We start from the raw sequence: 54,866 nt of genomic DNA, 5'->3' as shown, positions 1-54,866 counted from the left end.
ATTTCAAACTGAGACACTACCAGCTGTACTAGATAATATCGGTTATTAATCCGCCGGAAATCCGGATGAGTTTGCTGGTGCACCGGATTGCGGTGCAAACGGTGAAGCACTACCCGCTGACGAAGACCGCGAAGAAGGTGTAGCTGCGCCTGAAGAAGATTGCGGCGCAAAAGGGGAGTTTGACGGTGAAGCTCCCGGCGCCGTATTCGGTCTGGATTGATTGGACGCCGGTTTCGATGAGCTGTCGCCCTCGCCGGGTTTATACGTAAATTTCCAATCCCGGTAAGTTAACGCTTCTGAGAATTTAGCATATTGCTCTGGAAATTTATCTTTCTTGATGGGCTTCTTTTCCGACAGGCTGTATACGCCGGTGATTCTCTTAGTGAGATTGGAACCTATGCCGGAACTGCTGTTGGGCGTTGCATTGTTCGACGCCTGATTTGGTGTTGTATTACCGGATGTCTGCCCGGTATTGGGCGCCAGCAGGCTATTGCCCGATGCCTGGTTATTACTTGATGTTTGGTTATTACTCGCTGCTTGGTTACTGCCCGGCACGGCATTATTGCCTGTCGTTGCATTCTTGTTAGCTGCCGGGCTGTTACCGGACACTGTATTACCGCCGGGCGGAGGTTCATCAATGATGCCCCACTCTGCTGTATTGGTGATCGGGTCCATATAGATTTTACGCAAATGACGCTTGATGGCCGGTGTGCGTTTATCCTCCAGCAACTCTTCCAAAGTTTCTGGAAATTGCTTAGTACCGGTGTTGTAGTAAGACATAATCGCTTTGCGAAATTGCTCACCCACATAAAGCAATTCGGCCTCTTTCTCGCGCTGCGCTTTTACCTGCCATACCTGACCTACCCCGGCCATGACAATCCCCGCCAGAGTTACTCCGAACAAAGCCCAAAGATAAACAAAACCGCTTTCCCTTCGTGGCATATCATGTGCACCGCGAAAATTCGAGCACGCCCCGGTCATTTACCATTCTTGATAGTACGAGCCATCCAGCGCTCTCCCCGAGTAGCCGCTATAAACATCATAGACACCTGATTCCGTCTCGTTCTTGGGAGGAACTTCGACCCAGGTTTTATCGCTTTCGGTAAAGGGATCTTTCGGCACGCTGCGCATATAGCGTTTGTCAACCAGCTCCGCCAGGTCAATGGGATATTTGCCAAAGTCCGAATAAAATTGATCGATGGCATTGCGCATAATACCTAAGTCCTGCCGTAACACGGCTTCTTTGGCTTTATCGATGGAATTAAAATACTTCGGCGCGACAATACTTAACAACGTCGCGATAATCGCCATAACCACCAGCAGTTCGATTAGGGTAAATCCTCTGCATTTCCGCATCCCGGATAAGTTCATCATCACCACTCCCGGTAAGGAATGCCGTTCAGGCCTATGGCTTCCGAACGTGAATGAACATCAAAAACATCGTCGCCTTCCTTGGGGCTATCCCAGGGGCTTTCATAACTGCGTTTCCCCCAGGTATCCGCGGCAGGAGTCGCCGTGATACCGGCGACATCCAGTTCGACAAACATGGGATCAGCGGGCAAGCGGCGCAGGAAATAAATAATCTTTTTATCGGGGCTTTTGACATCCGGCACTCCCATGAATAATTCCTCCAGCCGGGGCGGATAACCCGATTCATCGGCTTTCTTGGTGATACGCCCTTCGTCCGTAGCCTGCTTGTAGGCATCGATAGCCGTTCGTATCTGGCGCAATGCAACGCGCAATTCCTGCTCCTTCTCGCGTTTCACCATGAGCTCCCGCAATGGCAATGCGGCTGTCGCTAAAATAGCCATGATTGCCACCACGATCATTAATTCAATCAGCGTAAATCCTCTGTGCTTCACGGAAACTCTGGATGCAGCCATAAGCGGATTATTTAATATTGACACTGACCGGCGGCGGTGGCGTCACTTCGACCGCTTGACCATTTTCCATATCTTCCGCGTTGACATTCTGGATATTGATTTCTGTTGTACCCGGGTTTGCTGCGATCACTTTGAAGCGAAGCTGCGCCGCCAGACCGGAAGCCTGATCCTTGCCTAATTTGATAGTACGCGTCCCGGACTTATCCCCGCCATCCAGCGCTTCCAATGCACTGGCTTCGTAATTTAACTGTAAATCACTATTAACCGTCGCTTTTGCGCCAACCAGCCGCACACTGACAGAAAATTCTTTACCCAGCCCCACATTGGTCGGTGATTGCAGGGTAAGTGAAGGCGCTCCGGACGCAGAAGCTGCAACACTAGCAAATGGATTCGGCGGCGGTTCTTGACCTTCGGCAGGCGGAGAAAAAGCATCCTGAATCGCAGCCGCAGCGCCACGGCCTGATCCAGCCGGTGCAATCGATAGGGATTGCGCTGCTGTTTTTTTAATGATAACGGGCAATTTACCCGCTTCGCTGGCAGTGCCGAAATGATATTCACTTTCTAAGTTAGTCGGTCTAGGAATATTGCGGATAATGCGAGGCGTTATCAGCAATATCACTTCATTTTTTGTTCTTTCAATATCCTGATTCGATGTCAATCGATCCAGTCCGGGAATATTGATCAATCCTGCAAGACCTTTGGCGCTTTTCCTTTCTCGATTATCCAGAAGACCTGCGATCACTTGGGTTTCACCATCTTTTAAAGTGAGAAGAGTCTCAGCATTCCTTGTTCCAACGCGTGGAGCAGTAGCTCCTTGCGGGCTTTTTATTGTTTCTAAAAGAGAGCTTACTTCCAGTGTAACTTTTAGTGTTACATTGTCATTTAATCCAATACGAGGTTCGACATCAAGCTTGACCCCCAAATCGATAAACGTCGGCGTTGCGGTAACAACCCCGCCAATAGCACCGGACTGAACATTAGCGGTGAAGAAAGGTTCTTTAGTGCCTACATGAATTTTTGCTTTTTCTTTATTATTGACTCGGATTCTGGGATTAGCCAATATATCGCCAGCTGAAAAATTTTGTAGAAAATCAATGGTCGCTTGAGTAGTCATACCAAAACTTTTGAGGCCATCAAAGTTAAAATTACTGAGAAAATTTGCACCAGCGGTAAGAGCAGCTGGGCCAGCCCAACTATATTGAAGTGATTGAGGGAAATTTGGCCCCAATAAAAATTTGTTAGTACGAGAAACATCAATAATTGTCACTTCGAGCATCACCTCCGGTTCCGCATAATCATTCAAGCTGACCAATCGCTCAGTCAAGCGAATGGCTTCAAGCGTATCGCGCATAATGAATAGGTTGAGCTGCTCATTGACATAAATATCCTTCGCTTTGACGATGCCTCTGACCATCGCCACCATTTGTTTGACGTCGGTATGCGCAATCTGAAAACTGCGCACGATCAGTTCCTGATAATCTTTCTGCTTGGCCGGCGTATTGGGGTAGAGCAATAACGAATTGTTGTTCAGCACCTTGTACGCCAGTTGATTAGTCGTCAAAATCAATTTGAGAATATCTTCAATGGTGTTATTCCGTACAAAAATGGAAATCTTGGTGTCTTGACGAATGTCTTTGTCAAACACGAAATTAATCCCGGCGGTTCGTGACATGAGTTCAAAGACCGATTTGAGATCAGTATCTTTGAATTCCATCGTAACTGATTTTTTGAATGCAGATTCTAGTGCGAGATGAGTAACTTCAGGACGCGATAGATTTAAATTGATTTCCGAAATCAACTGACGCGCATGCGATTGTTGCGGATTTTCTTGTAACACGGCACGCACCAGCGTTTCAGCTTTGGCTACGTCTCCATTTCTTAACAGCTCTTTCGCTGTATCCACTTTAGCAATATGTTGGCGATCTAACGCGATGGACTCCAAACCTTCTTTGGCTCTTTCGTTGAAGGGAAACAAGCTGAGAATACGCTGAAAGGCTTGGGTTGCGCGATCCAATTCTCCTGCGTAGCGCAAATTTTCCGCATCAAAAAGGAGCTTACCAGTAACTTCTTCCCGCAAACGCAAAACTACGGTTTGAATGTCTCTGTTTTCAGGCTCCTCGCGCCGCGCTTGTTCTAATTTTGCAATTCCGCTCTCGAATTGACCTTGCGCAATCAATTTCTGCCCATCGTCAAATGCGATATTCCTAGTGCCGAATGTTCGATTATTGATTGCGCACCCGGCAACCGACGCGAGCAAAATGATGAGGACAATGATTCTCCAGCTTTTCATCGGAACGTTCCTGCGATTTTATTGTTAATAGTGAGCGTCTGTTTTATATTGAGCGGTAGATAAGTGACGGCAATTGTACTGTCACTGATCGAATCCAGCCGGTATTTGTCATTAATTTTTCCACCGATCTTGGTAATGAAATTTTCTCCCGATTGCGAAAGAAAGACCCAAGTTTCATCGTCCGTAACGGCCTTGCCGCTATACTTGAACTGTAGCGGCGGTGCTGTGGGTGCGGGAGGCGGCGCGGCTTTTTTTATTTGCTCAGCCAGAGCAGCTTGCTGCTCGAAGCTGACCGGCGGTTGTTTTGGCGCCCATGTCGTGGATACAAACAATTCGCCCGCCAAAGGATTGAATTTCCGCTGTCCAAGTTTACCGACATCCAGCAGCTCCGTGCTGTTTTCTTGATTTTTTGCCCGGTCTCTACCCGTACTTGCAGGTTTTACCGGTTGCACGGTTTCAACGATATCCGTCGATGTCTCTTCCTCTTCAACCAATATCACAGCGATTAATGTGGCTAGCAATGCGCCGCCCAACATCAATTTCCGCTTTTTCTCAGCTTGATCCATTGCGCTTATTTGTTCAAGTAAAGGTTAATTTCAAGGCGGACTTCAAGTTTGTCGGAGGTTATATTTTCCCGTTTCAGCGCAACCGCGGAAATAGCCATGGCAGGAACCTTGTCCAGCGCCTCCGCCATAAAAGCGCGAATTTGCGGATAGCGGCCTTTTACCGGCAATATCATCTCGTAACGCGCCAGACGTGCGTCGTTCTCGTTCATCAAGCGATATTCGCTACTGCTCAGATCAACACCATGCTTTTTAGCCAATTGCACCAATTCACGGATCCAGAAAGGCGATGAGTCGATACGCGGAAAGAAATCGTAAAATACTTGCAATGCCTGATCACCACTCAATTTCTTGCCGCTTTCCATTTCTCCCGGAGACTGCTTCGCTAGCTCTTGCAGTTGCAGCGCTTCAGCCCGTTCCTTCAGCTTTTGCAGATCGGAGTCTTGCGGCAAAACCGCTGAAAAGAAATAAATACCGGCAACAACGATCAGGCCGAGGCCGATTTTTCCAACCGTGCCCAGACGGCCTGCCTGCCAGCGCAGTTGCAGCATCAAGCGGTCGAGTTGTGTTTGGATTGTTGCGGTCTTCAAGAAACTTGCATCCATACAGCAGTCAGGAGAAAAATAATGGGCCGGTGCGGATTATCTTGTTTAACTTTGTAGTTTAACAAATGCACATTTTCAAAAACCAGCTCACGTTCAAGTGCTTCGACAAAATCGAGCAGCTCGGACATGCTCTTCGCTTCACCGCTGAGACGCAGTGTCCGGCTGGCCACATTCGGCTGCAAGGATAATAAGGCGATTTCGTCCGTTGCCGCATGTTCGATGGCATCGAATAAAGTTTCCCAAGGCAAATTGATCTGATCCAGTATCGCATTGGCTTGTGTGATTTCCTTGCGGATTTCCTGGCTGAATTCTTTTATCCGCGGCGTTGACCGTGTGCGCGGCGCAGCTTTCTGCTGCTGATGTTTCTCCAGCCGCTCGACCCGGTTCGTCCAGTGATTCACTTCTTCAGTCACCTGGCGGAATTGCAGCAGCACACCGGCCAGCACGAGCAATCCGATCAGCAGGATGGAAAAATCTATATGCGGAACGGATTGGCCGCGATCCGGGAACTTAAGTCTTAAGCGTGGCATCGATTTACCCCGTCATCATCAACTGTCCCGGATGGGTAATGTGGCAATACCGGTATTTTCCCGACCGGCATCGGAATAATGCACCATCCGCACTGTTCCGGCAGCGTCAAATCCGCATGTCCAGGCGCAAACACATGAACCCGTTCAATCGCTTCCTTACTTCCGGTCAAGATGGCTTCCTGATCCAATGCCGCGAGCAATTCAGCCGCGACATTGTGCAAAATGCGCTGATTGCGGATGCTGTGCCAGCTTCCATTAATCAGCACAGCCAAGCAAATACGTCCGGCTTCAATGACCGCAAAATAGGTTTTATTGCCATCCAGCAGTTTTTGCCAGCGATCATAAACAGACGCAAAATAAGGCTCGATCTCTTTCAGTGTGCAATGGCACCGCGCCGCCATTTCTTCCAGCTGCACCATCAAATCGCGCGGAATCGCGGCGCACACCGCACCGCTCAGCGGAGTCCATTCGCTCACACTCAGCACCCACGAATTCACCCGTTCCGCATACACTTCACGCATGCGGAAAGCGGCATAGGAACTCACTTCTTCCGGCGTTGCGATTTCCGCTTGCGGCAACAAGGCGACGTACCGTACAAAATGATTCGATAGCGTAACACTCAATTGCGCTCCAGCCGCATCCATCAAATGTTTTTCCAACTGCTGCAAAGCGGCCTGCCAAACCGGCGCATCCTGCGCAGGCTCGCACCACACGGTAACCTTGGCTGCCTGGACCGGTTTGAACCCGCGCGTTGAACGCACCAGATCGATTCGTCCGGGCGCCACGAAGACCTGTATTTGATCACGCCACAATGGTGACACGATTGGCCTCCTCCAAACTGGTTAATCCTTGCTTGACCATATCCAAAGCGGCCTCCCGCAGGAATCGGGTACCATTGTTCCTGGCCGCTTCCTTGATGCGGCGTATCGGCTCCTGCGCCACAATCAGCTCACGAATCTCATCGTTCAGGATCAGAATCTCGGCAATTGCATTTCTTCCCCGGTAACCGCTGCCACGGCACTGGCCGCAACCTCGTCCGCTGCGGAACTTGAATTGATCCGCTTCATCGATGGGAATTCCGGACTCTTCAATCAGTTTATCATCCGGACGCTCGTCGACCGAGCAGTGGGTACAAAGCAAACGCACCAGCCGTTGCGCGGCGATTCCGTTCAGCGCGGACACAAAACTGTAGGGATCCACACCCATATGCGAAAACCGGCCGATGACATCAAATACGTTATTGGCGTGCACCGTGGTAAAAACCAAGTGACCGGTCAGCGCCGCTTGGATGGCGATCTGCGCCGTTTCCGAGTCGCGAATTTCACCCACCATGATTTTGTCCGGATCGTGCCGCAAAATTGAGCGCAATCCGCGCGCAAAGGTCAGTCCTTTTTTCTCATTCACCGGGATCTGCAGCACACCGGGAAGCTGATACTCGATCGGATCTTCGATGGTAATAATTTTATCGCTGCCTTTATTCACTTCGGAAATCGCGGCGTAGAGCGATGTCGTTTTACCGCTTCCGGTCGGCCCGGTAACCAGCAGCATGCCATACGGTTCCGAACTCAGACGGCGGATACTGGCAATCGCCGTTTGATTAAAACCCAATTGGTTTAACGTCAACCCCTCAATCTGATCGGATAATGCTTGCCGGTCGAGAATCCGCAAGACCGCATCCTCACCGAAAATACTCGGCATGATGGAAACCCGGAAATCGATTTCCCGCCCCTGGATGGAAATTTTAAAACGGCCGTCCTGCGGCACGCGGCGTTCGGCAATATCCAGCTCGGACATCACTTTAATCCGGGAAATGACTTGCTCGGCCAAGTCTGCGCCTTGTATTACGCCGATTGAGCTTAGCACGCCATCGATGCGGTATTTTATCGACAATGCGCCTGCCGTCATTTCCAGATGAATATCGCTGGCCTGTGATTTATGCGCGTCATACAAGGTGGAATGCACCAAGCGCACCACCTGGCTGGTACCTTCGTTGATGCTTTTTAACGATAAATCCTCAATACCGCTTTGTATTTTATCCAGCTCTGTGGAAGGCAGCACTTGATCCATGGCGCGCATGGTTTTTTCCTGCTGGGCAAAAAAAGCGCTCAAATCAGCGGGATGTACCAAATACCACTCCGCAGCGACAGCAAAACGTTCTTCCGCCCATGCCCGTAATTTTGTCGAGAATGGATTACTGACTGCCAGCAGATAGTCTTGTTCGCGGCGGAATAAAACACATTCATGCATCATGGCTTCGGAAAACGAAAGCACATCAAAAGCGGGGCTGAGTGCGTGAATCGCTTTCATGTCCAATACCGGCATGTGCAATAGCTGACCGAGCTGCTGCATGAGCTCATCGGGCGTATAACCGCCTCTTTCTTCCAGAACCTGAATAACGGAAACATTCTGTTCGAGCGCTTTTTGTTGCGCATCGGCCAGATGGTTGATCTCCATCGACGGTTTGTTTACGGTTTGTACCTGCGCTTCGATCAATTGATACTTCCCGCCAGTTCAAATATGGGCATATACATGAGAATAATAATCCCGCCAATCACAATACCGATGACCGCCATCAGCAATGGCTCGATCAATTTGGTTGTCCATTCGACCCAACGCGCAATTTCCTCATCGTGAAAATTACCGATCCGTTCCATCATATCGCCCATTAAACCCGTTCTCTCGCCCACACGGAGCATGCGATTACCCACTGCTGTTGTCAGTCCTTCCAATTCCATCGCGCTGGAAATCGTTCTGCCTTCGCGGATATGCTTGGCCGCGGCTGCCACTTTGGGGCGGAAATGCGCTTGCAATAAACCGCTGACCATTTCCAGCGCTTGCGTGATCGGTATACCGCCGCGCAGCAGCATACCCAGCGTCTTGTAGAAACGCGCCAGCTGATACACGCGCATGCGCTCACCAATGGCCGGAACGCGCCACAAGAGCTGCATGACACTGGCGCGAAAGGTTGACCGGCTTACTGTGTAGCCTGCTGCAATCAGCAACGCCAGCGAAGCAATAGCCAATTCCCAGCCGCGCTCATGAACGAATTGACCCCATTTAATCAGCAATAACGAAAGCCAGGGTAAATCGCTACCCATATCATCATAAATAGCACTGAATTTAGGCACCACAAAAACCATCAGAAAAATCGATACCAGAAAACCGATCACCAATAACAGCACCGGATAAATCGATGCGCCAACCAGTTTTTTGCGCACAAACTCCATCTGTGTCTGGTAAGTGATAAAACGAGTCAGCGCTTCCGAGAGATCGCCAGTACGCTCACTGGCGCGAACCGTGGCGATATAGAGCGGTGGAAATGCTTGTGGAAATTCTTGCAGCGCTTGTGAGAATGTCACTCCTTCATACAATCGGTCCAGAATATTCTGGATGATTTTGCGGTTACTGCTGTCCTGTTCTTTTTCGAGCAGCGTTTCGATGCTCTCGACCAGACTTAAACCGGCAATCTGCAACGACAACAATTCCTGACTGAAGTGAACCAGCGGAAAATGGCTTTTCGCTTTCAGCGAGAATCCCGAGAAGCTGCGCCGTATGCTTAGAACCATACCGCCTTGCTCAACCACCTGGCGGCGGGCTTCCTCCTCGCTGTTCGCTTCCAGCTCAAGGTGCACGGTGCCTTGCCCGGACATGACGGCCTTCACTTCATAACGCATGCGCGCAATTTACCAGTTGGTAATATCAGCCGCCTCGCCCTCACCGCCAGGCTGTCCGTCCTTACCGTAAGAGAGCAAATCAAACTCGGAACGTTCACCCGGATACTTGTACACATACGGGCGGCCCCAAGGATCGGCTGGCGGCAGCTTGGACAGGTAAGGCCCTTGCCAGCGCGCCTCATTATTGGGGCGCGTAACCAGCGCGGTCAAGCCTTGTTCCGTGCCCGGATAGCTCCCTACATCCAAACGGTATTGATGCAACGCTTTTTCCAGTGCATCGATTTGCGCTTGCGCCATTTTTATTTCCGATTTGCCGACTTGCGAAAAGTACTTAGGCCCAACATAGGCAGCCAGCAAACCGATGATAACCATGACCACGAGTAATTCGAGCAGTGTGAAGCCGCGCACTGCTTTTGCCTTTTGTTGCCCAACCAATTGCACCATATTTGTCCTCTAACAAAAAAATACTGATCTCTAATGGATTAGCTTATGAATTCAGTTTCAAATCTTGTATGGTAAGTTGCCCGTATGACAGGGTCAAGACGGAATATCACACATATACCGCGGAATTCCCGCGATTCAGCCGCACTAGCGCCGGAGAATCGCCCACCACCGGCCGATATTGAGCAGCGCCATCAACGAAGCGGATACATAAGTCCATGCTGCGGCGCGCAGAATCCTGCGTGCATGCGGCTCGTCACCCTGAATGAGATACTTGCCTTGTTCCAGCATGGGTAACGCCCGGGCGAAACTGGCATGCAATTCCATCGGCAGCGTCACCATATGCACGACTACTGCGCTCCCCAACGTTAACAAACCACCGGCGAGAAACAGAGCGCCTGCTACCGGCGCACGCAGCGCCACTGCGACAATCGGTGCGATCATCAAAATCACCGCGCCCAATTTTTCCGCCGGAGCGGCTATTTGCACCAGCCGTGTCCGCCATTTTAGGGGCAAGTAGCCATCGCGGTCCTGGATGGCGTGCCCGACTTCATGCGCCGCAACCGTAATCGCTGTCAGCGATTTGCCGTTAAATTTATCCGCTGTCAAGCGCACTGCTTTTGCTATCGGATCATAGTGATCGCCCTGCTCGGATACCTCAACTTTCACTGTTTGCAAGTTGGCCCAATCGAGCAAAATACGCGCCAGCTCAGCGCCGGTGCCCGGATAACGATCTTCAGGATGACTGTATTTTGCCAGGGTATGCTTAACCCAGTAGGACGGGCCCACAATGAGCGCAACGATAACAATGACAAGTATTAAATAAAGCATAGACTTGAGATATCAGCACGAATAATTGGTTCCACACAAGACTTACCCGCCATCTCACATACGTCCGGAAATATCTCTTGTTAATCAAGTATCAGGAGAATACTACTGAATTATACCGCTTGCTTCAAAGATAAACTCAGAAATAAAGTATCGCATTGAGTTGCTGAGACTACCGGCAAATCGATTATTTCGATTTGCCGATCAGAACAATCAAATCACGTCATTTATTTGATCAAGCGGATATCTCGTCTACCAATCCGGATAAAATTTATCGCAAAACTTCCTTTATTCAGCGTCAATCAAAGGTTTGACGCCGGAACGAATGATCGATTCAGTCAATGTTGGAATACAAAGTTCAATAAACCGGTACGCATAGCTACGCAGATAATGATTACGCCGCACCGACACAAAAGTGGTATTCATTTCAAACAGGTATTCACTTTCAAGCTTGACTAATGTTTCATCTCTTCTGGGAGAAAATGCTACAGAAGCAATAATGCCGATACCCAATCCCAGTTTCACGTAAGTTTTAATCACATCGGCATCCAAAGCGGACATGGCGATATCCGGTATCAATCCCGCCTTGGCAAATACCTGGTCGATGCGGGACCGCCCGGTCAAACCTTGGTGGTAAGTAATAATCGGAAACTCCGCAATGGCTTCCAGCGTAAGCGGCTGTAACGATTGCAAAGGATGTCCCGCAGGAACAATGATGGCGTGCTGCCACGTATAGTAAGGAAAGGATACAAGATCAACAGCATTTTCCAATGCTTCCGTCGCAATGCCGATATCAGCTTCGCCGTTGATCAGCATTGACAATATTTCTCCAGGTCTGGATTCATGAAGTATCAGCTGAACTTTGGGAAATATTTTCTTGAACTCCGTCACCACGGGCGGTAATGCATATTGTGCTTGCGTATGCGTAGTCGCGATAATTAATTGCCCTTGATCATAATTACTGAACTGTTCGGCCAGGCGCTTGATATTCTTGGTGTCGAATAAAATGCGCTCGACAATTTTCACCAATTCCTTGCCCGGTTCTGTCAGGCCAATCAGCCGCTTCCCCTTACGAATGAAGAGTTCAATATTCAATTCGTCTTCGAGATCCTTGATATGCTTGCTCACACCGGATTGTGATGTAAACAAAGCATTGGCTACCTCGGTCAGATTATAATTCTGCCGGACTGTTTCATTAATAATTCGAAGTTGTTGGAAATTCATTTCCTATCTCTCAGCTATTTAATCATCAACATACATGCGATTTCTGCGGTAAGCGGTTTCGTGTATTCCAGTCAATCATCCATCGAGTCATCGAACAAGCCGGAAAGCAGGAAAAACTTACCGCTATCACAAAAGCTACCGGGGGATTGGTTCACTGCGATGCCAAACGTTTAACATGGCTCAAAAACTGAGCAAGGCGTTCTCCGGAGATACCGCCTGCTATAAGCCATCGATGATTTATCCCGGGCATTGTACGACGCTATCCGGCCAGACAAAACACCGGATTCCGCAACCGCTTTTTCAAACCAAGTTATCACAGAACATCTTTATGCGATGGCATCGTATTTATACTGACAAATGCGCGGAATACAAATACAAAAGCATGCTTCAGCATGCACTTGTTTATTCCTGCACAACCTATCATATTTATTCGGGTACGGCGGTTTTAAACCCATGGCAAGATTTATATCAACAGCAGGCGCCTGTGTTATCAGAACGCCTGCCGGGATAACTTCAGAGCCAGTTGTATTACGGTGCGGGTGGTTCCAACAGTTGCAATGGCGCGGTGGAATTACCGAAACGTGTTCCATGGGCGCGGAATGCATCCAGTGTTGCATTGCCAGTTTCTGGAAACTCGGCCGGATCAAGCACCGTGCCTGCTACGGTTGTAATTACCGCAGGGTCTTTCGCTTTATTGATGAATGCGTTAGCCAATGCGAGTTGATCGCCGGTCACGCTTTTGCGTAAGTTGACCGAAGCCTGGAAGAAATAATCGTACTGGCCTGAAATCGCTTGTTGCTTGTCGAAAGCGGTACCGGCCGGATTTGTTGCTCTTGCGCCGTTAATGGCCACGAATCGCCATTTGCTCGTCACGGACGGTGCATTTTCCAGGCCAAGAATACCGATTCCATAAGCGCCTTTGTTGAATACATTGTCAAGTGCGCCGGGTACGTTGCCTGCACTGGGTTCAGTACGCACGGCATATGAGGCAAAATTAACAATATCGCCAATGCCGGCTTCGGCTCCTTGGTTTGCCGGAGGAATGCCGCCGCTGAACGCAGATCCACCCGGATTATTCAGGAAATACTGATTCGCTGCTGCCTTAGCACCAGAACCGGCATTGCGGTCAATCAGTATGACCGGTTTGTCCAGCGCTTCCAGACCCTGCACTTGAGTCCAATTCGTGATGGTACCCGAGAGGATACCGGCAATTTCGGCTTTACTCAGTCCATTATCCAGGCTGGCTGGACGGTGACCGGCCAGCGTTGCCGCCACAAGGGCGTCGGCGAGATTGTTGGTTGCGGCAATCCCGTTCACCACGTTATAAAGCGGTGTTTGAACCAATTGAGCCAATTGGCCGGCAGTAAGCGCGCTGGCGCCGGTAGGCAGATTCGAACCGGTAAAAATTGCCAGCTCCAGATTTGCCAGGCCAACGGCCGGTCTTTGACCCGGTACAAAAGTTGATAAATTGGTAATCTTGAAAGTTGGATTTGCGAGGCCGGTTGACGTGATATTGTTTTGAATTTGATAGTAGTTTGTCAGCGGTGGATTCGGTGTAACCAGCGGAGCGATTCCGTTAGCAAACACGCCACCCAGGGAACGATAAGCAACGATCCAGTTCTGACCGGCCAGACTGCCTATCGATACGGTACCGGCCACTGCGCGGAACGATCTGCCCTTGGCGGGAGGAGCACCGGTATCGTCAGTGATGTATGACACCGAACCTGCTGTGAACAGCTTGGAGGCTATGGTTTCAAATACACCGTTTTGCTCCGCGCCACCGCCAACGTAGAGAACGCGTGTAGGCGGTATTGCATTGATTTCATCCACACTAAGCGCGTAGGCCTGACTGGATAACACCATGCCGAGAGATGCAATAATATGTCCGAATTTCAGTTTCATTTTAATATTCCTTAAAAATGAGTTATGCACCGGGTGATTTTGCAGTTTTTCAGACAAAATCACCCTCACACCGGCATCGACAGATGCCGATTTCTTCAATAAGACGGAGTAATGTGCTACGGAGAAACTAAGACACGATTCCTGCGCGGCGGCGGACTGTTACGCCCATCAAACCAAGGCCAACCAAGAGCATGGCCCAAGTATCCGCTTCCGGTACAGGAGAAATAGGTGAGATTGAGAGCAATCCATCGTTGGTCAACGATACGGTTCCCAGTAAATCCGTTGTGATTCTGGTAAGGCTGACTACTCCACCACTCGGCGATTTCGTTATGTTTGCTTCATAGAAATTGAGGGTCTCGCCCAGTGCGCCGGTGGTATCGAATTTCGCTTTACCACTCCAGTTACTGCCAATGGAAACTTCATACGACGCAAAGTCGGTTGGGCCTTCTTTTAAATGCACCGTGGAGGGTTGCCCGCCAAAGCCGAAGACTGTTCCATCCCCGCCATTGCTTGCATTAATAAACGAATTGTAATTGACATTCCATTGGTTCAACTGAGCATTGGTTGTGCCATTGCCGTTGGTGCCAATATCCAAACCGTTGGCTGCCGTGGTCAGAAAACTTCTGAGATCGCCATCGATAACACTGGTATCACCGGCAGTTACAGCCCATCTGATATCAGAAAAGTGCGCTGCGCCTACGCCAGCCAAAAAAGTATTCCAGTTGGTATCCAGCGCAAGATTAAAACTGAGAGGAGTAAACAATGGAATGGATGCAGAGTAGTCATCTCTGCGGCTACCTGTATCCAGTGTAAAAGAATAACCGCTTACGGATTCATAGGCGCTGAACAACAATGAACTGCTTCCACCGGCGCTTTGATCTCCATTGAAAGCTGCGAATGCAGGACCTGATACAGCCAGGGCTAAGACTGCCCCTAGATACTTAGTTTTACGATATCTCATTTAGACTCTCCTTGATTTCGATTAACAGAAAAAACCAGACTGCAGTGACCTCCGGGATAGCTCATCAATGTGAACAAGATATTCGCATTAGAAAAATGAGTGGACTCTATCCCTGAACCCTTGCAGCTACCTCATACAGTTTCCTGTGCTTGCAGTGTAGTAACTATTAAAAAATTCCACAAAGAAGAAAAAATTGTTAAGTTATGAAGTTTATTCATATAAAAGATCTGCACGGCAAAAGCGGCGGGAAACGGGATGAAACGCGAGGCGCACGCAACTCGGCAACCGGGATCTACCGGCAATCCGCGCACGCCATCAATGAAGCGGGATTAAACGTATCCGAAGACTGCGTCACCCTGCGTGCATAAAGCCGCTATAATCATGCAACATAAGCCCGGAGGGCTAGAAAATGATTAAAGATCAGATGGATACCGGCTTAAGCAATGCGGAAGCAGCTCTTCTGTTAAAGCAGCACGGCGCAAACGAAATCAAACCCGTCAGGCAGCGCAACGTCCTTGTGCAGTTTCTCGCCCATTTCTACAATCCGCTGGTATTGATACTGCTCGTCGCAGTGAGCATTTCAGCGTTGAATGGTGACGGAGTCAGCGCGCTCATTATTGGCGTCATCATCCTGATGAGCGTCACACTGGATTTCATTCAGGAGTACCGCGCCGGTCAGGCGGCGGCAAAACTGGCGGCGCAAGTTGCGGTAACCGCTACGGTATTACGGGACGGAAAATTATCCGAGATTCCGGTTACACAGTTAGTGCCGGGCGATATCATTGCCTTGTCGGCGGGCGATCTGGTTCCTGCCGACGGTCAATTGCTCGACGCCAAGGATCTGTTTATCAATCAATCGCAACTCACCGGTGAAGCCTACCCGGTTGAGAAACATGCCGATGCACCGGTCAGCGCCGATCCCTGGGACTTGGAAGCAAAAGCTGCGGTATTCATGGGCAGTACGGTGATCAGCGGCACGGCCCGGGCCAGAATCACCCGCACGGGACAATCGACAGCGCTGGGGCAGATTGCCGACAGCCTCGAGAAGAAACCGCCGCCAACTTCATTCGAGCTCGGCATACGCCAGTTTGGCATGTTGATCATGCGCTTTACCTTCCTGCTGGTTCTGTTCACCTTGCTGGTCAATATCGTGATGCACCGCCCCTTGCTCGAATCCTTCCTGTTTGCAGTGGCCTTGGCGGTAGGACTCACACCGGAATTATTACCCATGGTGGTATCGGTCACGCTCACGCGCGGCGCATTGCGCATGGCCGCATTGAACGTGATCGTCAAGCGGCCATCGGCGATTCAGGACATGGGCGCGATGGATATCCTCTGCACCGATAAGACCGGCACGCTGACCGAAGCGAAAATCCATTTGGAACATCACGTCAATGCATTGGGTCAAGGCTCCCAGCGTGTACTGGAACTTGCCTATTTGAACAGTTATTTTGAAAGCGGTCTCAAAAGCCCGCTCGACGACGCCATCTTGCTGCACCACGAAGTAGCGGTTGCGGGCTGGAGCAAAATTGACGAAGTACCGTTTGATTTCGAGCGCCGTCGCGTATCAGTGCTGGTAGAGCGTGAAGAAACCCGCATCCTGGCCGTCAAAGGCGCTCCCGAAGACATCCTGAACCTTTGCACCCAGTATGAAGATGAAACCGGCGCCATCGTTTCGCTCGATGAAACCGTGCGGCAATCGATTACTCAACTGCTCGATCAATTCGGCAATGATGGTTTTCGCGTCTTGGCTATTGCTTGGCGCGAGGTCGCGCCGGATCACCCCCACGCTGTCGTAACCGACGAAAGCGAACTGGTATTTGCCGGTCTTGCGGCTTTTCTCGATCCGCCCAAAATCAGCGCTGGACCGGTTCTGGCCGCACTACAGGCGAGTGGCGTGCAGGTCAAGATTTTAACCGGAGATAATGAACGGGTTACGCGCTACATTTGCAACCAGCTGAATCTGCCGGTTACCGGCGTGCTGACCGGCAATGAAATCGCTATCATGCAAGATGATGCACTGCTTGCCCGCGTGGAAGAAGTCAATCTGTTTTGCCGCGTCAATCCGGCGCAAAAGAATCGCGTGTTGCTGGCGCTCAAGGCACGCAAGCATGTCGTGGGTTATCTGGGCGACGGCATCAACGACGCGCCTTCACTACATACCGCCGACATCGGCATTTCGGTGGACGGCGCGGTCGATGTGGCCAAGCAGGCTGCGTCCATGATCATGCTGGAACACGATTTGAAAGTCTTGCATGCCGGTGTGATGGAAGGACGCCGCACCTTCGGCAATGTGATGAAATACATCATGATGGCGACCAGCTCGAACTTCGGCAATATGTTCAGCATGGCCGCATCGACGCTCTTCCTGCCGTTCCTGCCCTTGTTGCCGCTGCAAATTCTGTTGAATAACTTGTTGTACGATCTTTCCGAAATCACCTTGCCGATGGATAATGTCGATGAGGAAGATCTGGCGCAACCGAGCCAATGGGACATGAATTTTATCCGCAACTTCATGATGACCATCGGCCCGATCAGCTCGATATTCGATTTCGTTACGTTCTATCTGCTGATCACCGTGTTTGAGGCGGATGAAACCCTGTTCCGCACCGGCTGGTTTGTGGAATCGATCGCCACGCAAGTACTGGTCATTTTCATCATCCGCACCCGGCGCAACCCCTTGCACAGCCATCCCAACCGCTGGCTGACGGTCACTTCGCTCAGTATCGTCGCCATCGCCATGCTGCTCCCCATCAGCCCGATGGCGCATTACCTGGGCTTCACAGCGCTGCCATTGATGTTCTTCGGACTGCTGGCTATTTTGATCGTTACTTATCTGCTGACAGTGGAGTACTGCAAACAGTGGTTCTATAAACGTCTGAGCAAATCCCGCAACAACCCGGCCGCGCCATAGGATCGTTGATAGAACACCTGCAGCCGCTGTCCGTTTTCTCTGAAAAAATGGCGATTCTTCATCGCCATTAAAAAAGCACATTTTGTTTTAATTTCCATCGTGATAATCTCCACTTTATGCCACGTCAAGCGATGCTTATAGCCCAACCCGCATTCACTGCCCATTCAATCGACTCTTTGCCTTTTCATGTTCAGTAACAATCAGCCGGTTTCCTATCGTCATTATATTTTTCAGCTGCTTGCGCTCGCTGTTTTGTACTTTGTATTCGGCCATATCAGTTTTTTGATCTCTGTCTCGCATTTCATTGTCACACCGGTTTTCTTTGTCGCGGAAGGCATTGCACTGGCCGCCGCCATCTTGCTGGGGCGCAAGGTCTGGCCAGGCGTTTTCGTCGGACAGTTGGCGCTCGCTTTAAGCAGCGGACTGGAGTTGCCACCCGCGCTGGCGATCTCCGCCATTAACAGCGTTGAAGCCGTGATTGCGGCGGCTTTATTCAGGCGCTGGAAACTGGATCCGGCGCTCACCAGGGTGTATGACCTCAGCCGGCTGGTTGCCCTGATCTTTTTAGTGCTGCAACCGCTGAGCGCCACCTTCGGAACGGCGGCGTTGTCATTCTTCAATGTTATCCAGGAATCACAGAATTACTTCCAGGCATGGGCATATTGGTGGTTTGGCAACTGCCTGGGACAATTGCTGGTAACGCCGTTTTTGCTGATTTTGTTTTCTTCGCGCGGCCGCAGCGCCCGCATGTGGCAATCCATGCGCAATGCCCTCGTGCCGGTTATCTTGATGCTGCCCGCCACATGGCTGGTTTTCGGTAATTCCACGTTCAGCGGCATTTCCCTCGCCTTGGTGATTTATGTTCCCTTGCTGTTATGGATTGCGATTAAGAGTGAACTAGCCGTCGTATCCCTGATATGCAGTGCAATCACGGTACTGTCGCTGTTTGAAACAGCGCGCAAATTCGGCCCTTTCGTCGTGGATGATTATCCGCAGATCTTCGACATGAATATCTTCATTTTGGGTATTTCGCTCACGGCGCAATTTGTCAGCGTGCTATTCACCGAGCGTAGCCAGGTGGAAGCGGAGTTACGCAAAAGCGAAGCCAGACTTTACGCGATTATCGATAACTCCCCCATACCCAAGGCAATCAACGATGATCAGCAGAATATCACCTTCCTGAACAAAGCCTTTGTGCAGACATTTGGCTATACCTTGGACGATATTCCAACGTTAGCGGACTGGTGGCCCAAGGCCTATCCCGATCCAGCGTACCGCCAGCGGGTGGAAACCTCCTGGCGCGAGAATCTGGAAAAAGCAGTCCAGGGGAACACTCCTTTTGAACCCATCGATGTCATTATCCACTGCAAGGACGGCTCCCTGCGCAGTGTGATTGCAACAGCCTCACCGCTTGAGTCCGAAGATACACTGGCCAAGAATCATTTGGTTACCTTAGTGGATATCACCTTACGCAAGAATCTTGAGACTCAGCTTATCAAAAGCCATAAATTCCTCGAGGATTTATCCAATAATATTCCCGGCTTTATTTACCAATTCCAGCTGTTTCCGGACGGACGGAATTGCGTACCGTATGCCAGCAAAGGAATAACCGGGATCCTCGGTGTATCGCCTGAAAGCATTACCACGGATGCATCAGCCATTTCCATCATCCACCCCGAGGACATCGAAACATTTAACCGGTCGATTCAGGAATCCGCCGCCACATTGATCGATTGGCACGCTGATTTCCGCGTCATGACCACGCAAAACGAGATCCGCTGGATACATGCGCACTCCAAACCCGAGAAACAAGCTGACGGCAGCATTATCTGGAATGGCTACGCCAGCGATATCACCGAATTAAAAAATATATCGCTGAAATTTGAAGCCTTACTGGAACTCGCCAGCGATGGCGTTCACATTCTCGATGAGGACGGCAATATCGTGGAATTCAGCCACGCCTTCGCCAAGATGCTGGGCTATTCCAACGAAGAAACCGCCCGGCTCAATGTGATGGATTGGGATGCCATGATTCCCAAAGAAAATCTGATCGCCGCAGTCCGTGAGGTCTCGAAAACACCGAGCGTTTTTGAAACACTGCACCGGCGTAAAGACGGCACGATCATGAATGTTGAAATCAATGCCAGCAGACTGGAGGTCTCGGGAAAAATACTGATTTACGCTTCGTCACGCGATATTACCGGCCGCAAGCAACACGAAAAAGAACTCGAATATCAACGCCTGCGCTTATCCAATATTATTGAAGGCACGCACATCGGCACCTGGGAATGGAACGTGCAAACCGGGGAAGTCATTTTCAATCAGCGCTGGGCCGAAATGCTCGGCTATACCCTCGAGGAAATCGCCCCGACATCGATTGCAATCTGGCTAAAGTATGCGCACCCGGATGATTTGAAACAATCCGAAGTGCTGCTTAACAATCACTTCGCCGGAAAAATTCCTTTTTACGAATGCGAAGCCCGCATGCGTCATAAAGCGGGACATTGGATTTGGGTGCTGGATCGCGGCAAGGTGTCCAGCTGGACCGCCGATGGCAAACCGCTCATGATGTTCGGCACCCATCAGGACATCACCGAACGGAAAGAGCGCGAAACCATGCTGATCGAAGCGCGCCAGCAAGCGGAAGCCGCCAGTAACGCCAAAACCCGTTTCTTGGCGATGATGTCGCATGAGATCCGCACGCCGATGAATGCGGTACTGGGTATGGCGTATTTATTAAGCAAAACCACCCTGGATGCGCGCCAAAGCGGTTATTTGCGCAATATTGAAGGCTCCTCCAATATTTTATTGGGCGTTATCAATGACATTCTGGATTACTCCAAAATCGAAGCCAACAAAATTGAATTGGATCATATCGCTTTCGATTTGAACACGATTCTGGAAAACCTCTCCGCCATTGCCTCAATCGCCGCAAAAGACAAAACCATCGATGTGCTTTTTTATGTCGAACCCAATGTGCCCCGCCAGTTTATCGGCGATCCGTTGAGGCTCAGCCAGATTTTCGTGAACCTTATCAACAATGCGATCAAGTTTACCGATCGCGGCGAAGTCATTATCCGCATCGCCATCGCTCCGGCTAACGATGCCGATATCGCCACACTGGTTTTCAGCATCACCGATAGCGGTATCGGCATGACGCCCGGGCAAATGGCGCATCTGTTCCAAGCATTTACCCAAGCCGACTCATCCATTTCACGCCGGTTCGGCGGTACCGGACTGGGTTTGTCGATTTCATACCGGCTGGCGCAGTTGATGGGAGGCAACATCGTGGCCGAAAGCGAACATGGCCAGGGCAGCCGGTTTCATTGCACGGTCCAGTTACACTACAAAAATCAGCACCGGGAACCTTGGGTGACCATTCCCGCTCACTTGCAATCACTCAAAGTCATGATCGTTGACGACCGTGCGGCCACACGCGGCGTCATCGCGGAAATTGTTCAATCCATGGGCTGGAGCGCGGTTGCGGTGGATAACAGCACGGCATCGCTCAGAATGTTCGCCGATCCCAGTCAGGTGCCGTTTGATTTGCTGTTGTTGATGACACGCTTAACCGATACGAATTATCGCGACACCATCCATGCGATAGAAGCTGCATTACCTGCGTCACGCCGTCCCAAGATCATAGTGATGAGCAATAATATCGATCCCGCATTCTCGAATCAGTTTGAGGCCAACAGCACCATCAACGTGCTGATTAAACCTTTCACACCGTTGAATCTGCTGGATACCGTTACCGCCTTGTTTAGCGAAACCGCACACCATCAAGCGCACCAGCCAGCCATTCCCGGCCAGCAGCAATTCAGCGGTGCGCATATCCTGGTTGTGGAGGACAACGAATTCAATCAACTGCTGATCACCGAATTGCTAACCAGCTGGGGCATCAAGGTGAGTGTGGCGCAAAATGGCGTGGAATGTCTGGATTTACTGAAAACAGCCGGATCTTCGTTCGATCTGATTTTCATGGACATCCAAATGCCGGAAATGGATGGATTGGAAGCAACCCGGTGCATCCGCCAGGAATTACACCTGACCGCCATCCCGATTGTCGCTTTGACCGCCAATATCATGGAACACGATCAACAGGAGTTCCTGGCAATCGGCATGAACGCTTACCTGCCCAAACCTTTCGACCCGAATCAGCTTATTCAAGTTTTGGATCAGTTTTTACAATCCGGCGGGCAAAAAACGCAAACTTGACGGCAACATCCCTCAACTTTCATCCAGCAACGCTTCCACCAGTTTCGCTTCTATCTCCAGATATTGCGTATTGCTGTTACGCGCAGCAGACGGTTCCTGCCAAGCCGGGTTCTGGCGTAACGCGCTGGTCAGTTTAGTCCAGTTTGCGGGCAATTTCTCGCTGTCGGCTTTGTCCACATGCAGCCTGTCCTGCGCGGCATGACCGCGATGCATCAGTTTTCTCAGCAAATGTTTCTGACGCAAATACAAAACTTGCAGCGTGGTTTCGTCGGCACACTGCCATTGCGTGCCTTTGACCGTCGCTTTGATCTCGTCGCCATAGCGCTTGAAGGTCGACCAGCCGGCACCGGCAATTGCCCCTAACGCGCTGGCTGCGCCCAGACTCATGCCTCCGACCATCAAATCAATTCCGGCGCCCGCGGCAGCGCCTTTGGCCGCGGCGCTGCCGAGGTCCAGTCCATACGCTTTGAGGATACCGGGTGCAAAAATATCCAGCTGCCATTGCCCGTTACTGACCGGGATTTTCTGAATGGCAACGTCTTTTTCCGAGAAATTAAAAATGGCTAACAGATCGTGCAGGCAATGCTGCTCGGCCTTGCGGACAAAATCGTGCAACCGGTCTTCAACCAGCGAGTGGGCGATCAAATTATTCTGCGCGGATTTACTTTCACGGTAGCAAGCGACCGTGACAATCAATCCGGCAACCCGCTTAGCACCCGACAAACACAGCTGATTCCATAATTGGGCGCGGTAATCGATCAGCTTCTGCAGCCGGTCGTAGTGAGATTCCACCAGCGTCTGCATCTTCTGATACAAGCGCTTTTCCGCTTCAAACGTAAACGCCACGGTATCGAATTCCAGCGTGGCATGCATGTGGAAAGACGCCAGATGCTCGCGCCATTTCGCCAGCTCCCGGTCATGTCCGGCGATAAAGTTAAAAACCGGAATAATCGGTTTGCTGACCTGTGTCAGAATTTCCAATTCCAGCCGGTATTTTTCCAGGAAAGGTTCGCGCACATCGATAATGTAAAGCAGGATATCGCTGCGCAATACCTGGCGGATCACTTTCGCTTCCTGTTCCAGCGGGTCGTTGACCGTTACTTGCGCAATAAACTGTTCCAGAATCTGAGTAGGAGACAAAGATTTCGCTTTGGCTTGCAGCTTCTTGATATGCGCAAACAAAGCCCGGGAATCCTCCAGGCCGGGCGTGTCATACAATTTCAAAACCGCTTCATTGTCGGCGGATATCGTCGCTTGCTCGACATGCCGCGTGGTACCCGCGCCATCTTCAATCACACCGAATTCAGTGCTGCGCAGCATGGTGCGGATCAGCGATGTCTTGCCGGTATTGGTATGCCCGACGACGGCTATATTCAGCAATGAATCCGCTTGCGGATGCTGTGGGTTAGGGATGTTCATGATTTACCGGGTGATGACATGTTCTGCCGGAATGCCGCAGACTTCCGCCAGACGGAACCAGGCGAATTCGCGCGCACTGGTCACCGGCGCGGATGGTTTGCTCAACAGAATCAGCCACGGCTTAGCGTTGCTGCCGTCGACCAATTCCTTGATCAAGCGCTGCACGCCGCGATCGGGTAAACGGTGCGCCGCCACGCCCAGCAGCAACGGACCGTTGAGATTTTTTATCAATGTCATGGCCTCGTCATGCGATTCCTGATCGACAATATTCAAGCGGCAAGCAACGGATTCCGGCCAGTGCGTGGCATCGTCCAGCTCAATGCCGAAGGCTTGCGCGTTGGCCGGAATAGCGACATTCTCCGGCGGACGGGCAACTTCCGCAGGCTTCATACCGGCTTGCGGATCGGCATCGATGACTTGCGCTTTCACGTCGCGCGCCATCAGACGCTGACGCAATTCAATGTAATAGGGTAAGTACAAATCGAGCTTGAAGCGGCTTTCACTCCACTGCTGCATGAGCCAGGAAAACCCAAGCAATAACAGACGCGGGAATATGCCATACACCAGCAAGGCTCCAATCAGGAAAACCGCCCACGCGGTGCGCGTCTCCGCGTCTTGTTTGCCTGTCCCGATGCGGCTGGCAACCGTTTGCGGGTTATCCGGAATTTTCAACCCCATCGCCTCCAATGGCGTGCCAAGGATTTCCGTGAGTCTCGGCAACGTGCTATCCGGCAGCAATGTGGTACCCCAGATGAAATTATATTGCCTGGCCAGCATGAGCAAGATCAGCAACACCAGACCGGCGGTTAAATAGGTCAGCCAGAATTGATGCGTCAAAACACTGATACGCCATTTGCCCACCCTACCGGTTAAACAACTCTCCCACCACGCGTGCGATGCCAGCGATGCAACCGTCGGCTCTTTCTTGTGCCGGTAAGGCAACCAGCTGGCCAATTGCGCCACGATACCGCTGCTCAAACTTTGCAAATTCAAGACAATGCCCGCTAACCACAGCAATAGCGAAATCATGTTGAATCCGAGCAGCACCGCCAGCAACCAGTAAATATTCAATGTGGAAGATTCGCTGACTGCTTGGCTAGCCGCCAATCCACCCAAAGTAAGCGCAGCAATCAGACAAATCCAGCGCGCCCGGGTAAATTGCTTACGTGGCTGCTGCAATACATCATCCAGCACGTTATCGCGGATCAAGTGCTTGGCGCGCAGCCCCAGGCGATGAATAAATTCCGTATAGTTGAAGTCACCGGCTGCGGAGCCAGGCATATTTTTAATGCCCTCGTACGATAGCTCACCGGCTTTGGCGGACTCGATTTTGCGCAATTGTTCAATGCGCACCAAATCAATGAAGGTATGTTTGTTTACAGACATGAAAGAGTCCATTCCGGCAGAATGCCCACTCGGATCTCGTAATTGGTGTTGACGTTGTGTTTCACAGGTATCAAAGAAAGGTTTGCCCGGATTTTCAGCAGAAAATTTGCTGCAAAACAAGCTAAAATTCGTTATCAGATCATTCAAAAATTATGCAGGAAGATTCCATGAAGCCGGTCGCAATATTCAGACATATCCCCATCGAAGGGCCTGGCTATTTTGCCACATTTCTCGACAACAATCATATTCCGTGGCGTCTGATCAAAATCGACGCCGGAGAACAACCGCCCGCCAGCATCGATGGATTCAGCGGTCTGGTGTTCATGGGCGGAACGATGAGCGTCAACGACGACTTACCGTGGATCGAGCAGGAATTGACATTAATCCGCCAAGCGATTGCTCAAGACGTTCCGGTACTGGGCCATTGTCTGGGTGGTCAACTCATGGCTAAAGCCTTGGATGGCGTGGTCAGCGCCAATCCGGTCAAGGAAATGGGCTGGGGCGAAGTCAGCGTACAGGACAATCCGGTTGCCCGCACATGGTTTGGCGATCTGACAACTTTCAATTCATTCCACTGGCATGGCGAAGCATTCAGCATCCCGCAAGGCGCTACGTGCATTCTGTCCAGCCCGTACTGCGAAAATCAGGCGTTTGCCCTCGGTATGCATCTCGGCATGCAGTGCCACGTCGAAATGACCGAACGCCTGATCATCGACTGGTGCAGCGTCGGCGCAGAAGAACTCGCCAGCCTCAACGAGCCGTCGGTGCAATCGCTGGAAGAAATCGAAAAAAATTTACTGGAACGTGTTGCGGGGTTAAATGTAGTAGCTGAGCGGCTGTACCGGAAATGGATTGTGCATTTGAAGTAATTTATTATTGAATTGAATAACAGCAATTATAAAATCAAGCTCCGATCAATGTCGTGATGAGTGTTTTTTCTGCAAACAAAACATTGATTCAATGAGCATCTTCAGTTGCTTATCTCCGATCTCCTGCAATTGATGATAATGCTGTTTTGCGAGTGCTTCACGTTCAGATTGAGGCTTAATAGCTTGCAGATCAGCATCAATTGCTGCTACAGCATCATCAACAAAACTTGCCTCAGGGAAAGCACGAACAGCATTGCCATCAGCAAGTGAACTCGCAATACATCCGCGTGGTGTTGTCACCACGGGTACGCCATGGGCTAACGCTTCGAGAATTACAAGTGGTTCTGATTCGTTAGGATATACCGTCGGAAAAACTAGCAAGTCGAGTTCTTGATAGAAGTGAGTACGTTCTCTGCCGTGCACTGCACCAAGCCAGGAAACATTCTTCATTGCGTGCAATCGTTGTTTTAGCTCCTTCTCTAACAAAGCATCTGCCGGTTCTACTGGCCCAGCGATGGTAGCAACTACTGTATGACCGATTGCTTGCAGTCGATCTACAGTATCTAAAAACGTCCATAGCCCCTTTTCGGCACAGAGATTAGCGATAAACCCTAAATGATATGCCCCGCATCGCACAGATTGTATCGACGGTGATCCAGCCTCAAGGTTGGTCGCTGGTATTCTTACTAGTGCAGCATTAGACAGCACAGCAACGTTTGCATCTTCAATATTCCATGCTGAAATCAGCTCAAGCTTCATCCGCCCACAGAGCGTGATGTGTTTACACCGGCGAAGCAGAGGCAACGCAATTTTAATCAAGCGATCTGGCGCCACGCGATTAAAAACCACGAAACTATGGTGAGTTATATAAATCGGCCTACTTGCTAACAAGCCAATGGCAATACAAGCAAGATCAAACACCTTTGCATAGCCAACGGATAATGCGATTACGACGACTTCAGGGCGGCGCCGGAAACTCAACCACGCAAATGAGGCTAGAGTCCATAGAGCTCTTAGCATACGAGCAGGAATATCAAGTATTTTTAAACCTGTAAGACGGCGAGCCGCGATGTTAAAACGACGCACATGAAAGCGCTCACCTAGTGCCGCCGCCAGAAGCCCGGTTGCTACGGCCATACCATGCACAGGTGGTGGAAATGGGCCAGTGAAAAAAATCAAAGGTTGCCGCAATTGTTGAGACGTCTCGGAAATATTCTTTTGCATCACATTAGCCCATCAAACTGAATCATATTGTCACGCAAAGGTTTACGATTAATTATGTGTACGACATTTAGCATCTTAAGAACTGCTAAACGGTACCGACGATCGCGCATCTGACTAGGTCGATATGACGCACGCGCAAAACGATAATCCCACTTAAAAACCTGAATATCTTCAAATCGCTCAGGCCGATGGTCGTATAGTGATTGAAAAGCGGTACCAGGGATAGGTTTAAAACGACATAAATTAATACGATCCAAGTATTCGGCATTGCGTTCCAGAAACTGTGTAGTTAAATCTACATCACCTGTAGATTCACCCGGGTAACCGACCATCATTGTCGAACGCACGCTGATGCCGGCACGACTTGCAGCTCGAATAAATGCTTCATTGAGCTCAACCTTACAGCCCTTTGCCATACGCCGCAACATCTTCTGACTACCCGATTCCATTCCAAAGCTGATACGTACAAGACCTGACTCATGCGCACGTACAAGAGTATCCTGATCGAGTCCGTTGTCTCCCATCGAATTGACGTGCACCGTACCAATCCATTTAGCGCCAGGAACTCGCTTCTGGATATTATCAATAATCCCTCGCCAAAGATTAACATCGGAATTGAGCTTGATATCCAAGAAAATAAAATCTCGAGCCTGGTACTGTCTCGACTGAGTTTCAATTTCGTCAAGCACATGCTCGAGACTACGGCTGCGAAAAGTGCGTCCGTTTGCGGTAATAACATCGCTGCAAAAAGTACAGCGGCCCCAGCCGCAACCACGACTAGCCATCAATGGCACAATCCTGTGAGGATAGAGCTCCCATGGAAAATCACTGAGATCAGGTATCGGCAACTCATTCAGCTCCGCAAGTGGCTCAAGCATCGAACCACATCCAATTTGAGAAGCTCTTTCAGAATGCACAAAGATACCAGTATAATTATACACGGAAACACCGCGAATCAGCGCACGGACAAGGTCTACGATGACAAATTCCGCTTCGCCACTAAAAACTGCACTAACACCAGCTATTCGCGCCCAATCTTTTGCCGTACCAGGTAAAGTAAAGGCTGGTCCACCGAGTAGGACAGGCACACCAAGACGCGCTGCAATACCGGCAATGAACTCGACTGGTTTGCGATGTGAAAGGTATGCAGACAACAAAATCACATCCGCTTTGCCACATTCGATCTCGGCTTGAAGCAGGTTGCGGCGTTGAAATGTCAAGCGCTGCTTCCACACCCTATAAATCTCATAGAGCCAATCCTGGTGCTGCCATAGCCAACCAGGCGGGGCCATATATATTCGACGCATCAAGTGATCTAGGATGTTTTCTTGGTGCTCGCGCATCACACCACCCTGACCATGCGCCATTGGAGATAGTAATTCTACCTCGTAGCCCGCAGCACGAAGTGGCGCAACAAGATAACCAATTCCAAGAGAAGGATAACGGGCATAATTATTCAAATCCACTAGCAAAACTTTACCTTTAGCCACCACAAATGATTCCCTTCAAACAGTATTTAATGAGCTCTCTGCCTAAAATAGTATTGTTGAAACAATAAACAAACAGCAGAAGATGGATAGATAGCAAAATAATCAATAAGACCACATAAATTCAGCAGACCCCGGGGCTATAAACATTCGCTGTTGGGGCATAATCTGCTTAGTCTAATAAATGCTCACCTAATAATAGTTTAATAAACCTCTCTCGCGTCACGCTGGATGAATCGCGGTAAAGCTTGTATTTCGCATGCTGATCCGGTTGCTCCGGGTTGATCTCGATGCCCCAGAGCGGCGCGGTCGTTGTAGGCAGATTGGAATAGCGCACATCGACCAGCACGTTCGGTTGTTCCGGGCGGATGGCGAGGAATCCGGCGGAGAAATGGCTGAAGCGCGCAATATCTTGTGCCAGCACTGATGAAACTGGCAGATCGCTCAAATCGCGTTCCAGCACAAATTTTTCAATCGACTCTCCCGGATAGATGCGCGGTTCGGAAAACAAACCGGCGCGGATGGCATTCACATAGAATTTGCCTTCAAATTCGTAGATGGAACGCCACAGTACCAGATTGGCAAGCGTTGGCTTGACCAGCAATTGTTCCGCACGATGCCCTCTTTCCGCAATCAATGTTTCCGCGATGGTTTCAGCACGATGCAGTTGCATCCACCCGAACGACAAATAGATCGCCGCTAGCAGCAATCCGATACGCGCTGCGGTATGACTGTATTTCCTGAAAGCAATCACTCCGGCGGCCAGTAAGATCAATGTGAAAGCCGGGTCCAGCACCGAAATGATATTCAACGCCACACGCGCATCGCTGACCGGCCAGAGCAGATTGGTGCCATAGCTGGTAAACGCATCCAGCACGCCACTCAAGCAATAACCGAGAAAGGTAAACAGGTACAGCCGCGCAAAAGTCAGGCGTTTACGTAAAAACGGCCAGAGCAGCAGCGCGACAATCAAAGCGCCGAGCGGCACAAAAAACAGCGAGTGCGTGAAATGCCGGTGAAATTCGATATTCAACAACGGATCGTTCTCCGATTGAATCAGAATATCGACATCCGCCGCAATACCGGCAACGAAGCCTATGCCGGTTGCGATGCGTGCTTCTTGTTGTTTCGCGCCCGACTGCGCCATCGTGGCGCCGAGGAGTCCTTGGGTCAATAAATCCATAGTGTCGTAACGATAGTGAATAAAAAATCTCTTCTGCAGAAGATGCGTAGTATAAAAGAGGCGCGTGATTCTTTACGATTTTTCACGCAAACACAGTGAAACATAAAATACTGCAAGGCAATGCAGTTGTGATATCGTGTTAAAGCGTTGAAACGAAGCTAATCAGAGCTGTATTAATCGAATTAAAAGTCAATTCAATGCTTGCAACCCTATACAATTGATACCATGGGAAAACTCTTAAAGACCGGATTGCTGATCCTAATCAGTCTCGCCGTTTTTGCCGGGGCAGGTCTTTATGTTTTCCGCAATCCGCTACTGGAAACCTTGATCGGCCAGCAGTTGAATAAGCAGGGCTTACCGCTGCAATCCATTGCCGATTTGGATCTCTCATTCAATACGTTCCGTTTGAAGGGGTTGTCGGCAGGTAAAAATAAAGAGTTGCGCTTGGATAACATGCTCGTCACATGGAATGTACCGGATCTGCTTGCCGGTAAGCCAATTTCAGTTGAGGTCAGCGGTTTGCACGTGGCATTCGACCTGAACGCGGCGCACCCGTTGTTGAGTTCCACTACCCCCATGACTGCCGCACCTGAAAAAAGTATCAGCCTTCCCTGGTTGCCAAACTTTTCACTCAAGGACTCCGCGATTCATCTGCGCTCAACCGCTGGCGATGCGGCCATCGCGCTATCCGGTGACATTGCGCAAAACCAGCCGGATACACAGACGATACGCTTGAGTGTAATCGTTTCTGGTTCGTTGGCACAAAGCAAAAGCTTACTGACGGCGACACTGGATAGAAAAGGAAACATACAAGGGAAATTTGCCATTTCCGATGGGGTGCTGGGATTGCCCGAAGCGAGTATCTCCAGTTTTTCCGGTGAAGCGGCATTTTCGTTCGCCGCATTGCAGCTACAACATATCCAAACCGAATTCGCATTATCCGGCATCAAACTGCCGGGAAAAGCAATCGTAAAACCCGTGTCCGATTCCACTGATAAAAATCCGCTAGCGCCAGCTCTAGGGGATACAGTCATCGACCGAATCACCCTGAAGGGCGATATTCGCGCTTCAACACAATCCTTAACGGGATCACTGGATCTCGAAGCCAGCGGCGGTCAATATGCTGCGGAGCCGCTCAAAGTTCAGCAATTCTCTGTTTCTTTACCCATACAAATCACTTCCAACCGGGATAATTGGCAAGTTGCATTACGCAATCCAGGGCAGATCACTGTTGGCAAGATCGACTCCGGCACACCTGTGCATTTGCTGAATGCATTCCAGTTGTCAATCCCGCAAGCCAATCTGGAATTAGCAAAAAGCTCTCAGGGCTGGGCACTCGCGCACGATATCGCGATAGCTCCCGGTAATCTGAACGTGCGTGTCGATCGCGCGGAATCTTCCGCCATTGAAGCGCAAATTCATCCCGGAAAAATAACCTTGGCCGGGAAGCTCAGTACCGGCACCGATTACCAAGGACGATTTACCATCAGCGATGCGGGTTTCACGTTGCCGCAATCCGATCTGCAAATGAAGGATTTTTCCGCCACTGTGCATTTGAACGATGCCGAGATAGGCACTGCGGCGGATTTTGCCATCGCCCGGTTGCAACACCTGGCATCTGAGCCGCTATTTGCTGCGCTGTCTATCACCGGCAGTGTCCGCAATGAAGCGGCAGCTGGGGAACCGGTCGTGTATGGGCTGAACATCGCGGGCGGTGTGCCGGAATTGCGTTATTTAAAAATCAGCGGCCGTCATGCACCCGCGAGTGGCGATGGCATGCTACAGGCGGAAATTATTCCCATCCGTTTCTCACCGGAGGGTTTGCAGCCCGGCGTGCTCTCCCCCGCTCTTGCGCAACTTGAGGATGTCAGTGGACATCTCGGCGCTAATGTTCAATTCAAATGGTCCAAGGAAGGCATGAAGAACAGCCAGGCTGCATTTGAATTACGCAACTTATCGTTTGCCCGTGAAAATACAAAACTCAGCGATCTGAATATCAATCTTAACTTGGTGGATTTATTATCGCCCCGCACTCCGCCACACCAGACAATCACCATTCAGCGCATTGACGCCGGTGTTCCGCTGGAAAATCTGCTGGTTTCCTATCATATCGAAGGCACCAGCCCGCCTCGCATCGCCATCGAGCAGGCGCAATTCTCCGTGCTGGAGGGCACGATTGCCGTGGTGCCTACCGTCATCGACCCGGCCGCGGCACGTTCCGACACTTTGATCCGCATCAGCAACATCGACCTGGAAACCCTCTTTAATGTCATTAAGGTTGATGGATTGACGGGAAGCGGTCATTTGGACGGTCAGATCCCGCTGACATTGGCAGAAAATCAAGTGACCATCACCAACGGCCACCTTGCAGCGCAAGCTCCGGGGATTTTGCGCTTCAAATCAGAAAAAGCCTCAAAAATGATGGCTTCCGCCGGTAAGGAAATGAATTTATTACTGCAAGCGGCACAGGATTTTCACTACACCGAACTGTCGCTGGATCTCGACAAATCGGTTACGCACGATCTGGTAGCCAAACTGTCGTTGTTGGGGAATAATCCCAAGGTGAAAGACGGGCAGGCATTCCGTTTGAATATCAAGCTCGAAACGGATATCGATAAAATTCTGCAAACGATTAATCAAGGCTACAACTTATCGCATGAAATTCTGCGCGGCTCATTAAGGTTCCATTAAGTCCGCCCGCGTTAAATTGAAACCATGGAACACAGTATGCTAATTACCGGATTCCCAATCAGAATGGAGCGCGGGAATCCATCAGAAAAGGAGTGCAATCATGCGCAAAATTGATCGAATAACCAACGCGACATTAATCAAAGTCATCCTGATCCTATACTGCCTGACGATCACTGCATGCGCGCCGACCGTTAAAGTGGAGTCACCGCAGGAACCGATCACAATTAATCTCAATATCAAGCTGGATGCCGACATCCGGGTAAAGCTTGAAGAGCAAGCCAAAAAAGATATCGCGGCCAATCCTGGCATCTTCTGATATCAACGAGACGAGGAGAACACTATGCAGCGTACTGCAAACATGACAGTTAAAAAACCTTTCGCAAAAATCGGCCAAGCCATGCTGCTGGCATTCATGCTCAACGCAATACCCGCCTGGGCCGATTCCATCGAGAATCTGCGTGCATCGGGCGCAGTCGGCGAAAGTTACGATGGCTATGTCGTCGCGCGCCAACCCAGCGCCCGCGGAGAAGCGGATGAGATTAATGCAAAACGCCGGTCGATTTACCAGGAAAAAGCCACTGCTCAGGGAATCGATATCGAACAAGTCGGTAAAGTGTATGCTGAAGAAATCATCCGCAAAGTCCCGTCCGGAACTTGGATTCAGCTGAATGGACAATGGAAACAGAAATAGCAGGCCCTGCAAGTTAAACTACAGTTAAAACCGGCGAGCATCATCAGCGAGTACTGACGCTAAAAACCATTGTCCTATTTTGACATGCGTCAGATGCTCGCAGTCCGGTCCCCAAAGGGATTCATCCGTTAATCCGCCATCAACAGACTGACTTCGTCATACCAGCTGCAATGACGATAAGGTTCGGCGCGCAACAATGCTTTGTAGTTATCTGGCAAATCACGCGCAATCGCCCGGAATTCCTGCTGATCCTGTGCCGTAATGATAGTCGGACCCATAAACGGGGTTTTGTTGCGGCGCAAATTCAGGTTGAACACGTCCTGATGCGGTAAGTCAAAAAATCGAACCATGTCTTTTAACACCCCGTCCCGTTTGAGATCGGCGTCGACATCGATAAAAAACACGCGATCCTGCCACTGGTTATCCCGGATCAGCTGCACCGCCCGGTGCTCGATCTCCAGCCATTGCAGCAGATAAAACTGAAAACGGCTGAGTGTGCGCGGATAGTGCCGGAACAATGCTTCATGCCCGGTTAAAGCCCAGCGGAACAAACGTTCGCCGCTATCGCTGGTATATTCCGCAAACGGCAGATGCAACCGGCGTATAGCCTGTTCGCGCACATATTCGCTTTTTGCAACGAGCAATGGATTGCGTACCAGATGAATAAAACCGGGATTGCGCAGCAGGTTTCCGGCATGGCGGTTAAAAGCTTTCAGAAAAGCATGATTCGATTCAAAATAAAACGGTTGCTGGCGGCCCGCGATAAAACGGCATTTGCGTTCCAGCACCGGGATTAATGCGTTGTCGTTACCCTGCGTGTTCCATTCAATGGGTTTGCCGAACAGTGTGGGATTACCCGGTGTGAAGTAAGGCTCGTGCGTGCTGTAACAGTGCGTAATATTCTTCAAGAAGAAATCGGCGAGATAGCTGGTGCCCGAACGGCCGCTGGCGAGGGCGAATAGTACAAGCTGAGCGGGATTCATAGCCTTCCCGGCAAACTATCCAGTAGCACCATAAACATCATGTTGACTTTCAACGGTATCAGGCGGGTAGCGTGATGAATCAGCTCTACTGTTTATTTCAGGAATTTATCCTTGATTATCTGCGCAACAATCAATCCAGCGATCAACGCAATTACAGAATAAATAGTAATTTCTATTAAATCAGTCATCTGACAAGGTATCCCATCTCAATCGATCCAAACGCAAGCATTCTATATGAGATACATGCAATCAATGGAAAAATATTCTCCGCGCAAGATTCCTGAATTGCGAAATCCTTACCGCTGATTGACACAAGCTAAAATTATTCTCAAAATTGCGGCGCACGTTGATGGCCAGCCATCTCATGGCATGCAAAGAGACGCCCTTGTGGCATGAAGCGTGTGCCATCGCATCGGGATTGGATGGTAAAATGCCATGAAGCTACGCTTATGACAATAAGTTTGTATCTGTCACAAAAACGGAAACATTGATGTTGATCGCAACGGATTTGTTATTTTAATTTAAGATTAATTTTTATAGGCTTAATACATATATGAAGAAATTACTTTTTGTTGTTTTGATTTCCTTGGTGTTTACAAACAATCTGTACGCGAAAAGTAACAAAGGCAGTAAAGGCAGCGTATCAAAAGCGCCAGTGAGCTCCAAACCGGCCGCACAACAAAAACAAGCAACCACACCAAATCAACCTGCGCCAGCTCAGCCAGCGCAAGCAGCTAACGCAAATGCCCCAGCCGCAGCACCGAATGCACAGGCTCAAAGCCCATCCCTCTTGCAATCCGCAATGCCCGCATTAGTCGGTGGCGCGGTGGGAAGCTATGTCGGCAGCAAATTGGCCAGTGATGGCGCGGATGCAAAAGCAGCGGAAGAAAACGCGGAAAAAAAGGATGAACAATTCTTGAAATAGTAAGCCATAGCCGTTCGGCTTAACTTCACACATCCTGCCAAACAAAGAGCGTTACCCATTCTTTACAACAGAGATCGGTAACGCTCGAATCAACCGGATTATTAGACCATCAAGCGGCGGCGGTTTTATCGCGCTTTATCTCATCGGCAACAATCAAGCCTTGGTACTGAAGACAGCCCGATGAGCTTGCCAAAAAATGATGGCAGCTCATCAGAGTTTTTAACATCACTTACCCGAAGTCAGGTATTCCGCCTGTGTGCTAAATGACACCCTGCCCCAGCATGGCTTCAGCCACTTTGACAAAACCGGCGATATTGGCGCCATCCACGTAGTTCACGCTGCCGTCGGCTTTGGTGCCGTATTTCAAACAGGATTTGTGGATCGCTTGCATGATTTCTTTCAGGCGCGCATCGACTTCTTCGCGCGTCCAGGATATGCGCATGGCATTCTGGCTCATTTCCAGGCCCGACGTCGCAACACCACCGGCGTTACTGGCTTTGCCCGGCGCATAGAGCACTTTGTTGTGCAGGAAACATTCGACGGCTTCTGCAGTCGATGGCATGTTGGCGCCTTCGGCCACGCAAATCACGCCATTCTTGACCAGCGCCCGCGCATCGTCACCGTTCAATTCATTCTGTGTTGCGCAAGGCAATGCCACTTGGACGGGTACATGCCAGGGTTTTGCACCGGGTAGATAGGTGACGTTGACGCGTTTGGCGTATTCATCAAGGCGCGCATACAAGTGATTTTTTACCTCGGCCAGAATCGCCAGTTTTTCGGGAGTGAAACCCGCTTCGTCGACGATCGTGCCGCTCGAATCGGATACAGTCACCACTTTTGCGCCTTGCAACATGGCTTTTTCCACGGCAAATTGCGCCACATTGCCGGAACCGGAAACCGAAACGCGCATGCCTTCAAGCGAGCGCCCCGCGTGCTGCAATATTTCCTGAGCAAAATACACCGTGCCGTAACCGGTTGCTTCGGGACGTATCAATGACCCGCCGAAACTCAATCCTTTACCGGTAAATACGCAATCCGCGCGGTTGGATAATTTCTTCATCATACCCGCCATAAAGCCGACTTCCCGCCCGCCGACACCGATATCGCCCGCAGGAACGTCGGTATCCGAACCGATATGGCGGAACAATTCGCTGATAAACGCTTGGCAGAAACGCATGATTTCACCGGGGCTTTTGCCTTTCGGATCGAAATCGGAACCACCCTTGCCGCCGCCCATCGGTAATGTGGTCAGGGCATTTTTGAAGGTCTGCTCAAACGCCAGGAATTTAAGAATCGACAAATTAACCGACGGATGAAACCGGATCCCGCCTTTATAAGGCCCGATGGAAGAACTGTGCTGTATGCGATAACCGCGATTGACCCGGACTTCACCGTGATCATCCACCCAGGATACCCGAAATATAATCACGCGCTCCGGCTCAACCAAGCGATCCAGCAAGCCATGCTCGGCATAGCGAGGATGCTCCAATATAAACGGCCACAAACTTTCGATCACTTCTGTGACCGCCTGCATATACTCTGGTTGGTTCGGATTGCGCCCCGCCACATCGGCGCTGAACTCTTGAAGACTCTTATATTTCATTTTATTTCCCCGGTAAGTGAAAGGTTATCAGCAAATGGCCCAATTTTGCCAAATTAATGTACAAGCTGCACTGTATTTTTATTAAAAAGGTGGATTTTTACCGATGCTGCTTAATCTGAGTCATTTTTGCTCCTCCCTTGAGTGTCATTTCTTCTCATTTTTTAGCAGCGCGCGAACTGCCGAAAGTGTACCCATAGTCAGGAGCCATACCGCTAGTTTTTTTCATGATGCGGCAAAATTGAGTTTTGACGGCCACTCCGCTGCAAATTCAGCTGCAACAAGCGCTGCAAAATTTCCGTATCGGGCATATCCGGCGTGTAATCGTCCCAGCCATAGGCTTGGGCGACGGCAGCATCGAGAACTTGATGTGCGTTAATTAGCCAAGCAGGTTTAGCGTTGTACAAGTTGGTGAGAGTGCGCTTTTTTAATTCGCTTTCATGGCCAGGTTTGGCAACCGGGCGTTGGGGGAAACCTGCCTTTTGCTCTTCAGCGGTAATCACCCAATCCACCCATTCGGACGGGTTAAGCCAGTTATTGCGCAATTGATTTAATTTAAAAGCAGCTTCGGCAATCGCCGAGGCTGCGGGCCGCTGTGATTCGTTTGCAATGATTGCCGGGATAGGAGCGATGCACTCCCAAGTCCTTGCTTGATTGTCAGAGTCCTTATAGCCTAACGCTCGTTTTTCTTCTTTACTTTTGGGCGCGGTGTCAGCCGGAGTCAATCCTTCGGGAAATGGGAAGGTCTCGAAGCAAGTAGTGGGGGTGTAGCGTGGATCGTTGCCAACTCCCAACCATGTACACAATCCCAGTGACCATAATTCATGAAAACGAGAATGGAGGATACCAAAGGTAGTGTCGTCTGATCGAGCGATGGCTAAGAGTGCCTGATCGGGCAGAATAGCCTTATCTAGCCAGATGAATATACGGTGTTTGGCGACAGCGGGGGTGGCGATATATCGTTGCAAACCGACTAAGGCAGCACGCATAGCAACACGTGGCTCACCATGTCGCCACCAATATTTCCGATAAGCCTCACGATTGTTGTGTTCTCGCTCGGGCTTTACATACTTCACTACATATTCAAATGGTAATTCATAAAGACTGGCATCGGCCTCGCTCATGGTCGCACCAAAATCAATAATCCATCGATCACCATTGCGTCTGGTCAAATCAATCGCGTTACAAAGAGGGCGAACAACGCCGTGATTCGGCATGCTATTTGGGTTAGGCTGTGACAACCATGATCTTGCCACATCACCTTCAATATCAAAAGATGCTTTTTTTGATGCTCCCATGAAGCAAACAGCAAAGTTTTCTCCAATCGGCTTTGCTGTGGTCAAATCCATTCCCGTTTCACCATCGCCTGCCGTCAAATCGGCATGAATCAACACCACCGGTTCACCTGACAATCGAGCAACAGTCAATCCAGTATTGCCAAAACATATCAGCGATACACGCACCGCTGTACCGGCATCAAACCAGCTCTCATCCGGCCAGGCGTCAAAAATCGGCATCGACTGGCAAATGTTATCGAGCACTGTACGATTAGCCCCGCCGCGTATCGAGTTAGTGGACACCAAGCCCGCCGCTTTAGCTTGACCGTCTTCAATTTGCCGCCGTGCTTTGTCGAACCAATAGCAAACCAAATCCACACCACCCGGCACTCGCTCTTGGGGAAAGGCTTTGGCTAGGGCATTAAAATAGCCACTACCCAATTCGCCACGCTTCTTGCTTCCGCCCAGAAACGGCGGATTACCGATGATCACATCAGCCATCGGCCATTGCGCTTCGCTGCCGTCCGGATTTAGAAGCGCATCACGATGTTGAATGCCGTCCAGGCTGCTGAGGATCGGGTTTTTGTTGATCTCCCGCCCGTTGCGCTGACTCCATTGGATATCGCCGATCCACACCGTCACCCGTGCCAGTTCAGCGGCATATTCGTTGATTTCCAGTCCAAGAACGTTACCGGTACCGGTTTCGATGGTGAGTTGTTTGCCCAGACCGAGGGCTTCCGCGTCCAATTGGGCGATATGTTCCAAATCCTTCAGCGCGTGCATCGCTAAATAGAGAAAATTGCCCGAACCGCATGCCGCGTCTAATACCCGGAAGTTGCGCAGGCGCTCCAGATAACCGTGATACAAGTTCGCTGCGGTTTTGCTGTGCTGCTTTTTGGCCGCCGCCGTTTTCACTTTGCTGGCCGTTGCCTGCACCGCCATAATTTCAGCTTTAACGGCTTGCCATTCGGCGCTCAATGGCCGGGTAATCAGCGGCTCGATCAGCTTGTTGATGGTGGCTACATCGGTGTAGTGAGCGCCCAATTGCACCCGGCTATTGGGATCAAGGCCGCGCTCAAACAAGGTGCCGAAAATAGTAGGGTCAATTGCCCGCCAATCCCGGCCTTCAGCCGCGTGGTACAAAATATTCAGATCGGTTCCGGTAAGCGGCGGGACAGCTATGGTTTTGAACAAGCCGCCGTTAAACCAGGCGATATCGTCATTGCCGTAGATACCGCCCTTTTTCTGCATTGCGGCAAACAAGTTCTTAATCCGGGCTTCAGCTTTCTGTGAATCGGTTTTAGCAGCCTTGAGGATGCCGGTGAAAATTTCACGATCGCCGGTAGGACTGGCATGCAGCAAGCCTTCATCCTCAGCAAACATACAAAAAATACATTGCGTCAGAAAATGCGCCACTTGCTGCGGATCGATTCCACGCTCGCGCATGGCTTCGGCTAACTCCGCAAATTGACCAGCGGCCTCGGCGGTAATTGCCGCATTGGACTGCAATGGCTTGAGTTTGTCTGGGTCGGTGAATACCCAGCGTAGAATTTGCAGATTGACTGGGTCACCAATATCTTGAAGCAGAATATTGCGCGGCTCATCCGGGTAGCCGCGAAACGCGGTGTGAATTTCGATGCGCTCGCGATCGCATACAATCAGCAGCGGTGGATTACCCAAATTGCCAGCATATTCACGCAATTGCGCTAAGGCTGCTTTGAGATCGCGGCCGGGCTTCTTGTTTTCCCAGGCAAAGCAATCACGCTTCCAGACATCTGCCCAGCCTTGCCCCCCGCCATCTTTGATCGCGCCTTTTTCGTAGCAAAAATCCTCCGAATTACGCGGCTTATCGATTTGCAACAGTTCGCATAAATCCTCGATATACGACTGCGCTCCCGATTTCTCAGTCAGATCATTTTGGACCCAGGTTTTGATGAATCTTTCGGGTGTCATGCGGTTATGTTTGGTGCTATTAGGCTTGTTTCAATTGCTTGAGAATATACCAATTCAAATAGTAACTGTAGCAATGTTTCTGGCTATCACTGAATTTCGATTTCTTTATTGCAGAATCTCCTGTCTTTAAATTACAAGAAAATTCTACTTTTAAATCCTGTTATTTTTCGGGCCGATTACCTTAGGAATCACTCTTGTTTTGTAATTACGTGACCTATGCGTGATCGATATTGGGTTAAAGCGTAGTGATGACGCACCTAATGTTTCCATTCCAATCCGGAGGTTCCTGTGATGTGGCCGCGAGTAATAGCAATTCTAAGTTTCTTTGTTTTGAGCTTGGCTAGTGCTCAAACAGTTGATCCAGGGCCGTATTTAACTCCGATCCCGGAAGGCCCTGTCATCATGGAGCATGAACATAGCAATTGGTCAGTCCATTATTGCCCGGATAATACTTGTGATTTATTGCACATCTCCACTGCTGTTCATGAGAACGATGTCCAGCGCCTAGCACTTGGTTTTTTCGTCTACTTCTCTTCGTACCTTCATTTGAATCCATGGCAAGAAGAGGCTCGTGAGAATGAAACGATTCAAATGGAAATTAATCGATTATCAAATACCACATGTCCGATTCAGCGTACAAAACAGCTGGTCGAATGCAGGCTTAGAACGTTATCGTCCACTCAAAAATTAGAAATCTCCTCCGTTCGTTTTGATGAAGGTGAACGAAAGGTAACACCGTTACTCTTATCTAACATTCTTCAATCAATGTAGGAACATGAGCATCTTGCTCATGAATGAGTGTCACTAAAAACTCCATGCAAAAAATTTCCAGAAGAGAATTGATCAAATTCACCCTGCTCGGCAGCGTGGTCAGTGCATTGAGCAGCCGCAGTTTTGCCAAAGCATTGGCGCTGATACCGACCCCCGATGAAACCGAAGGGCCGTTCTATCCGGTGAAAGATCAAGAAGACAAAGATGCCGATTTAACGCAAATCAAGGGCCATACCATTGCTGCGCAAGGCCAGCACATTGTGGTGAGCGGTCAAGTTCAGGATGTTGCGGGGCATCCCGTTGCACAGGCAACACTGGATATTTGGCAGGCTGATGCCCATGGACGTTACCATCATCCGCGCGATCCTAATCCGGCGCGTCCCGACGAAAATTTCCAAGGCTGGGCGGTCCTCCGCAGCGGCGAGAACGGTTTATTTCGCTTCAAAACGGTGATGCCGGGCGCTTATCCCGCGAGCGGATCGTGGATCCGGCCGCCGCACATTCATTTTAAGGTCTCAAAACCAGGCTTCCGCGTTCTGACGACACAAATGTATTTTCCCGCTGAGAAGCTCAACCACAGCGATTTGTTGTTGAATGCAAAATCCGCGCCGGAACGCACTGCGATGACTGCGCAGCTGGTTGCCAAGCAAGGCAATTTACCCGTTTACGAGTACAATATCGTTCTTGATTTACTTCGCCGATAAAACATGACAACCAAACACAATACATTGCTCATTCTGGGTTCCGGACCTGCCGGTTATACCGCTGCAGTCTATGCCGCGCGTGCAAATCTGAAACCGGTCTTGATCACCGGATTGGCGCAAGGCGGGCAATTGATGACGACTACCGATGTCGATAACTGGCCAGCCGATGCGATGGGCGTGCAAGGCCCTGAATTGATGGAGCGGTTTCAGAAGCATGCCGAGCGCTTTCAAACCGAAATCATTTTTGACCATATCCATACTGCAAAACTGACGGAAAAACCGATTACGCTGATCGGCGATCAAAGCACTTATACCTGCGATGCGCTCATTATCGCCACCGGCGCTTCCGCGCAATATCTCGGTCTGCCGTCGGAAGAAGCGTTCATGGGGCGTGGCGTATCCGGTTGCGCGACTTGTGACGGTTTTTTCTATAAAGGGCAGGATGTTGCCGTGATCGGCGGCGGTAATACCGCAGTGGAAGAGGCCCTTTATCTGGCCAACATCGCGCGCAGCGTGACCGTGGTGCACCGGCGCGATCAATTCCGTTCGGAAAAAATTCTGATTGATAAATTGATGGAAAAAGTCCGCAGCGGCAATATCAAGCTGGCATTGAATCATGTGCTGGAAGAAGTGCTGGGCGATCAATCCGGTGTGACCGGCATGCGTATCAAAAGCACGCAGGACAATGCCACGCAGACGATCAATTTGCAGGGCGTATTCATCGCCATTGGCCATAAACCCAATACCGATATTTTCACTGGACAATTGGACATGGAAAACGGCTACATCGTCACGCGCGGCGGCGGTCAAGGCAATGCTACAGCCACCAGCATTCCCGGTGTTTTTGCTGCGGGCGATGTACAGGATCACATTTATCGTCAGGCGGTTACCAGCGCCGCGAGCGGCTGCATGGCGGCATTGGATGCGGAAAAATACCTCGATCATTTGAAATAATCGCATGCAGCGGGAACCCTGCGGCAAGCAATCAGTGATATTGAATGAAGGACAAGAATTCCACGCAAGATGACGATGAAATGGCGCTGTTTCACGCCGCGATGCGCGACGTAGCGCCGTTACCCGCCACCGCTACGGTCGCTCGGCATAAGCCTTCCGTCCCTCCGGTTCCGCGGAAAAGCAGCCGGCAGGAACAGCTCATCACGGCAGATGCACTCTCAGACCATATCGCCATCGAGATGGAAGCAGGTGATGATTGGTCCTATGTGCGCCCCGGTATGCCGCGTCTGACATTGCGGAAATTGCGGCGCGGTCACTGGGGAATCCAGGACAACCTCGATCTGCACGGATTTACCCGTGACGAAGCCAGACAGGAATTAAGTATTTTCCTGAATGCCTGTTCACAAAATAAGTTTCGCTGTGTCCGCATCATTCACGGTAAAGGGTTGAGCTCGAAGAATCGCGAACCGGTTCTAAAAACCCGGATTGGAAACTGGTTGCTGCAACACGCGGATGTGCTGGCTTTTTGCCAGGCTAGAGCGGAAGACGGCGGTGGCGGTGCGATCCTGGTTTTGCTTAAAAGCAAAGCATAGATTGATCGGGCCTCATCGTTACAGCGAAGGACTGGATTCCTGCGGAAAAGCTTTTTCGTACTTGCTCTGGCACTGAATACAGCGTTGCGCGGATGGGTATGCCAGCAAACGCTCAAACCCGATTTCGTTGCCGCAATCGATACAATCGCCGAATTCCAGCTCGTTGAGATACTCCAGCGACATTTCCAGCTCGCGCATCTCGTTGATCTGCCGGTCGATCAGTGCGGTATCGATGTCATCCGGGGTATCGTTCAAATATTCCACCAGCTCAGGGTCACGAATATCGTTGGTATGCGCCAACTCATTTTGAACTTCTTCCTGCAATGCAAGATATCGCTCTTGAAGTGCGGTTTTTAGCTGCGCTAACTGATCTTCTGTGAAATTTGCCATTCAGTCTCCTTTCAATTTTAGCTTTCTTATATTGTCTGAGATGTGATTTTCAATCCTTGATCGAAGTCAAATGAACATGTCCCCATCACGGCCCTGCCGGATCAGGCCGCCTGTAAATGCTTCAAATCCGCGATCACTTCGGCAGAGTTACGGGCTGCGCTCGCTGACAAGTACATCCGTGCGATTTTTCCCTGCGGATCGATCAAGAAGGTATTGCGCCGGGCGAATTTGATAATGCCCAGATTAATCAAGGAATGATAACGCGCCGCCGTTTCGGCTGCGGTATCGGCCAGCAATGGAAATTGCAGGTGAAACTTCTTAGCGAAATCAGCATGACTATTTGTGTCATCGACGCTCACACCGACCACGTCAGCGCCCAAATCCACCAAGTCCTGCAAGCCGTCACGGAAAGCGCAAGCCTGTTTGGTGCAACCGGGCGTATCGTCCTTGGGATAAAAATATAATGCCAGCCATTTGCCGCGAAAATCGGCCAAAGTGTGCGTTTTTCCATGCTGATCAGTCAATTTGAAATCGGGCGCAAGCTGACCCAGCGCGAGTGATTTTCTATTCCTGGAAAAAAACCAGAACATGAATCCCAGCGTGAAGATTGATAAGATTATAGTCAACCATTCCATCATATTGTCGTCCTTATTCGTTGTTATCCGGATGCCGCAGCGGCCAAGCCCATAGCCGTAATAATACAATAGCCAGTAACGCCAGCAGACTGGCGGACATAAAAGCGGCCGCCGCGCTGTATACATGCCATATCACCCCAAACAATAGCCCCGCCGGGATGGCCGCGATACCGCTGACCAGATGATACCAGCCAAAAGCGGTGCCGCGTTCGTCAGGCGCGGCATAATCGCTAATCAACGCACGCTCGGCGCCTTCGCTCAAACCCATCAGCAAACCGTAAAAAACACTGATGATCCATAACCCGGTGCTCGTTGTGATCTGACTCAGCGCCAGAAACGATACTGCAAGCGCGGACCAGCCGATTAGAATCAATGCGCCACGGCCGAAATGATCGGCTAATTGCCCGCCCTGCGTGGAAGTAATCGCCTTGGCCAGATTGAGCGCCGCCCATAACAGCAGTAATTCAACCACGCCGATACCTAATTCATGACCGAATAGCAAAATAAAAGTTTCAGAAGCGCGTGCGAAGGTGAACAGCATCAATACCCATAAGTAACGTTGCATCGGCACGGACAATGCAGACCAGCGTAGCGGCGGGAGCACGCGCTGCGCTGCTGCGGAGGGGGGTTGGCTGGCCGTGGCTTCTTTCACTCCCGCACCCAAAAGCGCTACCGCGACAAAGCCGGGTACTGCCGACCACAGAATCACTTCACTCAAGCTTAAATCCGACCACGCCAGAATAGCCGCAGCCGCCAGAGCACCCGCAACCGCGCCGGCATTATCCAATGCGCGATGAAAACCGAATGCATAGCCGCGGATCCGCGGCGGTGTCGCATCGGCGACCATCGCATCACGCGGCGCACCGCGCAATCCTTTGCCAACCCGATCCACGCTCCGCAGTAGCAACACGGTCAACCAGGAACCCGCCAAACCAAGCAGTGGACGCGCCAGATTGGAAAGCATATAACCCGTCAACGCCAGCTTTTTGCGCCGCCCGCTCATGACATCGGAATGCCGCCCCGCCCATAACTTCAGAAAGCAGGCCAACGCATCCGCGACCCCTTCGATCAATCCCAGCGCAATCGGCCCTGCAGCCAGTACAGTTGCCAGCAAAATGGGGATCAATGGCACCACGATATCGGATGCAAAGTCATTGAAGAAACTAACCAATCCGAGAATAACAACCGTTCTCGGCAGTTTTTTTGAGGATTCCGGACTTGCAGGATCCGGCTGATCAGGTTTATTCATGGTGTGATATTAGCGTAAAATATCAAGTTCGCCCTGGTAGCTCAGTGGATAGAGCAACCCCCTCCTAAGGGGTAGGTCGCACGTTCGATTCGTGTTCAGGGCGCCAATAAAACAGCATGTTACACACTGAAATGGTTTTCTATAATCAGTCAGTGCCACACTGGTGCCACGATAGAGAAGAATAACAAATGAATAAATACCCTCGTAAATAATAAGCTTAGCGGGTCTTTAAAGTAAATATTTTCTTTTTTCTAAAGTTTTTTCTGAGCGTTCCGATATAACAAATGCGTTTACCAGAACGCCATTAAAAACAATGCTTCATAATGCTCCATCAGTCAGCCAAGGTTCGCGGATGGCCTTGGCTGACTACTCCAAGCAAGTTTCAGCCAGTTTGTTCAATGTAATACGTTCTTGCCGGTCATACCATAATTGGTATTTGTTTTTGATGTACTCCCATCGTTTGCCATATTCGCACCAATAAGATTTTAACGGTGGTAACCATTCATGCGGTGCTTGGTCTGATTTGGATTTATTGATTGAATCACTCACTACCAAAAGATTTTCAAAGTCATTTGCAAATGTTCTGCGTTGCGCTTTTGTCCATTTGTCCGCACCATGTCTATGAGCATGTGCGAGCGGTACTATGTGATCAATATCCACGTCTGAAGCTTTGGTGAACGTCTTGCCGGTATAAACCCCATACCATTCACCAGAAATCACAGTGCAATGTTTCGAGTCTTTGAATTGAACAGGTTTTCTACTGGTGGCTATCAATAGTTCTTGTCTGGTATTTTGGCAATCACCATCGGCATCTATCCAGTGTGGCCAATCTTTTCTATTGTAGGAAGTAGCCGGTAAAGGGTGATCGGCATAATTAGCGGCTGAATCCTGTTGTAGCGGTATATCCCGCTTTTCTATTGCGCAACCTGAAAGCGTTGCCAGAAATGAAATAAGTAAAGCTAAGAAAAAATTTTTCTTCAAATGATTATCCGATATTTTTGGTTATTGTTTATGAACTAAACTGAAGGCTGCGGTACTGTATTCATAAGATCGTAGAGAGATTCGATACCCCGTCGCATGTTTTCAAAAAAACGTTTTTTCTAAAATCGCACGCGCGAATATTTAGGCATGTGTCGGTACTTTGTCTTTAAAGTTGCAGAGAATTGAGGGGCGTACCCGGTGCCATCCAAATAATAGCCACTAATTCAGACAAAGTGTTAACCAACCTGTTAACTTTCTGAAGTTTAGTCGTTTAGCAGTTTAGTCAGCATTTTCGTACTGTTGAGCTAATATATGCGATGAAAAAAGTTTATGACTTTAATTTTTCACTACACTAGAATTTTTACGGGGATTTCATTACCCGCATTAGTCAAAACACCAGAGGTACCTATCTTTTTACACAATTTCTTGGCACTCTCTTCATATCTTTTTGCTTGACATTCCAAATAATCCACAGTTTTAAAAAGTTACAAATGTCCCGTCAACCACTTAACATTAAGTTAAAAAATATCCCGTAAGTAAATGATAATTTAAACATAATTGATATGTTAGATAATTAAGCAATCTAAGGAAAGTCTTTAGAAATTTATAGGTTAGCGATTCATGCAAGATGATTATCCACAAAGTTATCCACAGATATTGTGGATAATAGAAAAAACCTTATGTTAAATAAAGTGATAGATTGATATTGATTAACTGGCTGTTAACTTTTAAGCAAACTAATCAATTGTACCGGCAGCTTTTTCTGCTTTCTGAATAATCGATTCATTTCGTTTTGCAGTTTGCTTAACTCATCTTCATAAGCATTCTAGCTTGCCTTTGGAAATCATGATCGGCAAGAGGGGAAACCGCATATCATGCTATAAGCATTTAACTATGAGTATTAGGGATTTATGTTTCTTAAAAGTACCACCATAAATACCTTCAAATTACCTCAGCAGCTGAAATCCTTGCTCAATTTACACATAAATTAATCAGAAAAATCTGCATTAGTAAGAATTTCCTTGGCAGGAACTAGAACACTATTGTGGTGTAGCGCACCGCACCGCACCGCGTGGAATATATCCCGAAAAGCGGGTGTAACGGCCTATATACAACCACATCATTTAAATTTATTATAAATTACCCTAATGCTATACATACAGAATAGGCTGATTAGCTAGATTGTTGAATTGGATGAGCAGTAGTTAATGCGAACGGATAAATGCATGTGTAAATCTGGATAAGAAATAAAAGGAGATAACAATGAATAAAAAAATAATTCTGGCGGCAGCATTTATCGCGTCAGTGTTGCCAAACTTAGCAATGGCTTGGTCGATTAAAAGTTTAGGAATTTTTGATGGTGCCAGCAGCGATGCTTACGGTATCAACAATTCCGGACAAGTAATAGGATATTATTATCATGTAGATTCTGCGAGTCTGAGGCCATTTATCACTGGCCCTAATGGTGAAGGCATGAGCGATCTTGGTACTTTGGGTGGAAGAGGATTGACTTTCTCATATGATATTAATGATTCCGGTCAGGTAGTGGGGCACTCTTCCAGTTTGGATAATCGCGATCACGCATTTATCACTGGTCCTGATGGTGTAGGCATGGCCGACTTAGGTACATTAGGTGGATTAGATAGCTTCGCCCACGGTATCAACAATTCTGGTCAAGCAATAGGGGATTCGTGGACTACCAGTCCTTACACTACACATGCTTTTATCACCGGCCCTAATGGTATTGGTATGACAGACTTGGGTACCTTGGGTGGAACATGGAGCATGTGCCTGGAGTATCAATGATTCCGGGCAGGTAGCAGGAGGATCGGTTATAACGGATGATGCTGCTTACCATGCTTTTATCACTGGCCCTAACGGTGTAGGTATGACCGATTTGGGTACTTTGGGTGGAATAAATAGCCAAGCTTCAGGCATTAACAATTCCGGACAAGTAGTAGGAATGTCTGAAACTACTGATGGCGATCCTCATGCTTTTATTACTGGCCCCAATGGTATAGGCATGATTGATTTGGGCGCTATGGGAGCAGATATAAGTTACGCTTTTGACATAAACAATATGGGGCAAGCAGTAGGTATTGCGCGCTGCGATCCATATTGTCGAGAAAATTCCTTCGTTTATAGTGATGGTGTTATGGTTAATCTCTCGAAACTTGAAGAAGTAATCAGCTCTGGATGGACTCACTTAATTGCACGTGACATTAACGACAATGGTCAAATTGTTGGATATGGAATTTTGCATGGCGTTCCTCAGGCATTTTTACTTTCCGGTGCTGATGACAAAGATTTTTTTCGCACCTATGTTGAGATATCCATGATTCCCGAACCAGAAACTTATGCAATGTTGCTGGTAGGTTTAGGGTTAATTGGATTTATTACTCGACAGAAAGCCATGATGCGAGGTTAAACAAAGAATCGTTCAGGTAAGACTATCATGGAGATAACAATGAATAAAAAAATAATCTTTTCAGTGATGTTTTTCGCATTTTCTTGCCCGGTAAACGCCGCATGGGAAGTAAGAAGTATCGATGCAATACCAAACTCTGTTAGCTGGGCTACTGACATCAACGATTCCGGCATAATGGTCGGAGAAATCAAGAACAATCCAAACAAGCCAATTTACGAACCTGGGGGGAAATTACGTTACACTTTTGACCCATGGAACACTCCTAGTCACCCATTCATGACCGGGGAAAATGGCGTAGGATTAAAAATTTTTGACATTGAAGGCCGAGCAGAAGCGATAAATAACGCCGGGCAAGTCATTGGAAAATCTTCAGCTGGCGCTGTATTCATGACGGGGCCAAACGGCGAGGGATTAACTTATCTGGATTATGCCAGGGATGCTTATGACATCAATAATAGCGGCCAGATTGTCGGCGTGACAAAATCAGGTCACGGATTCATTACCGGCTCAAACGGCATCGGGATGACAGATCTTGGCCCTGTTGTAGCTCGGGCAATAAACGATTCTGGACAAGTTGCAGGGTGGTTTTACACTGGCGACGAGTACGGCCTTCTTTCAGCGCACGCATTCATTACTGGTGCTAACGGCATCGGAATGACAGACATAGGAAGACCAACAGAGGCATTTTATGGAACATCGACTCGCGTATCAATCCTCCCCTACGATATTAATAATTCCGGGCAAGTGGTAGGATTGATACAAATCCACATTGACTTAGGATACGTCGAGGCGGCCGCATTTATGACCGATTCAGATGGAACAAACATCAGAATCCTAAGTACAAGCTGGGGTGCGGCATTCGGAATAAACGATTCCGGGCAGATCGTAACATCCTCAAATGTTCTATGCGAAAACTGTGGCATTGGGGAAGGAATATCCTTTTTATTAGACCACGGCAAATTCACAAATATTTCTAATCAATTCTCGGTTGATGCCTTATCCCTATTCGATGCAGCAGCAATCAATAATAACGGACAAATTGCTGGAACAGGAGTGAATGCGGGTGGTGCTCCATACGGTGGGTGGCATGCATTTATGGTATCCAGTGATTCCTCATCCACATCACCAGTTCCTGAACCTTCCACCTACGCCATGCTGCTGGCCGGATTAGGCTTACTTGGTTTCATGTCACGCCGCAGGAAAGTATAAGCAAGTTTTAATTAGAATAATTTAATCAAGAACTGGGGGCTTAGGTTTCCGTTTTTTCTCTTGGATGGCAAGGTGTCGACCGGCGCGAAGGGTATGCCCGCAAAGCGGGCATGCTGCCCGATCCCTAACACGGTTTTCTTTATACTGACTTCTCATACTGCAGAACGCTTTTGACGTTTTGTGAGTTAGATTACTATTTGTTAAAGAAGGAAAAACCATATAATTGAATTTTGCAAATCTAGTAGATTGTTTCATCTAACCAAGAAATCAATGTTAATCCTTGATAACAAATATTTATTATATATATTCTTTCTTTTATATTTTATTTCGATGATTCTATATCCTTTGTATGAAGGTAAGGGTGATTGGAATTATCTGCAATGCACGTGGTATAGCTGGCAATCTTTAAATGCTGGTGTTCTATTATTTTTTTCAAGTATTGTTGGACTTAAAATTACAACTTACAACGAAAAGGAAGAGCGAAGGCGGAATTTATTGAAAGCAAAAGCGTTATTACCAGATGCACTAAGTGAATTATCAACTTATTTAGAATCTAGTGGTTCCTTTTTAAAGGAGGTTTTAATTAAAACTAAGGAAAAAGACACAAAAAAACCTCTTGAGAATCAACCTCCAGATTTACCAATGAATTATAAGAATATTTTTGCGAACTGTATTCATTTTGGAGAACCGGATGTTGCTGATTATTTAATTTTTATATTAGGACGTCTTCAAGTTCATAATTCACGAATCAATAGCTTATCTCGTGGCTTTGATGAAGTAATACCTACAAAATTGTTTTATCACAATATTATTTCGTATTTATATTGTTTTGCTGAGCTGAAAGCGCTGATTGATAAGTTGTATCCCTTTGCAAGAGGTTTAGAAAAACTTGATACAAGTAATTTAGTTTTGAATGATTATTTAAATGTATACCATCACTTTGCTATTTGGCCAGAAGATTATGAAGGTTTAAAGGAAGCTACAGAGAGATTTATTCAAAGAAATAATAAAGATACGAGAAATTAATTTATATCTTTAAAAAAGTATTTTTATTCATTATGTAATGTAGCCGAATCTAGTTTTTACGGTTTAAAATCAATTTAACTATGGATTCGAGTTTTTTTCGACACGATTGAAAAATGGCTCAAGTTCAAATGGAGTCCAAGATGGATATTTTAAGCCGTCAGTTGCACTCATTATTATATTGATACTTTCAAACGCTTCTTCCATTTCATGAGGCTGTGGGGAATGCAATAAAAATGGTGGTTGAGGGTAAAGTCCAAGAATTTCCAGAAACATTGTGTCCGCTATCGGGCCAACGTGTGAAGGGTTTATTATTAAAGAATCCTTCGCGGCGCGTGCGAAATGGAAATTTATGAAATGGGCTCCGCCTTTCTCTAAATAATGACCATATGTTTCTTTGGGCTTATGTGAGAAAGCATTCCAATCTTGTTGCATTGAGCAAGCAACAAAACATATTTTCGGGTTTAATGGGTAAAAAATACAAGTTTCTGGCCGCTCAATAAATCCGGAAATAAGAATAGGATTATCTGATCTAACAAAGTAATCATCCTTGTGTGCTATCAGCAAATACCAATCACGGTTAACTATATAATTTAAGTCTTTACATTCTTTACAACCAACTCTGTCATTCTTGGTTTTATCTTCAATATTTAATTGCTTGCATGTCGTTTTTTCGTACTCCATAAAAGTTGGGGTTCGAACAAATTGAGATAATAGAAATTGAGACCAAACAATTCTTTCGTCTTCGCAGATTTCATTAAAATTCATAATCCGCTGATAAATTGGTGCAATGTGATTTTCTAAATTTTCGGCTAGTGCTCTTTCAACTTTCCAGGAATACAAACCTCTTTTTCTTCCCCATTGTCTTTTTCCCATGGGAATTTTTTTAATTGATGAGTCGAAGGTACACCGAGTGTAAGAAATATATCCTTCAGCCCCTGACCATGCTTTGTTCGCTAGAACAGGAGAATAATGAGATAAAGGTAATTTTGTCATTTATATCTATATTTCATTAAGTTGCAATAGTTTTATTCTAAGTTAGATTTAGAATTGTGATAATTTTTTTTCTTTATCACGCTATAAATAATATGGGGAGCAACAATTCTATAATAGTAGCATTTGTGTTTAATATTCATGACTTCACCATTTAGCTATTCGGGTTTATATTTCTTTTTACCTGCCGCTAGATCCTATTTTTCCAGAAATAATGTTTTCAAAACTAAATAATCTTTATTGGCATATTCGTTACAATCGCAATAAATCAATTAAGCGAAAATATTATCGTTATGTTTTAAAGGAAAAAAAACGCCTGATTGAGTCAGGCGTTGATATGGAGTATCTGCGGCTTTATTGCCGAGCGCTTAGTAGCCGGCAAAATCAGCACGCCGAGAGTAGGCTAGAACGTTACAAAAAAGACCATTTTGCAAGTAATTGATTATTAACACTATTATATTTATCATTTTACATAATACAAAATCATTACAATAAGATAGTAATCTTGCGATTAATTTCATTAGGAAACTATCCAATCACTTCAATAACCTTTCTATGTTCCCTGAGTAATCGATTCAATTCCTTTTGCAGCTTGCTTAACCCATGCTTATAAGCATTCTGGCTTGATCTGGCTTTACCGGTTGGTGTCTTTGCTCCAGTCGATTGTTTCCACGGTTGCCAATTCCTTATCAATTCCGCTTGCCTCAATCGTTCCTCGGCTGTCCAATGGCGCATTGTTGTCCTCGCTTAATAGTTCGTTTGATGGATTTTTTGTTTTCCCCGCGTGCGTAGGGTATTGGTTGCCGTTATTGATCTGCTGGTGCCCTTGTGCAATATTGGCTTGTTTAGCAATAACTATCGGCGGGTTTTTCATTGCTGCCAATACTTCCACAGTTCGGACGCATTGGGCTTGTGTTTTCAGCGCCAGTCGCATGTAGGTTTCTGTGATTTTGAGAGAATTACCCATACTATGGGCAGATCGCAATATAAGAGTATTATAAATTGTATCTAGCGTTATGACTTGTGCGGCTAGCGTGGCTTCCAGCTCGCTTAAATCACCGGCAATGATCTTCTCTGACTTCTCTTTCATAACTTCCACAGCTTCGGTGAAATCAATCTTATTGGAGTTGCTTGCGGACAGGACTTGCAATGTCAGGGCATTGTTGATGAGGGGGGATAGCTGTATTTCTGTTAGCTGACGTATTTCACTCTTGCCTTCTTCTTTGACAATTGTGAGTGTTTGTACGCTTTGCGTTGAAGATGCCATGGTTTTATTTCTCTCGGTCATATTTAATTCCAATAGCTAGAATGCATCATGTTTTCATCAGGTAACGACTCAGCTGGAAGTAAGGACTGGGTTGCGGACTTTGCTTGCGTATAGACTTGAGCCAACTATCATGCATTAAACTGTTAATAGTTAATGTATCACCAAATATGAAGCTGCTTTCGTTGCCATGTTATCCGGTCAAAATTTCTGTTTTTTTTGGCAAAACAGACGGGGGATTGGAATAACTGGAATAACTGGAATAACTGAATTTGAATGAGTTAAATATTCAGGTTTTAACACTGAATTATGCTATCTAAACATAGGTCATTTTTTGTAAGAACCGCATGGATAGTTAGTTGTCCAGTTATTCTAGTTATATCAGTTATATTAGTTTTTCTGTTATTTCATACACCCCTCCATCCAGAACAACTGAATCAGTTATTACGGTTTTATTGGTCAGAATGGCTCATTCGTTATCATTACTTTCCCAGAGATCAGGCGTTTTCTTAAGTGTGTATTCTCTGCTGTTTTTAAATGCCGTTTTGGTCGAACTCCAACAACAATACTCTTCAGGCAAATTATTGTTACTAACATCATGATCTTTCAGTGCCTTTAAAATCTTCTGCCTTGAAACGCCCGCTTCCTGAGCTGCCGTAACAATATCCGACTGGATCATAGGGCCTGGACTCAGTATCTCTCTGATAACCTCAATCGCATCTATATTTGCAAGATAAGTATTTTTGGCGGCCTTGACCTTATCGGCTTGGGAGCAATCCTCATCAGACAATCGCTTAACTGAACACATTAAATCATGATAGCTATTTTGGGCGGTGTTTACGCTATATTGAAATGCTTGTTTCAAAACAACGTTTCCACGGGCTTTGAAGTTCTCAAACTGTACTGTTTTAGTGAGCGTTAATTGATCGAATGCGATCTCGTCCAGCGTATAAGCACAGTCAGCATCGTCGACAAGGTCGGAGGTGCCGCTAAAGACAACCTTTTTATCTTCATCGCGCTTTTTATTAACGTGTGCCAAAAGAATGGCCGTCCCACCCTTGCTAACAAATCCACGTAAAACCTCAAAGAATTCGCTAGACGTCGATTTATTCATCAGATCGGTAAACTTCTTGACAGTGTCCAAAATAACAACTACACCGCCGCATGTGTCTTTTTTAACCATACCTTTAATGATTGCTTGAAGCTTTTCAGTTTTGAACCCAAGATGGCCAGGCGCTAGCATCTTGAATCCTGCTTCATTTGCCAGTTTTATTTTCTCAATCAATCCCTTGTAGTGATCATCTGCGTTAATATAATAAATCTTTGAGCCGTCGATGCATCCCGATTTGGTCGCATCAATTAATAAATACATAACCAGCAAAGTTTTACCTGCATTTGGCTTTGCGTAGATAACAGTCATTTGACCTTGTAACGCTAAGCCCTCCAAGATAAAACTATCATTCTGCATTTTAGATTCCATCTCGTTTACCTCATCGTTCAAGATAAATTGATCAAGATCATATTCACACTCAGCAATATCAAGTATGCTTTCACCACTCCTGAGTTTATGGATTTCATCCAGCACATTCGGTTTTTCAGACTTAACTTCCCTGCATTTCACATAGCTGTATGTATCAGTCATGTTTTATTATTCCGTGACGATTAACAAACAGATTCACTTGAGAAAGCGGCAAGAACTGCCATATAACTGGCGATATCATAAAATCATCTTGAATGGTATAATTAGCACTTGATTTTGTTGAAGTAAAAGTATTCTCGCCCGCCTGCAAGCGGGCGTTTTCATTTGCGTGCATGGCTACACCTCCTGGCCATGCGTGCGAAGATCGAGAAAGGCATCAAGTGCAGATTTGCGATACCTAACCAGCCTCCCAACTTTAATATAGGGAATGTTGTAACGTTTGGTGCAACGCCAAACAGACAGCGTCCCGGG

Annotated in this window: 47 protein-coding genes, 1 tRNA gene and 1 pseudogene; 18 read left to right on the top strand and 31 right to left on the bottom strand. The window is 48.4% G+C overall.

All coding sequences use genetic code 11. The annotated features are described in order from the left end of the window. Positions 1 to 45: 45 nt before the first annotated feature. From ABD07_RS03670 to ABD07_RS03600, 15 genes are all read right to left on the bottom strand, one after another. Positions 46 to 942, bottom strand: a complete 897-nt coding sequence (locus tag ABD07_RS03670) for a hypothetical protein (RefSeq protein ID WP_160817166.1) — start codon at positions 940 to 942, stop codon at positions 46 to 48. A gap of 39 nt (positions 943 to 981) precedes the next feature. After that, positions 982 to 1,371, bottom strand: a complete 390-nt coding sequence (locus ABD07_RS03665) for a type II secretion system protein (RefSeq protein ID WP_338040492.1) — start codon at positions 1,369 to 1,371, stop codon at positions 982 to 984. Positions 1,372 to 1,373: 2 nt separating this feature from the next. Beyond that, a complete protein-coding gene (locus ABD07_RS03660; RefSeq protein WP_160817168.1) occupies positions 1,374 to 1,883 on the bottom strand; it encodes a type II secretion system protein in 510 nt (169 codons plus the stop codon). 7 nt (positions 1,884 to 1,890) lie between these two features. Then, positions 1,891 to 4,059: a secretin and TonB N-terminal domain-containing protein gene (locus tag ABD07_RS03655; RefSeq protein WP_240142398.1), complete on the bottom strand. Its 2,169-nt coding sequence runs from the start codon at positions 4,057 to 4,059 to the stop codon at positions 1,891 to 1,893. 110 nt (positions 4,060 to 4,169) lie between these two features. After that, the gene (locus tag ABD07_RS03650; RefSeq protein WP_160817163.1) at positions 4,170 to 4,739 is read right to left on the bottom strand and encodes a hypothetical protein; all 570 of its coding nucleotides are present in this window, start codon (positions 4,737 to 4,739) and stop codon (positions 4,170 to 4,172) included. Between the two features lie 5 nt (positions 4,740 to 4,744). Beyond that, on the bottom strand, positions 4,745 to 5,326 hold the full coding sequence (locus ABD07_RS03645; RefSeq protein WP_240142397.1) for a hypothetical protein: 582 nt from the start codon (positions 5,324 to 5,326) through the stop codon (positions 4,745 to 4,747). Then, positions 5,323 to 5,871 (bottom strand): PilN domain-containing protein, encoded by a 549-nt coding sequence (locus ABD07_RS03640; RefSeq protein ID WP_160817161.1) that lies wholly within the window; start codon positions 5,869 to 5,871, stop codon positions 5,323 to 5,325. The genes ABD07_RS03645 and ABD07_RS03640 overlap by 4 nt, the downstream gene beginning before the upstream one ends. Further along, positions 5,859 to 6,692 carry a hypothetical protein gene (locus ABD07_RS03635; protein WP_160817160.1) on the bottom strand — a complete coding sequence of 278 codons (834 nt, stop codon included), beginning with the start codon at positions 6,690 to 6,692 and terminating at the stop codon, positions 5,859 to 5,861. The genes ABD07_RS03640 and ABD07_RS03635 overlap by 13 nt, the downstream gene beginning before the upstream one ends. After that, positions 6,673 to 8,325: a GspE/PulE family protein gene (locus ABD07_RS03630; RefSeq protein ID WP_108697920.1), complete on the bottom strand. Its 1,653-nt coding sequence runs from the start codon at positions 8,323 to 8,325 to the stop codon at positions 6,673 to 6,675. Before ABD07_RS03630 ends, ABD07_RS03635 begins: the two co-directional genes overlap by 20 nt. Positions 8,326 to 8,360: 35 nt before the next feature. Beyond that, positions 8,361 to 9,545 (bottom strand): type II secretion system F family protein, encoded by a 1,185-nt coding sequence (locus ABD07_RS03625; RefSeq protein WP_160817159.1) that lies wholly within the window; start codon positions 9,543 to 9,545, stop codon positions 8,361 to 8,363. 9 nt (positions 9,546 to 9,554) lie between these two features. Next, positions 9,555 to 9,989 carry a type II secretion system major pseudopilin GspG gene (gene gspG / locus ABD07_RS03620; protein ID WP_108697907.1) on the bottom strand — a complete coding sequence of 145 codons (435 nt, stop codon included), beginning with the start codon at positions 9,987 to 9,989 and terminating at the stop codon, positions 9,555 to 9,557. Positions 9,990 to 10,133: 144 nt separating this feature from the next. After that, positions 10,134 to 10,817, bottom strand: coding sequence for a zinc metallopeptidase (locus tag ABD07_RS03615; RefSeq protein ID WP_160817158.1), 684 nt, complete (start codon positions 10,815 to 10,817; stop codon positions 10,134 to 10,136). Between the two features lie 285 nt (positions 10,818 to 11,102). Next, positions 11,103 to 12,038 carry a CysB family HTH-type transcriptional regulator gene (locus tag ABD07_RS03610; protein ID WP_160817157.1) on the bottom strand — a complete coding sequence of 312 codons (936 nt, stop codon included), beginning with the start codon at positions 12,036 to 12,038 and terminating at the stop codon, positions 11,103 to 11,105. Between the two features lie 528 nt (positions 12,039 to 12,566). Next, on the bottom strand, positions 12,567 to 13,940 hold the full coding sequence (locus ABD07_RS03605; RefSeq protein WP_160817156.1) for a substrate-binding domain-containing protein: 1,374 nt from the start codon (positions 13,938 to 13,940) through the stop codon (positions 12,567 to 12,569). 127 nt (positions 13,941 to 14,067) lie between these two features. Beyond that, complete coding sequence (locus ABD07_RS03600; protein WP_108697902.1) at positions 14,068 to 14,901, bottom strand: PEP-CTERM sorting domain-containing protein; 834 nt, start codon at positions 14,899 to 14,901, stop codon at positions 14,068 to 14,070. Between the two features lie 203 nt (positions 14,902 to 15,104). Between ABD07_RS03600 and ABD07_RS03595 the strand changes: the two genes are divergently transcribed. The 3 genes from ABD07_RS03595 to ABD07_RS03585 all read left to right on the top strand — a co-directional run bounded on the left by ABD07_RS03595 (position 15,105) and on the right by ABD07_RS03585 (position 22,033). After that, positions 15,105 to 15,269 (top strand): hypothetical protein, encoded by a 165-nt coding sequence (locus tag ABD07_RS03595; protein WP_160817155.1) that lies wholly within the window; start codon positions 15,105 to 15,107, stop codon positions 15,267 to 15,269. A 41-nt stretch (positions 15,270 to 15,310) separates the two neighbouring features. Next, complete coding sequence (mgtA, locus tag ABD07_RS03590) at positions 15,311 to 17,815, top strand: magnesium-translocating P-type ATPase (RefSeq protein ID WP_160817154.1); 2,505 nt, start codon at positions 15,311 to 15,313, stop codon at positions 17,813 to 17,815. 186 nt (positions 17,816 to 18,001) lie between these two features. Then, entirely contained in the window at positions 18,002 to 22,033 is a 4,032-nt protein-coding gene (locus tag ABD07_RS03585) for a PAS domain S-box protein (protein ID WP_160817153.1), read from the top strand. Positions 22,034 to 22,045: 12 nt separating this feature from the next. Here ABD07_RS03585 and ABD07_RS03580 read toward each other — a convergent pair whose 3' ends face one another. Continuing rightward, positions 22,046 to 23,452, bottom strand: coding sequence for a GTPase/DUF3482 domain-containing protein (locus tag ABD07_RS03580; protein WP_160817152.1), 1,407 nt, complete (start codon positions 23,450 to 23,452; stop codon positions 22,046 to 22,048). Between the two features lie 3 nt (positions 23,453 to 23,455). Then, positions 23,456 to 24,838 carry a DUF2868 domain-containing protein gene (locus ABD07_RS03575; protein ID WP_160817151.1) on the bottom strand — a complete coding sequence of 461 codons (1,383 nt, stop codon included), beginning with the start codon at positions 24,836 to 24,838 and terminating at the stop codon, positions 23,456 to 23,458. 167 nt (positions 24,839 to 25,005) lie between these two features. On the opposite strand from ABD07_RS03575, the gene ABD07_RS03570 reads away from it, so the two are divergent. Next, positions 25,006 to 25,707: a type 1 glutamine amidotransferase gene (locus tag ABD07_RS03570; RefSeq protein WP_160817150.1), complete on the top strand. Its 702-nt coding sequence runs from the start codon at positions 25,006 to 25,008 to the stop codon at positions 25,705 to 25,707. A 45-nt stretch (positions 25,708 to 25,752) separates the two neighbouring features. Here the strand turns inward: ABD07_RS03570 and ABD07_RS03565 are convergent, their stop codons facing one another. The 3 genes from ABD07_RS03565 to ABD07_RS03555 all read right to left on the bottom strand — a co-directional run bounded on the left by ABD07_RS03565 (position 25,753) and on the right by ABD07_RS03555 (position 29,601). Beyond that, positions 25,753 to 26,931: a glycosyltransferase family 4 protein gene (locus ABD07_RS03565; protein WP_160817149.1), complete on the bottom strand. Its 1,179-nt coding sequence runs from the start codon at positions 26,929 to 26,931 to the stop codon at positions 25,753 to 25,755. Further along, positions 26,931 to 28,421, bottom strand: a complete 1,491-nt coding sequence (locus tag ABD07_RS15270; RefSeq protein ID WP_205010654.1) for a radical SAM protein — start codon at positions 28,419 to 28,421, stop codon at positions 26,931 to 26,933. Before ABD07_RS15270 ends, ABD07_RS03565 begins: the two co-directional genes overlap by 1 nt. A 169-nt stretch (positions 28,422 to 28,590) precedes the next feature. Further along, positions 28,591 to 29,601, bottom strand: a complete 1,011-nt coding sequence (locus ABD07_RS03555) for a metal-dependent hydrolase (protein WP_160817147.1) — start codon at positions 29,599 to 29,601, stop codon at positions 28,591 to 28,593. Between the two features lie 225 nt (positions 29,602 to 29,826). On the opposite strand from ABD07_RS03555, the gene ABD07_RS03550 reads away from it, so the two are divergent. From ABD07_RS03550 to ABD07_RS03540, 3 genes are all read left to right on the top strand, one after another. After that, positions 29,827 to 32,292: an intermembrane phospholipid transport YdbH family protein gene (locus tag ABD07_RS03550; protein WP_160817146.1), complete on the top strand. Its 2,466-nt coding sequence runs from the start codon at positions 29,827 to 29,829 to the stop codon at positions 32,290 to 32,292. A 100-nt stretch (positions 32,293 to 32,392) separates the two neighbouring features. Then, a complete protein-coding gene (locus ABD07_RS03545; protein WP_108697891.1) occupies positions 32,393 to 32,608 on the top strand; it encodes a YnbE family lipoprotein in 216 nt (71 codons plus the stop codon). Between the two features lie 24 nt (positions 32,609 to 32,632). Next, positions 32,633 to 32,983, top strand: a complete 351-nt coding sequence (locus ABD07_RS03540; RefSeq protein ID WP_160817145.1) for a YdbL family probable chaperone protein — start codon at positions 32,633 to 32,635, stop codon at positions 32,981 to 32,983. A gap of 128 nt (positions 32,984 to 33,111) precedes the next feature. Here ABD07_RS03540 and ABD07_RS03535 read toward each other — a convergent pair whose 3' ends face one another. Then, complete coding sequence (locus ABD07_RS03535) at positions 33,112 to 33,966, bottom strand: hypothetical protein (protein ID WP_160817144.1); 855 nt, start codon at positions 33,964 to 33,966, stop codon at positions 33,112 to 33,114. 553 nt (positions 33,967 to 34,519) lie between these two features. Here ABD07_RS03535 and ABD07_RS03530 point away from each other — a divergent pair. Further along, positions 34,520 to 34,891, top strand: a complete 372-nt coding sequence (locus tag ABD07_RS03530) for a hypothetical protein (protein ID WP_160817143.1) — start codon at positions 34,520 to 34,522, stop codon at positions 34,889 to 34,891. A 259-nt stretch (positions 34,892 to 35,150) separates the two neighbouring features. On the opposite strand, the gene gdhA is transcribed toward ABD07_RS03530, so the two are convergent. Further along, complete coding sequence (gene gdhA / locus ABD07_RS03525) at positions 35,151 to 36,494, bottom strand: NADP-specific glutamate dehydrogenase (protein ID WP_160817142.1); 1,344 nt, start codon at positions 36,492 to 36,494, stop codon at positions 35,151 to 35,153. A gap of 212 nt (positions 36,495 to 36,706) precedes the next feature. Continuing rightward, entirely contained in the window at positions 36,707 to 39,721 is a 3,015-nt protein-coding gene (locus ABD07_RS03520) for a class I SAM-dependent DNA methyltransferase (protein WP_160817141.1), read from the bottom strand. A 291-nt stretch (positions 39,722 to 40,012) separates the two neighbouring features. On the opposite strand from ABD07_RS03520, the gene ABD07_RS03515 reads away from it, so the two are divergent. Genes ABD07_RS03515 through ABD07_RS03500 form a run of 4 tightly spaced genes read left to right on the top strand, consistent with a single transcriptional unit; the run spans position 40,013 to position 42,743 of the window. After that, complete coding sequence (locus tag ABD07_RS03515) at positions 40,013 to 40,492, top strand: hypothetical protein (protein ID WP_160817140.1); 480 nt, start codon at positions 40,013 to 40,015, stop codon at positions 40,490 to 40,492. Between the two features lie 23 nt (positions 40,493 to 40,515). Continuing rightward, positions 40,516 to 41,196, top strand: coding sequence for a protocatechuate 3,4-dioxygenase (locus ABD07_RS03510; RefSeq protein WP_240142396.1), 681 nt, complete (start codon positions 40,516 to 40,518; stop codon positions 41,194 to 41,196). 3 nt (positions 41,197 to 41,199) lie between these two features. After that, the gene (gene trxB / locus ABD07_RS03505) at positions 41,200 to 42,150 is read left to right on the top strand and encodes a thioredoxin-disulfide reductase (RefSeq protein ID WP_160817139.1); all 951 of its coding nucleotides are present in this window, start codon (positions 41,200 to 41,202) and stop codon (positions 42,148 to 42,150) included. Between the two features lie 44 nt (positions 42,151 to 42,194). Further along, entirely contained in the window at positions 42,195 to 42,743 is a 549-nt protein-coding gene (locus tag ABD07_RS03500) for a Smr/MutS family protein (protein ID WP_160817138.1), read from the top strand. A gap of 18 nt (positions 42,744 to 42,761) precedes the next feature. Here the strand turns inward: ABD07_RS03500 and ABD07_RS03495 are convergent, their stop codons facing one another. The 3 genes from ABD07_RS03495 to ABD07_RS03485 all read right to left on the bottom strand — a co-directional run bounded on the left by ABD07_RS03495 (position 42,762) and on the right by ABD07_RS03485 (position 45,017). Beyond that, the gene (locus ABD07_RS03495; RefSeq protein ID WP_108697883.1) at positions 42,762 to 43,133 is read right to left on the bottom strand and encodes a TraR/DksA family transcriptional regulator; all 372 of its coding nucleotides are present in this window, start codon (positions 43,131 to 43,133) and stop codon (positions 42,762 to 42,764) included. 101 nt (positions 43,134 to 43,234) lie between these two features. Continuing rightward, positions 43,235 to 43,768, bottom strand: a complete 534-nt coding sequence (locus ABD07_RS03490; RefSeq protein WP_108697882.1) for a peroxiredoxin — start codon at positions 43,766 to 43,768, stop codon at positions 43,235 to 43,237. Between the two features lie 13 nt (positions 43,769 to 43,781). Next, positions 43,782 to 45,017 carry an MFS transporter gene (locus tag ABD07_RS03485; RefSeq protein ID WP_160817137.1) on the bottom strand — a complete coding sequence of 412 codons (1,236 nt, stop codon included), beginning with the start codon at positions 45,015 to 45,017 and terminating at the stop codon, positions 43,782 to 43,784. 30 nt (positions 45,018 to 45,047) lie between these two features. On the opposite strand from ABD07_RS03485, the gene ABD07_RS03480 reads away from it, so the two are divergent. Beyond that, positions 45,048 to 45,123, top strand: a tRNA-Arg gene (locus ABD07_RS03480). 260 nt (positions 45,124 to 45,383) lie between these two features. Here ABD07_RS03480 and ABD07_RS03475 read toward each other — a convergent pair. Next, entirely contained in the window at positions 45,384 to 45,998 is a 615-nt protein-coding gene (locus ABD07_RS03475) for an HNH endonuclease family protein (RefSeq protein WP_160817136.1), read from the bottom strand. A gap of 1,263 nt (positions 45,999 to 47,261) precedes the next feature. Between ABD07_RS03475 and ABD07_RS03470 the strand changes: the two genes are divergently transcribed. The 5 genes and pseudogenes from ABD07_RS03470 (at position 47,262) to ABD07_RS03455 (ending at position 50,661) form a co-directional block, all read left to right on the top strand. After that, positions 47,262 to 47,804: a hypothetical protein gene (locus tag ABD07_RS03470; protein WP_160817135.1), complete on the top strand. Its 543-nt coding sequence runs from the start codon at positions 47,262 to 47,264 to the stop codon at positions 47,802 to 47,804. Then, a pseudogene (locus ABD07_RS15320) lies at positions 47,770 to 47,862 on the top strand (hypothetical protein); the annotation flags it as partial. The gene ABD07_RS03470 and the pseudogene ABD07_RS15320, both read left to right, overlap by 35 nt. Positions 47,863 to 47,886: 24 nt before the next feature. Then, entirely contained in the window at positions 47,887 to 48,426 is a 540-nt protein-coding gene (locus ABD07_RS03465) for a PEP-CTERM sorting domain-containing protein (protein WP_240142394.1), read from the top strand. A gap of 39 nt (positions 48,427 to 48,465) precedes the next feature. Next, positions 48,466 to 49,635 (top strand): FxDxF family PEP-CTERM protein, encoded by a 1,170-nt coding sequence (locus tag ABD07_RS14920; RefSeq protein ID WP_160817133.1) that lies wholly within the window; start codon positions 48,466 to 48,468, stop codon positions 49,633 to 49,635. A gap of 345 nt (positions 49,636 to 49,980) precedes the next feature. Beyond that, entirely contained in the window at positions 49,981 to 50,661 is a 681-nt protein-coding gene (locus ABD07_RS03455) for a hypothetical protein (RefSeq protein ID WP_160817132.1), read from the top strand. A gap of 78 nt (positions 50,662 to 50,739) precedes the next feature. Here the strand turns inward: ABD07_RS03455 and ABD07_RS03450 are convergent, their stop codons facing one another. The 4 genes from ABD07_RS03450 to ABD07_RS03435 all read right to left on the bottom strand — a co-directional run bounded on the left by ABD07_RS03450 (position 50,740) and on the right by ABD07_RS03435 (position 54,729). Beyond that, entirely contained in the window at positions 50,740 to 51,654 is a 915-nt protein-coding gene (locus ABD07_RS03450; RefSeq protein ID WP_160817131.1) for a DUF4238 domain-containing protein, read from the bottom strand. A 631-nt stretch (positions 51,655 to 52,285) separates the two neighbouring features. Further along, positions 52,286 to 52,939, bottom strand: a complete 654-nt coding sequence (locus ABD07_RS03445) for a hypothetical protein (RefSeq protein WP_160817130.1) — start codon at positions 52,937 to 52,939, stop codon at positions 52,286 to 52,288. A 445-nt stretch (positions 52,940 to 53,384) separates the two neighbouring features. Next, positions 53,385 to 54,557 carry an AAA family ATPase gene (locus ABD07_RS03440; RefSeq protein WP_160817129.1) on the bottom strand — a complete coding sequence of 391 codons (1,173 nt, stop codon included), beginning with the start codon at positions 54,555 to 54,557 and terminating at the stop codon, positions 53,385 to 53,387. Next, positions 54,550 to 54,729: a hypothetical protein gene (locus tag ABD07_RS03435; RefSeq protein ID WP_160817128.1), complete on the bottom strand. Its 180-nt coding sequence runs from the start codon at positions 54,727 to 54,729 to the stop codon at positions 54,550 to 54,552. Before ABD07_RS03435 ends, ABD07_RS03440 begins: the two co-directional genes overlap by 8 nt. Positions 54,730 to 54,866 lie beyond the last annotated feature (137 nt).

The sequence above is a fragment of the Nitrosomonas oligotropha genome (genome assembly GCF_009833085.1).
GTDB classification, from domain to species: domain Bacteria; phylum Pseudomonadota; class Gammaproteobacteria; order Burkholderiales; family Nitrosomonadaceae; genus Nitrosomonas; species Nitrosomonas oligotropha.
This window is presented reverse-complemented; position numbering and strand designations above follow the sequence as displayed.

Bases quoted from the DNA above. Each gene is read 5' to 3' on its own strand.
- ABD07_RS03670 (WP_160817166.1), bottom strand. From the start codon at position 942: ATGCCACGAAGGGAAAGCGGTTTTGTTTATCTTTGGGCTTTGTTCGGA.
- ABD07_RS03665 (WP_338040492.1), bottom strand. From the start codon at position 1,371: ATGAACTTATCCGGGATGCGGAAATGCAGAGGATTTACCCTAATCGAA.
- ABD07_RS03660 (WP_160817168.1), bottom strand. From the start codon at position 1,883: ATGGCTGCATCCAGAGTTTCCGTGAAGCACAGAGGATTTACGCTGATT.
- ABD07_RS03650 (WP_160817163.1), bottom strand. From the start codon at position 4,739: ATGGATCAAGCTGAGAAAAAGCGGAAATTGATGTTGGGCGGCGCATTG.
- ABD07_RS03640 (WP_160817161.1), bottom strand. From the start codon at position 5,871: ATGCCACGCTTAAGACTTAAGTTCCCGGATCGCGGCCAATCCGTTCCG.
- ABD07_RS03630 (WP_108697920.1), bottom strand. From the start codon at position 8,325: ATGGAGATCAACCATCTGGCCGATGCGCAACAAAAAGCGCTCGAACAG.
- ABD07_RS03625 (WP_160817159.1), bottom strand. From the start codon at position 9,545: ATGCGTTATGAAGTGAAGGCCGTCATGTCCGGGCAAGGCACCGTGCAC.
- gspG (WP_108697907.1), bottom strand. From the start codon at position 9,989: ATGGTGCAATTGGTTGGGCAACAAAAGGCAAAAGCAGTGCGCGGCTTC.
- ABD07_RS03615 (WP_160817158.1), bottom strand. From the start codon at position 10,817: ATGCTTTATTTAATACTTGTCATTGTTATCGTTGCGCTCATTGTGGGC.
- ABD07_RS03610 (WP_160817157.1), bottom strand. From the start codon at position 12,038: ATGAATTTCCAACAACTTCGAATTATTAATGAAACAGTCCGGCAGAAT.
- ABD07_RS03605 (WP_160817156.1), bottom strand. From the start codon at position 13,940: ATGAAACTGAAATTCGGACATATTATTGCATCTCTCGGCATGGTGTTA.
- ABD07_RS03600 (WP_108697902.1), bottom strand. From the start codon at position 14,901: ATGAGATATCGTAAAACTAAGTATCTAGGGGCAGTCTTAGCCCTGGCT.
- ABD07_RS03595 (WP_160817155.1), top strand. From the start codon at position 15,105: ATGAAGTTTATTCATATAAAAGATCTGCACGGCAAAAGCGGCGGGAAA.
- mgtA (WP_160817154.1), top strand. From the start codon at position 15,311: ATGATTAAAGATCAGATGGATACCGGCTTAAGCAATGCGGAAGCAGCT.
- ABD07_RS03585 (WP_160817153.1), top strand. From the start codon at position 18,002: ATGTTCAGTAACAATCAGCCGGTTTCCTATCGTCATTATATTTTTCAG.
- ABD07_RS03580 (WP_160817152.1), bottom strand. From the start codon at position 23,452: ATGAACATCCCTAACCCACAGCATCCGCAAGCGGATTCATTGCTGAAT.
- ABD07_RS03575 (WP_160817151.1), bottom strand. From the start codon at position 24,838: ATGTCTGTAAACAAACATACCTTCATTGATTTGGTGCGCATTGAACAA.
- ABD07_RS03570 (WP_160817150.1), top strand. From the start codon at position 25,006: ATGAAGCCGGTCGCAATATTCAGACATATCCCCATCGAAGGGCCTGGC.
- ABD07_RS03565 (WP_160817149.1), bottom strand. From the start codon at position 26,931: ATGCAAAAGAATATTTCCGAGACGTCTCAACAATTGCGGCAACCTTTG.
- ABD07_RS03555 (WP_160817147.1), bottom strand. From the start codon at position 29,601: ATGGATTTATTGACCCAAGGACTCCTCGGCGCCACGATGGCGCAGTCG.
- ABD07_RS03550 (WP_160817146.1), top strand. From the start codon at position 29,827: ATGGGAAAACTCTTAAAGACCGGATTGCTGATCCTAATCAGTCTCGCC.
- ABD07_RS03545 (WP_108697891.1), top strand. From the start codon at position 32,393: ATGCGCAAAATTGATCGAATAACCAACGCGACATTAATCAAAGTCATC.
- ABD07_RS03540 (WP_160817145.1), top strand. From the start codon at position 32,633: ATGCAGCGTACTGCAAACATGACAGTTAAAAAACCTTTCGCAAAAATC.
- ABD07_RS03535 (WP_160817144.1), bottom strand. From the start codon at position 33,966: ATGAATCCCGCTCAGCTTGTACTATTCGCCCTCGCCAGCGGCCGTTCG.
- ABD07_RS03530 (WP_160817143.1), top strand. From the start codon at position 34,520: ATGAAGAAATTACTTTTTGTTGTTTTGATTTCCTTGGTGTTTACAAAC.
- gdhA (WP_160817142.1), bottom strand. From the start codon at position 36,494: ATGAAATATAAGAGTCTTCAAGAGTTCAGCGCCGATGTGGCGGGGCGC.
- ABD07_RS03520 (WP_160817141.1), bottom strand. From the start codon at position 39,721: ATGACACCCGAAAGATTCATCAAAACCTGGGTCCAAAATGATCTGACT.
- ABD07_RS03515 (WP_160817140.1), top strand. From the start codon at position 40,013: ATGTGGCCGCGAGTAATAGCAATTCTAAGTTTCTTTGTTTTGAGCTTG.
- ABD07_RS03510 (WP_240142396.1), top strand. From the start codon at position 40,516: ATGAGTGTCACTAAAAACTCCATGCAAAAAATTTCCAGAAGAGAATTG.
- trxB (WP_160817139.1), top strand. From the start codon at position 41,200: ATGACAACCAAACACAATACATTGCTCATTCTGGGTTCCGGACCTGCC.
- ABD07_RS03500 (WP_160817138.1), top strand. From the start codon at position 42,195: ATGAAGGACAAGAATTCCACGCAAGATGACGATGAAATGGCGCTGTTT.
- ABD07_RS03495 (WP_108697883.1), bottom strand. From the start codon at position 43,133: ATGGCAAATTTCACAGAAGATCAGTTAGCGCAGCTAAAAACCGCACTT.
- ABD07_RS03490 (WP_108697882.1), bottom strand. From the start codon at position 43,768: ATGGAATGGTTGACTATAATCTTATCAATCTTCACGCTGGGATTCATG.
- ABD07_RS03485 (WP_160817137.1), bottom strand. From the start codon at position 45,017: ATGAATAAACCTGATCAGCCGGATCCTGCAAGTCCGGAATCCTCAAAA.
- ABD07_RS03470 (WP_160817135.1), top strand. From the start codon at position 47,262: ATGAATAAAAAAATAATTCTGGCGGCAGCATTTATCGCGTCAGTGTTG.
- ABD07_RS03465 (WP_240142394.1), top strand. From the start codon at position 47,887: ATGACCGATTTGGGTACTTTGGGTGGAATAAATAGCCAAGCTTCAGGC.
- ABD07_RS14920 (WP_160817133.1), top strand. From the start codon at position 48,466: ATGAATAAAAAAATAATCTTTTCAGTGATGTTTTTCGCATTTTCTTGC.
- ABD07_RS03450 (WP_160817131.1), bottom strand. From the start codon at position 51,654: ATGACAAAATTACCTTTATCTCATTATTCTCCTGTTCTAGCGAACAAA.
- ABD07_RS03445 (WP_160817130.1), bottom strand. From the start codon at position 52,939: ATGACCGAGAGAAATAAAACCATGGCATCTTCAACGCAAAGCGTACAA.
- ABD07_RS03440 (WP_160817129.1), bottom strand. From the start codon at position 54,557: ATGACTGATACATACAGCTATGTGAAATGCAGGGAAGTTAAGTCTGAA.
- ABD07_RS03435 (WP_160817128.1), bottom strand. From the start codon at position 54,729: ATGCACGCAAATGAAAACGCCCGCTTGCAGGCGGGCGAGAATACTTTT.